This window comes from Pseudomonas sp. NPDC089554 (assembly GCF_050280645.1).
Classification (GTDB): Bacteria; Pseudomonadota; Gammaproteobacteria; order Pseudomonadales; family Pseudomonadaceae; genus Aquipseudomonas.
This window is the reverse complement of sequence record NZ_JBNNVR010000044.1, coordinates 1-40,571: the sequence shown is the minus strand read 5'-3', so window position 1 is coordinate 40,571 and position 40,571 is coordinate 1. Positions and strand designations below refer to the sequence as shown.

The 40,571-nt window shown below is 63.9% G+C and carries 31 protein-coding genes, 3 tRNA genes and 6 pseudogenes; 18 read left to right on the top strand and 22 right to left on the bottom strand.

The genetic code is table 11. The features are described from left to right. Nucleotides 1-87: 87 nt before the first annotated feature. A pseudogene (locus ACQKPE_RS14745) lies at nt 88-2,283 on the bottom strand (CarD family transcriptional regulator); the annotation flags it as partial. Nucleotides 2,284-2,450: 167 nt separating this feature from the next. Here ACQKPE_RS14745 and ACQKPE_RS14740 point away from each other — a divergent pair. The 3 genes and pseudogenes from ACQKPE_RS14740 to ACQKPE_RS14730 all read left to right on the top strand — a co-directional run. Beyond that, complete coding sequence (locus tag ACQKPE_RS14740; protein WP_427666922.1) at nt 2,451-3,914, top strand: glyceraldehyde-3-phosphate dehydrogenase; 1,464 nt, start codon at nt 2,451-2,453, stop codon at nt 3,912-3,914. Nucleotides 3,915-3,994: 80 nt separating this feature from the next. After that, nucleotides 3,995-4,999 (top strand): FAD:protein FMN transferase, encoded by a 1,005-nt coding sequence (locus ACQKPE_RS14735; protein ID WP_427666920.1) that lies wholly within the window; start codon nt 3,995-3,997, stop codon nt 4,997-4,999. A gap of 201 nt (nt 5,000-5,200) precedes the next feature. After that, nucleotides 5,201-5,791: pseudogene (locus tag ACQKPE_RS14730) on the top strand (FAD-dependent oxidoreductase); the annotation flags it as partial. Here the strand turns inward: ACQKPE_RS14730 and ACQKPE_RS14725 are convergent. The 8 genes and pseudogenes from ACQKPE_RS14725 to ACQKPE_RS14690 all read right to left on the bottom strand — a co-directional run. Continuing rightward, nucleotides 5,773-6,294 (bottom strand): annotated as a pseudogene (locus ACQKPE_RS14725) (LON peptidase substrate-binding domain-containing protein); the annotation flags it as partial. The pseudogenes ACQKPE_RS14730 and ACQKPE_RS14725 overlap by 19 nt on opposite strands. Before the next feature lie 152 nt (nt 6,295-6,446). Continuing rightward, on the bottom strand, nt 6,447-7,730 hold the full coding sequence (gene clpX / locus ACQKPE_RS14720) for an ATP-dependent Clp protease ATP-binding subunit ClpX (RefSeq protein ID WP_427666918.1): 1,284 nt from the start codon (nt 7,728-7,730) through the stop codon (nt 6,447-6,449). Between the two features lie 108 nt (nt 7,731-7,838). Next, nucleotides 7,839-8,480, bottom strand: coding sequence for an ATP-dependent Clp endopeptidase proteolytic subunit ClpP (clpP, locus tag ACQKPE_RS14715; protein ID WP_427666916.1), 642 nt, complete (start codon nt 8,478-8,480; stop codon nt 7,839-7,841). A 91-nt stretch (nt 8,481-8,571) separates the two neighbouring features. Then, on the bottom strand, nt 8,572-9,885 hold the full coding sequence (gene tig / locus ACQKPE_RS14710) for a trigger factor (protein ID WP_427666914.1): 1,314 nt from the start codon (nt 9,883-9,885) through the stop codon (nt 8,572-8,574). Nucleotides 9,886-10,132: 247 nt separating this feature from the next. Then, nucleotides 10,133-10,429, bottom strand: coding sequence for a DUF6388 family protein (locus ACQKPE_RS14705; protein ID WP_427666912.1), 297 nt, complete (start codon nt 10,427-10,429; stop codon nt 10,133-10,135). Nucleotides 10,430-10,640: 211 nt separating this feature from the next. Next, nucleotides 10,641-10,725: transfer RNA gene (locus ACQKPE_RS14700), tRNA-Leu, on the bottom strand. Nucleotides 10,726-10,781: 56 nt separating this feature from the next. Next, nucleotides 10,782-10,857: transfer RNA gene (locus ACQKPE_RS14695), tRNA-His, on the bottom strand. 50 nt (nt 10,858-10,907) lie between these two features. Then, nucleotides 10,908-10,984, bottom strand: a tRNA-Arg gene (locus tag ACQKPE_RS14690). A 288-nt stretch (nt 10,985-11,272) separates the two neighbouring features. Here ACQKPE_RS14690 and folD point away from each other — a divergent pair. Next, a complete protein-coding gene (folD, locus tag ACQKPE_RS14685; protein ID WP_427666911.1) occupies nt 11,273-12,127 on the top strand; it encodes a bifunctional methylenetetrahydrofolate dehydrogenase/methenyltetrahydrofolate cyclohydrolase FolD in 855 nt (284 codons plus the stop codon). 95 nt (nt 12,128-12,222) lie between these two features. Here the strand turns inward: folD and ACQKPE_RS14680 are convergent, their stop codons facing one another. From ACQKPE_RS14680 to ACQKPE_RS14655, 6 genes are read right to left on the bottom strand one after another with little or no spacing between them, the layout of a single operon-like run. After that, a complete protein-coding gene (locus tag ACQKPE_RS14680) occupies nt 12,223-13,962 on the bottom strand; it encodes a carbohydrate ABC transporter substrate-binding protein (protein WP_427666909.1) in 1,740 nt (579 codons plus the stop codon). A gap of 36 nt (nt 13,963-13,998) precedes the next feature. Beyond that, nucleotides 13,999-14,271 (bottom strand): DUF2160 domain-containing protein, encoded by a 273-nt coding sequence (locus tag ACQKPE_RS14675; protein ID WP_427666907.1) that lies wholly within the window; start codon nt 14,269-14,271, stop codon nt 13,999-14,001. Between the two features lie 12 nt (nt 14,272-14,283). Beyond that, the gene (locus tag ACQKPE_RS14670; RefSeq protein ID WP_375100769.1) at nt 14,284-15,084 is read right to left on the bottom strand and encodes a carbohydrate ABC transporter permease; all 801 of its coding nucleotides are present in this window, start codon (nt 15,082-15,084) and stop codon (nt 14,284-14,286) included. Nucleotides 15,085-15,087: 3 nt separating this feature from the next. Then, complete coding sequence (locus ACQKPE_RS14665; protein ID WP_427666904.1) at nt 15,088-15,951, bottom strand: carbohydrate ABC transporter permease; 864 nt, start codon at nt 15,949-15,951, stop codon at nt 15,088-15,090. Continuing rightward, complete coding sequence (locus ACQKPE_RS14660; protein ID WP_427666903.1) at nt 15,948-17,045, bottom strand: ABC transporter ATP-binding protein; 1,098 nt, start codon at nt 17,043-17,045, stop codon at nt 15,948-15,950. Before ACQKPE_RS14660 ends, ACQKPE_RS14665 begins: the two co-directional genes overlap by 4 nt. Further along, a complete protein-coding gene (locus tag ACQKPE_RS14655; protein WP_427666902.1) occupies nt 17,045-18,139 on the bottom strand; it encodes an ABC transporter ATP-binding protein in 1,095 nt (364 codons plus the stop codon). The genes ACQKPE_RS14660 and ACQKPE_RS14655 overlap by 1 nt, the downstream gene beginning before the upstream one ends. A 232-nt stretch (nt 18,140-18,371) precedes the next feature. Here ACQKPE_RS14655 and ACQKPE_RS14650 point away from each other — a divergent pair, with 232 nt between their 5' ends. From ACQKPE_RS14650 to ACQKPE_RS14615, 8 genes are all read left to right on the top strand, one after another. Beyond that, on the top strand, nt 18,372-20,135 hold the full coding sequence (locus ACQKPE_RS14650) for a sigma-54-dependent Fis family transcriptional regulator (protein ID WP_427666900.1): 1,764 nt from the start codon (nt 18,372-18,374) through the stop codon (nt 20,133-20,135). Between the two features lie 101 nt (nt 20,136-20,236). Next, nucleotides 20,237-25,081 (top strand): dermonecrotic toxin domain-containing protein, encoded by a 4,845-nt coding sequence (locus ACQKPE_RS14645; protein ID WP_427666898.1) that lies wholly within the window; start codon nt 20,237-20,239, stop codon nt 25,079-25,081. Nucleotides 25,082-25,340: 259 nt separating this feature from the next. Beyond that, on the top strand, nt 25,341-26,654 hold the full coding sequence (locus tag ACQKPE_RS14640; protein WP_427666897.1) for a C4-dicarboxylate transporter DctA: 1,314 nt from the start codon (nt 25,341-25,343) through the stop codon (nt 26,652-26,654). A gap of 52 nt (nt 26,655-26,706) precedes the next feature. Next, nucleotides 26,707-27,411: a FadR/GntR family transcriptional regulator gene (locus tag ACQKPE_RS14635; RefSeq protein ID WP_427666896.1), complete on the top strand. Its 705-nt coding sequence runs from the start codon at nt 26,707-26,709 to the stop codon at nt 27,409-27,411. A gap of 16 nt (nt 27,412-27,427) precedes the next feature. Beyond that, the gene (locus ACQKPE_RS14630; RefSeq protein ID WP_427666895.1) at nt 27,428-28,117 is read left to right on the top strand and encodes a GntR family transcriptional regulator; all 690 of its coding nucleotides are present in this window, start codon (nt 27,428-27,430) and stop codon (nt 28,115-28,117) included. 78 nt (nt 28,118-28,195) lie between these two features. Next, entirely contained in the window at nt 28,196-28,645 is a 450-nt protein-coding gene (locus tag ACQKPE_RS14625; RefSeq protein WP_427666893.1) for a GNAT family N-acetyltransferase, read from the top strand. 62 nt (nt 28,646-28,707) lie between these two features. After that, nucleotides 28,708-29,697, top strand: coding sequence for a hypothetical protein (locus ACQKPE_RS14620; RefSeq protein ID WP_427666891.1), 990 nt, complete (start codon nt 28,708-28,710; stop codon nt 29,695-29,697). An 89-nt stretch (nt 29,698-29,786) separates the two neighbouring features. Next, on the top strand, nt 29,787-30,572 hold the full coding sequence (locus ACQKPE_RS14615; RefSeq protein ID WP_427666889.1) for a sulfite exporter TauE/SafE family protein: 786 nt from the start codon (nt 29,787-29,789) through the stop codon (nt 30,570-30,572). Here the strand turns inward: ACQKPE_RS14615 and ACQKPE_RS14610 are convergent. Further along, complete coding sequence (locus tag ACQKPE_RS14610; protein WP_427666887.1) at nt 30,554-31,102, bottom strand: histidine phosphatase family protein; 549 nt, start codon at nt 31,100-31,102, stop codon at nt 30,554-30,556. The genes ACQKPE_RS14615 and ACQKPE_RS14610 overlap by 19 nt on opposite strands. 98 nt (nt 31,103-31,200) lie before the next feature. Between ACQKPE_RS14610 and ACQKPE_RS14605 the strand changes: the two genes are divergently transcribed. The 3 genes from ACQKPE_RS14605 to ACQKPE_RS14595 all read left to right on the top strand — a co-directional run bounded on the left by ACQKPE_RS14605 (nt 31,201) and on the right by ACQKPE_RS14595 (nt 32,518). Further along, complete coding sequence (locus tag ACQKPE_RS14605) at nt 31,201-31,806, top strand: biliverdin-producing heme oxygenase (RefSeq protein WP_427666885.1); 606 nt, start codon at nt 31,201-31,203, stop codon at nt 31,804-31,806. 90 nt (nt 31,807-31,896) lie between these two features. Further along, entirely contained in the window at nt 31,897-32,217 is a 321-nt protein-coding gene (locus tag ACQKPE_RS14600; RefSeq protein ID WP_427666884.1) for a transcriptional regulator, read from the top strand. Then, nucleotides 32,204-32,518 (top strand): helix-turn-helix domain-containing protein, encoded by a 315-nt coding sequence (locus tag ACQKPE_RS14595; RefSeq protein WP_427666882.1) that lies wholly within the window; start codon nt 32,204-32,206, stop codon nt 32,516-32,518. The genes ACQKPE_RS14600 and ACQKPE_RS14595 overlap by 14 nt, the downstream gene beginning before the upstream one ends. 87 nt (nt 32,519-32,605) lie before the next feature. On the opposite strand, the gene ACQKPE_RS14590 is transcribed toward ACQKPE_RS14595, so the two are convergent. Beyond that, complete coding sequence (locus tag ACQKPE_RS14590) at nt 32,606-34,423, bottom strand: ABC transporter ATP-binding protein/permease (protein WP_427666880.1); 1,818 nt, start codon at nt 34,421-34,423, stop codon at nt 32,606-32,608. 113 nt (nt 34,424-34,536) lie between these two features. Next, nucleotides 34,537-35,442, bottom strand: coding sequence for a LysR substrate-binding domain-containing protein (locus ACQKPE_RS14585; RefSeq protein WP_427666878.1), 906 nt, complete (start codon nt 35,440-35,442; stop codon nt 34,537-34,539). 159 nt (nt 35,443-35,601) lie between these two features. Here ACQKPE_RS14585 and ACQKPE_RS14580 point away from each other — a divergent pair. The 3 genes and pseudogenes from ACQKPE_RS14580 to ACQKPE_RS14570 all read left to right on the top strand — a co-directional run. Further along, nucleotides 35,602-35,706 (top strand): annotated as a pseudogene (locus tag ACQKPE_RS14580) (SDR family NAD(P)-dependent oxidoreductase); the annotation flags it as partial. A gap of 8 nt (nt 35,707-35,714) precedes the next feature. Further along, nucleotides 35,715-35,882 carry an SDR family oxidoreductase gene (locus tag ACQKPE_RS14575; RefSeq protein ID WP_427666876.1) on the top strand — a complete coding sequence of 56 codons (168 nt, stop codon included), beginning with the start codon at nt 35,715-35,717 and terminating at the stop codon, nt 35,880-35,882. A gap of 100 nt (nt 35,883-35,982) precedes the next feature. Beyond that, the gene (locus ACQKPE_RS14570; protein WP_427666875.1) at nt 35,983-36,858 is read left to right on the top strand and encodes a quinone oxidoreductase family protein; all 876 of its coding nucleotides are present in this window, start codon (nt 35,983-35,985) and stop codon (nt 36,856-36,858) included. 171 nt (nt 36,859-37,029) lie between these two features. Here ACQKPE_RS14570 and ACQKPE_RS14565 read toward each other — a convergent pair whose 3' ends face one another. The 4 genes and pseudogenes from ACQKPE_RS14565 to ACQKPE_RS14550 form a co-directional block, all read right to left on the bottom strand. Next, the gene (locus ACQKPE_RS14565) at nt 37,030-37,233 is read right to left on the bottom strand and encodes a formate dehydrogenase subunit delta (protein WP_427666874.1); all 204 of its coding nucleotides are present in this window, start codon (nt 37,231-37,233) and stop codon (nt 37,030-37,032) included. Further along, entirely contained in the window at nt 37,230-40,118 is a 2,889-nt protein-coding gene (gene fdhF / locus ACQKPE_RS14560) for a formate dehydrogenase subunit alpha (RefSeq protein WP_427666873.1), read from the bottom strand. Before fdhF ends, ACQKPE_RS14565 begins: the two co-directional genes overlap by 4 nt. Beyond that, a pseudogene (locus ACQKPE_RS14555) lies at nt 40,115-40,483 on the bottom strand (NADH-ubiquinone oxidoreductase-F iron-sulfur binding region domain-containing protein); the annotation flags it as partial. The gene fdhF and the pseudogene ACQKPE_RS14555, both read right to left, overlap by 4 nt. Beyond that, nucleotides 40,483-40,571: pseudogene (locus ACQKPE_RS14550) on the bottom strand (class I SAM-dependent methyltransferase); the annotation flags it as partial. The pseudogenes ACQKPE_RS14550 and ACQKPE_RS14555, both read right to left, overlap by 1 nt.

Here is a 40,571-nt window from a genome sequence, read left to right as displayed (position 1 = left end):
CCCGCAAGACATCGCGACCGAGCAAATCGCGCTGCACTACACCCAGCGGGCTACCGCCGGGCTGATCATTTCCGAAGGCACGCCCATTTCCCGCGTGATCGCCAGGCCCAGGTCCTTGAAGCGTACATCGTCCTGCACCAGTTTGTGGGTGCCGATGAGGATGTCGATCTTGCCTTCGGCCAGGTCCGCCGCCGCACTGCTGATTTCCTTGGCCGACTTGAAGCGGCTCATCACCTCGACCTTCACCGGCCATTCGGCGAAGCGGTCGCGAAAGCTGTTGTAGTGCTGCTGGGCGAGCAGGGTGGTGGGCACCAGCACGGCCACCTGGCGGCCGCTGTGCACGGCGATGAACGCCGCGCGCATGGCCACTTCGGTCTTGCCGAAGCCCACGTCGCCGCACACCAGGCGGTCCATCGGCTTGCCGGCCAGCATGTCCAGGCGCACCGCCTCGATGGCGGCTTGCTGGTCTGGGGTTTCCTCGAAAGGGAAGCCGGCGCTGAAGGTGGCGTAGTCGGCAGCCGGGTCGGCGAAGGCGTGGCCCTTGCGTGCAGCGCGGCGGGCATAGATGTCGAGCAGTTCGGCGGCGACGTCGCGCACCTGCTCGGCGGCCTTGCGCTTGGCTTTCTGCCAGGCTTCCGAGCCCAGTCGGTGCAGCGGCGCCAGGGCGTCGTCGCTGCCCGTGTAGCGTGCGATCAGGTGCAGGTTGGCCACCGGTACGTACAGCTTGGCGCCTTCGGCGTACTCCAGGGTGAGGAATTCGGCGGCCTGGCCGTCGATTTCCAGGGTGGCCAGGCCCAGGTAGCGGCCTACGCCGTGGTCGATGTGCACTACCGGCGCGCCTTCGCGCAGCTCGGTGAGGTTCTTGATGACCGCGTCGTTGGCGGCCTCGCCGCGTTTTTCGCGGCGGCGGCGCTGCATCACGCGCTGGCCGAACAGCGGGCTCTCGGCCACCAGGGCCAGGGCCGGGTCGTCCAGCAGCAGGCCATCGTCCAGTGGGGCGATGGTGATGGCCAGGCGCTCCTTGCCGGTAACGAAGTCGTTCCAACCCTCGACGGTCTGTGGGCGCAGCTTCAGGCGTTCGAGCAGCTCCAGCAGCACTTCGCGGCGGCCCGCCGACTCGGCTGTGAACAGCACGCGGCCAGGGAACTGGTCGAGGAAGTTGGCCAGTTCGGCCAGCGGCTGGTTGGCCTTGGCCTCGATGGCCAGGTTCGGCAGGGCGCGGGCCGGGAAGCGCTCGCGGCCGGCGCCGGGCTCGACATCGTCGGCACCCACCACCACGCGCGGCCACTGCTTGAGGCGGGCGAAACAGTCTTCGACCGGCATGAACAGCTCGGCGGGAGGCAGCAGCGGGCGGGTGAGGTCGCCGCGGCGCTCTTCATAGCGCCCGCGCACGTCGTTCCAGAAGTGCTCGGCGGCCTGCTCGACGCCCGGCAGCGAGAACACCTGGGTGTTGCTCGGCAGGTAGTCGAACAGGGTGGCGGTTTCTTCGAAGAACAGCGGCAAGTAGTACTCGATGCCGGCGGGAATGATGCCGCTGGTCAGGTCCTGGAAGATCGCGCTGCGGCGAAAATCCACGTCGAAACGTTCACGGAAGCGCGCCTTGAAGCGCGTTACTTCCTCTTTCTGCATGGGGAATTCGCGGGCCGGCAGCAGGCGCACCGAGTCGACCTTGTCGATCGAGCGCTGGGTCTCCGGGTCGAAGGTGCGCAGGGTCTCGATCTCGTCGTCGAACAAATCGATGCGGTAGGGCAGCTTGCTGCCCATCGGGAACAGGTCGATCAGGGCACCGCGCACGGCGAACTCGCCATGTTCGTAGACCGTGTCGACGCAGCGGTAGCCGCTGGCTTCCAGGCGCGTGCGCATCTGCTCGACGTCGACTTTCTGGCCCACGTCCAGCACCAGGCTGCTGCCCAGCAGGAAACGCGTGGGCGCCAGGCGGTGCAGGGCGGTGGTCACCGGCACCACGAGGATGCCGTGGTCCAGCTCCGGCAGCCGGTACAGGCTGGCGATACGCTGGGAGATGATGTCCTGGTGCGGCGAGAACAGGTCGTAGGGCAGGGTTTCCCAGTCTGGGAACGGCAGCACGGGCAGCTCCGGAGCGAAGAACCGCAGCTCCTGCTCGAGACGGTCGGCAGCCTGGCTGTCAGCGGTCAATAGCAGGGTGAAGCGGCCCGCGCTGCTGGCAGCTTCGGCAATGGCCAGGCTGAGGGCGGCACCAGGCAGGTTGCCCCAGGTTTGCTTGCCGGCGGTGGCCGACAGTTTCGGTAGGCGCAGAACTGACACGGGAGATTGGACTCCAAGCGTTGCGGCAAAGAGATCAATTGTACCGGCGAGAGTGCCTGCTGTCAGGCTTGCAAGGGCCTGGCGAGGAGTGTTCACGACGGCGACAGGCGCTCATTGCCGGTTACGCGTCGGGGCGTCATAATGTAGCCCCTTTTTTCTCCCCCTACATGTGGAAGGTTCCCGTGACTCAGAAGCCCGACCAGTGTCTTGGTGAGTGGATCGATCGTGAAGCCCTGGCTGAAGCGATGATCCCGCTTATCGGTCAGCTCTACCGCAACAACAACGTGGTGAGCTCGATCTATGGCCGCAGCCTGATCAACCGTTCGGTTATCTCGATCCTCAAAGCCCACCGCTTTGCGCGTCACCGTCAAACCGACGAGACCGAACTGTCCGTACACGAGACATTCCCCCTGCTCAAGGCCATGAGCGAGCTGAAACTGGGCGCCGCTTCGGTCGACCTGGGCAAGCTGGCCAACAAGTTCAAGCAGGAAGGCAACGGCAAGACTGCCGAGCAGTTCGTCCGTGAAGAGCTGGCCGAAGTGGTTGGTCAGCAGAACGCCTCGGCACGCAAAGGCACCGACGTGGTGCTGTACGGCTTCGGTCGCATTGGCCGCCTGCTGGCGCGCATCCTGATCGAAAAAACCGGTGGCGGCGACGGCCTGCGCCTGCGCGCCATCGTCGTGCGCAAGGGCGCCGAGAACGACCTGGTCAAGCGCGCCAGCCTGCTGCGTCGCGACTCGGTGCACGGTCCGTTCGACGGCACCATCGTCATCGACGAAGAAAACAACACCATCACCGCCAACGGCAACCTGATCCAGGTGATCTACGCCAAGAGCCCAAGCGAAGTCGACTACACCCAGTACGGCATCCAGAACGCTCTGATCGTCGACAACACCGGTGTATGGCGTGACGCCGACGGCCTGGGCCAGCACCTGGCCTGCCCGGGCGCTGCCCGCGTGATCCTCACCGCACCGGGCAAGGGCGCGCTGAAGAACATCGTGCACGGCATCAACCACGGTGACATCACTGCCGAAGACAAGATCATCTCCGCCGCCTCCTGCACCACCAACGCCATCGTGCCGGTGCTCAAGGCCATCAATGATCAGTACGGCATCGTCAACGGCCACGTCGAAACCGTTCACTCGTTCACCAACGACCAGAACCTGATCGACAACTTCCACAAGGGCAGCCGTCGTGGCCGCGCCGCGCCGCTGAACATGGTCATCACCGAGACCGGTGCCGCCACCGCAGCCGCCAAGGCGCTGCCGGTGCTCAAAGGCAAGCTGACCGGTAACGCGATTCGCGTGCCTACGCCGAACGTGTCCATGGCCATCCTGAACCTGAACCTGGAAAAGCCGACCAGCCGCGACGAGATCAACGAGTACCTGCGCCAGACCGCCATGCACTCGGAACTGCACAAGCAGATCGACTACGTCAGCTCCCAGGAAGTGGTCTCCACCGACTTCGTCGGCAGCCGCCACGCCGGTGTGGTTGACGCCGAGGCGACCATCGCCAACGACAACCGCGTTGTACTGTACGTTTGGTACGACAACGAGTTTGGCTACAGCTGCCAGGTTGTTCGCGTGATGGAAGACATGGCCGGTGTGAACCCGCCAGCGTTTCCACGTTGATACGCTTGTAAGGCAATGAAAAAACGGGAACCTTCGGGTTCCCGTTTTTTTTCGATGATTTTTTGCAGGCGCCAGAGAGCTTGAGTTTACGCATAGCCTTGTTGTTCACCCTGATACTGCTCTCAGCCTGCGACCAGCACCCCACCCTGGAGCGCCTGGGCGGCCCGACCATGGGCAGCAGCTACAGCATCCAGTATGTGCGCGAGCCCGATGGCCCGCCGCCGGAGCAGGTGCGCCAGGCCGTCGAGGCGATCTTGCAGGATATTGACCAGCGTTACTCCACCTACCGTGGCGACTCGGTGGTCAGCCGCTTCAACCAACTGCCCGCCAACCATTGCCTGGCCGTCCCTGGCGACATGCTCGAACTGGTCGGTTTCGGCCAGCAGTTGGCCGAGCAGAGCGAAGGCGCCTTCGACCTCAGCATCGAGCCGCTGCTCGACCTGTGGGGCTTCGGCCCCCAGGCGCGCCAGGAACAAGTGCCCGACCCGCAAACCCAGGCCCTGGTGCAGCAGCGCGTGAATTACCGCCAGTTGCGCATGGAAGGCTCCCAGCTGTGCAAGAACGCCCCCTTGGCCCTGGACTTCAACAGCATCGCCGCAGGCCAGGCGGTCGACCTGATCGCCCAACGGCTAGAGGCCATGGGCATCGCCAGCTACCTCGCCGAAGCCACGGGCGAGCTCAAGGCGGTGGGGCGCAAGCCTGATGGCAGCCCGTGGCGAATAGCGTTGGAGTTGCCCCGCGAAGACCTGCAGATCGCCCGCCAGGTCATCGCCATCGATGGCCTTTCAGTATCGACCTCGGGTGACTATCGCAACTATTTCGAGCAGAATGGCCAGCGCTATTCGCACACCTTCGATGCCCGCCAGGGGCGCCCGGTGGCCCATGCGTTGGCCTCGGTCACGGTGCTGGACCGCTCGGCGCGCGTCGCTGATGGCTATTCGACGCTATTGTTGATACTCGGCCCTGAACGCGCCTGGGATTTCGCCATCGCCCACGGCATTGCCGCCGTGCTGGTGACCCGGGTAGAAGGTGGTTTCGTCTCCCGTTCCACGCCCGGTTTCGCGCAGGCGGTGAAAGGCGAGTGAAAGGCAATGCACGGATGATCGCCACCACGGAAACGGTGAAAAGACATGTAGCGCAGGCAAAGTTGGCCTACGACGCGACCAAGGGTTAATGTGCGCGGCGTTCACGCTTGATTAGACTGCACCCGAATTTTTTCATGGCGCCCCGGCGACATGATCGAGCCCCGCGGCACTTGTCCGCGGGCCAGTTCTGAAGGAGTACGCATGGCTGTCTACAACTACGACGTAGTGGTGCTGGGTTCCGGCCCCGCCGGAGAAGGTGCGGCAATGAACGCCGCCAAAGCGGGGCGCAAGGTCGCGATGGTCGACAACCGTCGCCAGGTCGGCGGCAACTGCACCCACTTGGGCACCATCCCGTCCAAGGCACTGCGTCACTCGGTGCGGCAGATCATGCAGTTCAACACCAACCCGATGTTCCGCGCCATCGGCGAGCCGCGCTGGTTCTCCTTCCCCGACGTGCTGAAAAGCGCCGAGAAAGTGATTTCCAAGCAGGTCGCCTCGCGCACCGGCTACTACGCGCGCAACCGTGTCGATGTGTTCGTCGGCACTGGCAGCTTCGCCGACGAGCAGACCGTCGAGGTGGTGTGCGACAACGGTGTGCTGGAGAAGCTCAACGCCAAGCACATCATCATCGCCACCGGCTCGCGCCCATACCGCCCGGCCGATATCGACTTCCACCACCCGCGTGTCTACGACAGCGACACCATCCTCAGCCTCAGCCACACCCCGCGCAAGCTGATCGTCTACGGCGCCGGGGTGATCGGTTGCGAATACGCCTCGATCTTCAGCGGCATGTGTGCGGCCATGGTATCAACCAGGCGGCCAGGCTCATCGATGCTGTTGAGCGAGGACAGCACTTCGGCCGGAACCTTCTTGCCCAACTGCACGTATTGCTCGAACTGCGACAGCAGGCTGCGCACGAATACTTCGGACTCGCGCTCGGCCGCCTCGACTTCGTCGATCAACGCGACTTCGGCACGCACGTGCCCGTCGACTTCGGTGAAGCGTTCGACCGCACCGCGTTGCTCGCCCTCGACCAGCACCTTGACGGTGCCATCGGGCAGCTTGAGCAATTGCAGGACGGTGGCAATGGTGCCAACGCGGTACAGGGCGTCTTCGCCCGGATCATCGTCGGCGGGGTTCTTCTGGGCCAGCAGGAGGATCTGCTTTTCGCCCGTCATCGCGGCCTCGAGGGCTTCGATGGACTTCTCGCGTCCCACGAACAGCGGGATGACCATGTGCGGGTAGACTACGACATCGCGCAATGGCAAAAGAGGCAAGTCGAGGGTGGTCTTCATGATTTCGCCTCTACAGCGGCCTTATGGCCGGAAACCGGTGGAAATGATGCTTGGGCCTAATGTGGGGGCAGGTCCGCAAAATTACAAGCGTTGACGCCAGAAAAGCAGAAGGGGCCCGTAGGCCCCTTTCCTTGACGCATCGCCGAGCCCAATCAGGCGTCGGGCGCAGCCTTCGCTTGCGGCTCGCTGTTCTCGTAGATCAGCAGCGGTTGCGAGGTGCCCTCGATGACGCTCTCGTCGATCACCACCTTGCTGACATCCTTCGCAGAAGGAATCTCGTACATGGTGTCGAGCAACACACCCTCGAGGATCGAACGCAGGCCACGGGCACCAGTTTTGCGCTCCAAGGCCTTGCGAGCAACGGCCTTGAGCGCATCGCTGCGGAACTCGAGGTCGACGCTTTCCATCTCGAACAGCCTGGCGTACTGCTTGGTGAGGGCGTTCTTCGGCTCGGTAAGAATCTGCATCAGCGCAGCCTCGTCGAGCTCGTCGAGAGTTGCCAGCACCGGCAGGCGGCCAACGAATTCCGGAATCAGACCAAACTTGACCAGGTCATCCGGCTCGACCTCACGCAGGGACTCACCAACCTTCTTGCCTTCTTCCTTGCTGCGCACCTCGGCACCAAAACCGATACCACCCTTGGTGGAGCGATTCTGGATGACTTTTTCCAGGCCCGAGAAGGCGCCGCCGCAGATGAACAGGATGTTGCGCGTATCGACCTGCAGGAACTCCTGCTGCGGGTGCTTGCGACCACCCTGCGGCGGCACGGAGGCAACGGTGCCCTCGATCAGCTTCAACAGCGCCTGCTGCACGCCCTCGCCCGAGACGTCGCGGGTGATGGACGGGTTGTCCGACTTGCGCGAGATCTTGTCGATCTCATCGATGTAGACAATGCCCATCTGGGCCTTTTCCACGTCGTAGTCGCACTTTTGCAGCAGCTTCTGAATGATGTTCTCGACGTCCTCACCTACATAACCGGCTTCGGTCAGGGTGGTGGCGTCGGCGATGGTGAAAGGTACATTCAACAGGCGTGCCAGGGTTTCGGCGAGCAGGGTCTTGCCCGAGCCGGTGGGCCCGATCAGCAGGATGTTGCTCTTGCCGAGTTCGACTTCGTCGCCCTTCTTGTCACGCTGGTTCAGGCGCTTGTAGTGGTTGTACACCGCTACCGAGAGCACCTTCTTGGCGCGCTCCTGACCAATGACATACTGGTCCAGGATTCCGCTGATTTCTTTCGGCGAAGGCAATTTGTGCGCGCTGCTTTCGGCCTGGGCTTCCTGCACCTCCTCACGGATGATGTCATTGCACAGGTCGACGCACTCGTCGCAGATAAATACCGAGGGCCCGGCAATCAATTTGCGCACTTCGTGCTGGCTTTTGCCGCAGAAGGAGCAATAGAGCAATTTGCCGTTGTCCTCGCCGTTACGGGTGTCAGTCATTCGATCGATCCAATCCGGTAGGCTTGCAACACAAGATGAAGGCAATTGCGGGCTTTTTCAAGTCCACAGGTAGGCGCTTTCAGCGCCCACCTGCTCTGGCGCCTGGCTTCAGAGCGCCATTTTCCGCTTGTCGTAGACAGAGTCGATGAGACCGTACTCTTTCGCGCGATCAGCACTCATGAAGTTGTCACGCTCGGTGTCGCGCTTGATGGTGTCCAGATCCTGACCGGTGTGCTCGGCAAGCAGCCTGTTCAGGTTAGCCTTGATGCTGAGGATTTCCTGAGCATGGATCTCGATATCGGTCGCCTGGCCCTGGAAGCCGCCCAGCGGCTGGTGGATCATCACCCGCGAGTTCGGCAGGCAGTGACGCTTGCCCTTTTCGCCAGCAGCCAACAGGAAGGCGCCCATGCTGCAGGCCTGGCCAACACAGATGGTGGAGACATCCGGCTTGATGAACTGCATGGTGTCGTAGATCGACATGCCGGCGGTAACGGAACCGCCCGGCGAGTTGATGTAGAGATGGATATCCTTTTCCGGGTTTTCCGCTTCCAGGAACAGCAGTTGCGCCACTACCAGGTTGGCCATGTAGTCCTCTACAGGACCCACCAGGAAGATTACTCGCTCCTTCAACAGGCGCGAATAGATGTCGTAGGCTCGCTCGCCACGGGCGGACTGCTCGACAACCATCGGGACCAGGCCGCCTGCGGCCTGGATGTCAGAACTCTGCTGAATATAAGAATTGCGGGACATGTCCTGCACTCACTCCCAAATAGTCATGGCTTCAATAACGCACAAGCCAGCGCGAAGGCTGGCTTGTGGGGGTTCTTACGAGAGTAGCAAATCACTCAGCTTCGGCAGGAGCCTGTGCTGGTTTGACGGCTTCTTCGTACGAGACCGACTTGTCGGTCACAGTCGCTTTCTGCAGGACAGTATCTACAACTTGCTCTTCCAGCACAACCGAACGAACCTCGTTCAGTTGCTGGTCGTTCTTGTAGTACCAGGCGATGACCTGCTCGGGCTCCTGGTAGGCCGAGGCCATTTCCTCGATCATCTCGCGGACCTTGGCGTCGTCCGGCTTCAGCTCGAACTGCTTGACCACTTCAGCGACGATCAGGCCCAGCACCACACGGCGCTTGGCTTGCTCTTCGAACAGTTCGGCCGGCAGTTGTTCAGGCTTGATGTTGCCACCGAACTGCTGAACAGCCTGCACGCGCAGACGGTTGACTTCGTTCTCCAGCAGCGCCTTCGGCACTTCGATCGGGTTGGCGGCCAGCAGACCGTCCATGACCTGGTTCTTGACCTTGGCCTTGATCGCCTGGCGCAGCTCACGCTCCATGTTCTTGCGAACTTCGGTACGGAAACCTTCCAGGGTCGATTCCTTGATGCCGAACTGGGTGAAGAACGCTTCATTCAGCTCAGGCAGCACAGGTGCGGAAACACTGTTGACGGTGATGGTGAACTCGGCGGCCTTGTTGGCCAGGTCCAGGTTCTGGTAGTCCTCGGGGAAGGTCACGTTGACGACGCGCTCTTCGCCAGCCTTGGCGCCGACCAGGCCAGCTTCGAAGCCTGGGATCATGCGGCCGGAACCCAGTACCAGCTGGGTGCCCTTGGCCGAGCCGCCAGCAAAGGCCTCGCCATCGATCTTGCCGACGAAGTCGATGTTGACCTGGTCGTCGTCCTGCGCAGCGCGCTCGACGGCTTCGAAGCGCACGTTCTGCTTGCGCAGCACTTCCAGCATGTTGTCCAGGTCAGCGTCAGCCACTTCGGCGCTCAGGCGCTCGATGCTGATCGACTCGAAACCGGCAACCGAGAATTCCGGGAAGACTTCGAAGATGGCAACGAACTCGAGGTCCTTGCCCTTTTCGAACGACTTGGGCTCGACAGCCGGGGCGCCAGCCGGGTTCAGCTTCTGCTCGACCACGGCTTCGTAGAAGGAGGCCTGGACCAGGTCACCGAAGGCTTCCTGGCGGGCAGCGTCTTCGTAGCGCTGACGGATCACGCTCATTGGCACCTTGCCCGGACGGAAGCCGGCAACTTTGGCGCGCTTGGCAGTCTGCTGCAGACGCTTGTTGACTTCGGTCTCGACGCGCTCGGCCGGAACGGCGATGGTCATGCGGCGCTCGAGAGCGGAAGTGTTTTCAACAGAAACTTGCATGGATATTCCTCGTTGCACAGACGTTAGCCGGCGATAACCCGACTCCAGAATCAAGGGCGAATATTCTAGTGACTCGCACACCAGAAGTCACCCCACCCTGGACGATGGGAAACCTCACCGGTCGATTTCATTCAAAGGCCCGTGGCAAAGCGCACGAACCTGGCAAGTTAAAGGCTGCGAGCAGCATCGCCGCCACGCACCGGTAAAAAATTGTCAAACAACCACGCCCTGAAAACCACTCTTTCTATTAAGGGTCGATTTCGTTGAACTGGCAGTATTCCTCCCACTCCATCCCTAGCGCCTCGGCAACCTCGCGATGGGTCTCCAGGCGCATGGCCTGCAACTGCTCGGGGGTTTCGGCGATCAACTGCAACGCCAGCTCCCAGGGCTCGATGCCCTGCTCCTGCGCTGCATCCTCGAACGCCCATTCGATCTGCTGGGCCTGCTCGCGCGCGTCCAGCTCGCGGATCTCATCGAGCAGTTGCGGGTTGGCCTCGGCGAAACGCTGCAATGCCAAGGCCTGGCGTGCTTCTTTGGCAATCATTTGAGTATTCCTGGCACGACCCTCTGGGCCGACGATTCAACCGGCTGAAATCTAACAGCTTTTGAGTGTTGCGCAACAGAGGCCGAAGACGAGGGATAGCTCGATTGAAGCCGATCCCTATATAAAGGAAGGCACAGAAACAAAAAATGCCGCACGAGGCGGCATTTTCAGACGCTTCCATGCTGCATTGGCAGTCGATGAAAGCAAGAGATGGTGCGGACGAAGAGACTCGAACTCTTACAGCTTGCGCCGCTGGAACCTAAATCCAGTGTGTCTACCAATTTCACCACGTCCGCGTGGATCGCTTAAAACAAAGGCGCCCGATTATACAATCAAGGCGCCTTCGAGAATATGGGGTGGACGATGGGAATCGAACCCACGACAACTGGAATCACAATCCAGCGCTCTACCAACTGAGCTACGCCCACCATATTGCGGCATTGCGTTACATCTTCACTTGCGTGCCTAAGCTGCCTAATGGCGCACCCGGCAGGACTCGAACCTGCGACCATCCGCTTAGAAGGCGGATGCTCTATCCAGCTGAGCTACGGGCGCATATTCAATCTGCTTTCTGTTAGGATTGCAAATCAACTTTTAGCCGTACCGAACAAGCTAACAAATCCGCTCATTCTGCCTGACCTTGCTAACCAGTGCTAGGCTCTGCCCGACAAGTGCGACGAATTTTATAGACGAGCCCCAAGGTCGTCAACACATTTTTCAAAAAAATTTAAATTATTTAAGGGGTTAGGGGATTTGCCCGACCACCCGCCTTTGCCCTCGGGCCGTGTCGTGCGAGAATGCGCCCTCTTTTATGTTCCCTTCTCGATGGTTAATCACGCGTCTATGACTGCACACCTTATCGATGGCAAGGCGATCGCCGCCAACCTGCGCAAGCAGATCGCCCAACGTGTCGTGGAGCGCCGCCAGCAAGGCCTGCGTACACCAGGCCTGGCGGTGATCCTGGTCGGCACCGACCCCGCCTCCCAAGTCTATGTCTCGCACAAGCGCAAGGACTGCGAGGAAGTCGGCTTCATCTCGCAAGCCTTCGACCTGCCCAGCGATACCACGCAGCAAGCCCTGACCGACCTGATCGACCGCCTGAACGACGACCCGGCCGTCGATGGCATCCTGCTGCAACTGCCACTGCCCGCGCACCTGGACGCCTCGCTGCTGCTCGAGCGCATCCGCCCGGACAAAGACGTCGACGGCTTCCACCCCTACAACATTGGTCGCCTGGCCCAGCGTATCCCGCTGCTGCGCCCCTGCACCCCGAAAGGCATCATGACCCTGCTGCAAAGCACCGGGCAGGACCTGTACGGGATGAACGCGGTGATCGTCGGCGCCTCGAACATCGTCGGCCGCCCCATGGCCATGGAACTGCTGCTGGCCGGTTGCACCGTGACCGTGTGCCACCGCTTCACCCAGGACCTGGCTGGCCACGTTGGTCGTGCCGACCTGGTGGTGGTGGCCGCTGGCAAGCCGGGGCTGGTCAAGGGTGAGTGGGTCAAGGAAGGCGCCATCGTCATCGACGTGGGCATCAACCGCCAGGAAGACGGTAAGCTGGTGGGCGATGTGGTGTACGAAACCGCCCTGCCCCGTGCCGGCTGGATCACCCCGGTACCGGGTGGCGTCGGGCCGATGACCCGGGCGTGCTTGCTGGAGAACACGCTGTATGCGGCTGAAGAGCTGCATAAGTAAGCACTGCACACGCTGGATTTAGCCTCCAGCGGCACAATGGAAAACGGCACCTTTCGAGGTGCCGTTTTTTTTGCGAACGCGCCTGCGCGATCAACTCACTTGCGCGCCTCCTCCCACGACTTGAGCAGGTCGGCGTAGTTCACCGTCTCGCCCTTGGGCTTCTCGTTGGCCAGTTTGGGCTTCGGCGCGCCTGGCTGGTCGAACCAGTACTGCGCGTCCTTTTCCGGGTTGAGCTTCGGCGCACAGGTGGCCTGGGCATTGGAGCGCTGCAAACGTTCGAGCATGCGGTCCTGGTCGCGAGCCAGGGCGTCGAGCGCCTCCTGCGGGCTCTTCTCGCCGCTGGACACCGCGGCAATATGGCTCCACCACAATTGCGCAAGCCGTGGATAGTCAGGCACGTTGGTGCCGGTCGGGGTCCACTGCACGCGCGCCGGGCTGCGGTAGAACTCCACCAAGCCGCCGAGCTTGGGCGCCATCTCGGTCATGGCCTGGGAATTGATATCCGACTCACGAATCGGCGTCAGGCCGACGATGGTCTTCTTCAGCGACACCGTCTTCGACGTCACGAACTGCGCGTACAGCCAAGCGGCCAAGCGCTGCTTCTCGGGGGTGGACTTGAAGAAGGTCCAGGAACCAGTGTCCTGGTAGCCGAGCTTCATCCCCTCCTCCCAGTACGGCCCCTTGGGCGACGGCGCCATGCGCCATTTCGGCGTGCCATCGGCATTGACTACCGGCAGCCCCGGCTTGGTCATGTCGGCGGTGAAGGCCGTGTACCAGAAGATCTGCTGGGCGATATTGCCCTGGGCCGGCACCGGGCCTGCCTCGGAGAAGGTCATGCCCTGGGCTTCCTTCGGTGCGTAGGCGCGCATCCAGTCCACGTATTTCTGGGTGGCGAACACCGCCGCCGGGCCGTTGGTGTCGCCACCGCGGGTGACACTGGAGCCCACCGGGTGGCAGTCCTCCACGCGAATGCCCCACTCATCCACCGGCAGGCCGTTGGGCAGCCCCTTGTCGCCGCCACCGGCCATGGAGAACCAGGCATCGGTGAAGCGCCAGCCCAGCGATGGGTCCTTCTTGCCGTAGTCCATGTGCCCGTACACACGCTTGCCGTCGATTTCCTTGACGTCCTCGGTGAAGAACTTGGCGATGTCCTCATAGGCCGACCAGTTCACCGGCACGCCCAGCTCGTAGCCGTACTTTTCCTTGAACTTGGCTTTCAGGTCCGGCCGCTCGAACCAGTCGGCGCGGAACCAGTAGAGGTTGGCGAACTGCTGGTCAGGCAGTTGGTAGACCTTGCCATCAGGCGCGGTGGTGAAGGAAATGCCGATGAAGTCCTTCAGGTCCAGGGTTGGCGAGGTGTAGTCCTTGCCTTCATTGGCCATCAGGTCAGTGATCGATTGCACCTTGCCATAGCGGAAATGGGTACCGATCAAGTCGGAGTCGTTCACCCAGCCGTCGTAGATGTTCTTGTCAGACTGCATCTGGGTTTGCAGCTTCTCCACCACATCGCCTTCCTGCAGCAGGTCGTGGGTCAGCTGGATGCCGGTGATTTCGCTGAAGGCCTTGGCCAGCACCTTGGACTCGTACTCGTGAGTGGTGATGGTTTCCGACACCACGTTGATCTTCATCCCACGAAACGGTTCGGCAGCCTTGATGAACCACTTGAGTTCGGCCAACTGCTGCTCGGCGCTGAGGGTGGACGGCTTGAACTCGCTGCCGATCCATTTCTTGGCCGCATCTTCGTACTGGTCGGCCCAGGCCGTACCGTGCAGGCCGGCGAGCACCAGCAGTGCGGCCAGGGTCAAATGTCGCGGTTTCTTGTCGTTATCGAACATTGTGAACTCCCTATTGAATTGATCCACCACGCCGGCCTAACCCCAGCGCAGCACCACCACGAGCCAGGCCAGCGACAGCAGCGAGGCCACCCACAAGGGCCAGTCGCTGAGCCCGACTACCGCAAGGTGCAGATAGGCGCTGGCCAGCAGGCCGATGAACAGCCGGTCGCCACGGGTGGTGACGATCGGCAGGAAACCACGGCGCTCCAGGCAAGGGCGCCGCAGCTCGAACACGGTCATGCAACTCAACAACAGCCCCACGGCGGCGAAGAACAGCGCCGTGGGCAGGGTCCAGGCCATCCACTCCATTGCCTTGCCTCCTTACACCCGGCCCAGGGCAAAGCCCTTGGCCACATGGTTGCGTACGAACCAGATCACCAGCATGCCAGGCAGGATGGTCAACACCCCGGCGGCCGCCAGCACGCCCCAATCGATACCCGAGGCCGACACGGTGCGGGTCATCACCGCCGCGATGGGCTTGGCGTCCACCGAGGTCAGGGTGCGCGCCAGCAGCAGTTCGACCCACGAGAACATGAAGCAGAAGAACGCCGTCACGCCGATGCCGGGGCCGATCAGCGGCACGAAGATCTTCACGAAGAAGCGCGGGAAGCTGTACCCGTCGATGTAGGCGGTTTCGTCGATTTCCTTCGGCACCCCGGACATGAAGCCTTCGAGAATCCACACCGCCAGCGGCACGTTGAACAGGCAGTGGGCCAGGGCCACGGCGATGTGGGTGTCGAACAGGCCGATGGACGAATACAGCTGGAAGAAAGGCAGCAGGAACACTGCCGGCGGCGCCATGCGGTTGGTGAGAAGCCAGAAGAACAGGTGCCGGTCGCCGAGGAAGCGGTAGCGCGAGAAGGCGTAGGCCGCAGGCAACGCCACGGCCAGCGAAATCACGGTGTTCAGGCACACGTAGTACAGCGAATTGAGGTAGCCGTTGTACCAGCTGGGGTCGGTGAAGATCACCCGGTAGTTGTCCAGGGTAAAGGCATGCGGCCACAAGGTCAGGCCGCCGAGGATCTCGGTGTTGCTCTTGAACGACATGTTCAGCAGCCAGTAGATCGGCACCAACAGGAAGAAGAAGTACAGTAGCAGCGGTACGGTCTTGCGCAGGGTCATGGCCTAGTCCTTATCGGAGTGGGTCATGGCGGTATAGAACAGCCAGGACACCAGCAGGATGATCAGGAAATACACCAGCGAGAACGCCGCCGCCGGCCCCAGGTCGAACTGCCCCACCGCCATGCGCGTGAGGGTCTGGCTCAGGAAGGTGGTGGCGTTGCCCGGCCCGCCACCGGTAAGCACGAACGGCTCGGTGTAGATCATGAAGCTGTCCATGAAGCGCAGCATCACGGCAATCAGCAGCACGTTCTTCAACTTGGGCAACTGGATGTGCCGGAACACCGCCCAGTTCGAGGCGCGGTCGATTCGCGCCGCCTGGTAGTAGACGTCGGGGATCGCACGCAAGCCGGAGTAACACAGCAGCGCCACCAGCGAGGTCCAGTGCCAGACGTCCATCACCAGCACGGTGATCCAGGCATCGAACGGGTCGCCGGCATAGTTGTAGTTGACCCCGACCTTGGCCAAGGTAGCGCCGAGCAGTCCGATGTCGGCGCGGCCGAAGATCTGCCAGATGGTGCCCACCACGTTCCACGGGATCAGCAGCGGAATGGCCATGACGATCAGGCACACCGAGGCCATGCGCCCGCGGGTGGGCATGGTCAGGGCGATGGCGATACCCAGCGGGATCTCGATCAGCAGCACGCAGCCTGAATAGATGAACTGGCGCAGCAAGGCATCGTGCAGGGCCGGGTCGCGCAGCACCTGGCGGTACCAGTCGGCGCCGACGAAGTAGCGGTTGGACGCGTCGAAGATGTCCTGCACCGAATAGTTGACCACGGTCATCATCGGTATCACGGCGCTGAACGCCACCAGCAGGAACACCGGCAGCACCAGCCACCAGGCCTTGTTGTTCTGCACCTTGTTCATGGCTGCGCCTCCAGCAGGACATCGTCGACATAAAGCATCAGCCACTGCGCCGGCAAACCGACCCACGCCCGCCCTTCAGGCAGCGGGCGGTCCTCGCCCAGGCGCGCCTTGAGGGTAATGCCGGCAAGTTCCAGGGTGACGATGCGGTAGGTGCCAAGGTCCTCCACGTCCACCACCTGGGCCTCGAAGGTGTCGTCTAGGGGGCGATCCCAGAGCTGCACGAACTCCGGGCGGATGCCCACTTGCAGGCGCCCACCCGAGGTCTGCGCCAGGCGCTCGCGCAAGCCTTCCGGCAGCGCCAGGTGCAGGCCACCGAAGCTCACGCCATCGGCCTCGGCGCGCACGTCGATCAGGTTCATGCCGGGGCTGCCGATGAAGTAGCCGACGAAGGTGTGTCGGGGCCGCTCGAACAGCTCGCGCGGAGTACCGAACTGGACGATGCGTCCGCCGTGCATCACCGCGATCTTGTCGGCGAAGGTCGAGGCCTCCAGCTGGTCGTGGGTGACGTAGATCATGGTGATGTTGAATTGCTCGTGGATCTGCTTGAGCTTGCGCCGCAGCTTCCACTTCAGGTGTGGGTCGATCACCGTCAGCGGCTCGTCGAAGAGGATCGCCGACACGTCGTCGCGCACCAGGCCCCGGCCCATGGAGACCTTCTGCTTTTCATCGGCACTGAGGTTGCGCGCCTTCTTTTTCAGCACGCCGCCCAGGTCGAGCACCTCGGCCACCTCCTCGACCCGCGCCCTCACCCGAGCCTCGTCCAGGCCCTGGTTACGCAAGGGGAAGGCCAGGTTGTCGAACACGCTCATGGTGTCGTACACCACCGGGAACTGGAACACCTGGGCGATGTTGCGCTCCTGGGGCGACAGGCCGTTGACCGGCTTGCCATCGAACAGCACCTGGCCGTGGGAAGGGCTGAGCAGGCCGGAAATGATATTGAGCAAGGTCGACTTGCCGCAGCCCGAAGGCCCCAGCAAGGCATAAGCACCGCCCTGCTCCCAGACATGTTCCAGCTCATGCAGGGCGTAGTCGGCCGCCTCAAGGGGCTGGCGGCTGTAGCTGTGAGCCAGTTGCTGCAGGCGGATCTCGGCCATCAGGCACTCCTCGCCTGGCGCAGGCCCGGGGCCTGCACCAGTTGCCCGGCGCTGTCGAAGACGAACAGCTTGTGAGTGGGGATGAACACCGGCACCTGGGTGTCCACCTGGTATTCGTGCACGCCCGGCAAGTGCAGGATCATCCGCCAGTGCTCGTTGCGCACATGCAGGAAGGTTTCCGAGCCGCTGATCTCGGCCAGTTCCACCTGCACCGAAAGCTCCAGGTCGTCGTCATGGGACGGCACCAGGGTGATGTGGCTGGGGCGCACGCCGAAGCGGTAATCGCCGTCGGCCAGGCTGCTTAAATCGGCCGTGCGGGCGAAATGCACGGTGCCGGCCAGGCTCACTTCGTTGCCGGTAATGCGCCCCGGCACCAGGTTGATCGGCGGTTCGCTGAACAGCTCGGCGGCCAGCACGTTGCGCGGCTTGTGGTAGACCTCGGCGGTGGGGCCGCTCTGCACGATGCGGCCTTCGTGCAACAGGGTGGTGGTGCCGCCCAGGGCCAGGGCCTCGTTGGGCTCGGTGGTGGCGTACACGGCAATGCAGTTGCGCGCGGCGAACAGCTCGCGCAGCTCCTGGCGCAGACCTTCGCGCAGCTTGTAGTCGAGGTTGACCAGCGGCTCGTCGAACAGGATCAACGACGCGTCCTTGACCAGCGCACGGGCCATCGCCGTGCGCTGCTGCTGGCCACCCGAAAGCTCCAGGGGCAGGCGACCCAGGTAGGGCTCGATGCGCAGCATGCTGGCGGTTTCCTGCACGCGGCGGCGAATCTCGTCCTCGGCCATGCGCGCCTGGCGCAGTGGCGAGGCGATGTTCTCGAACACGGTCAGGGTCGGGTAGTTGATGAACTGCTGGTAGACCATCGAAACGTTACGCTGGCGCACCGGCACGCCAGTGACGTCCTCGCCATTCATCAGCACCCGCCCGCTGTCGGGGCGGTCGAGGCCGGCCATCAGGCGCATCAGGCTGGTCTTGCCGGCCAGGGTACGGCCGAGCAGTACGTTGAACGAGCCAGGCTCGAAACGCAGGCTGGCTTCGGCGATCCAGGCCTGGTTGTCGACATGGCGGCTAACTTGCTCCAGCACCAGGGTCATGGTGGGGCCTTTTTGTGATTGTTTGCGCCGAATGGAGCCAGAACCATGCCAGTTCGCTGCAACCGCTCTGGCGCGCCGTTTGGTCGAAAAGCCGAGGTATCGGCCTGTTCACCTGCGAACGAAAATGAACAGTTTCGCTGAACAACTGAACACTCGAGACATTGACAATGAACAGTCCTGGACGACACTTGAGGACGGTCCCTGACAACAACAATTCACACAGGACAGGCCCATGGCCGCCACTATGACCCACGCACACCTGATCCAGGCTTCCTGGGCCCGCTGCCGCGAGCACGGCCTGCAACCGCACAACGCACCGGACTTCGACTGCCTCACCGGCGCCGAGCTCGGCGCCCTTCTCGAGCGTCGCCAGGCCTTGCTGCAACTGACCCGCGACGACGTGCTGCCGCGCTACGACCACCTGCTCACCAACTCCAGCTACCTGGTAATGCTGGCCGACGCCAGCGGCTGCCTGCTCGATGCCTGGGGCACGCGGCGCTTCGTCGAACCGCACCAGCAGCATGGCTTCGTCGCCGGCGCGCACTGGCATGAACGCGGAGTCGGCACCAACGCCTTGGGCACCGCACTGGTGTGCGGCGAGGCGATCCACGTCGGCCAGGACGAGCATTTCCTGCGCCAGAACCGCTACATGGCCAGCGCCGCCGCGCCGCTGTTCGATGCCGAGCGCCGCCTGGTGGGCGTGCTCGACGTGTCCAGCGACGGCTATCTGCCCGCCGCGCAAACCCTGGGCCTGGTGCGCATGATGAGCCAAGGCCTGGAGAACCGCCTGATCCTTGCCCAGCAAGGCGACCAGCACGCTCAGTTGCTGTTCAACACCGCCCAGGACAACCTCGACAGCCCCTGGGCCGGGCTGCTGCTGTTCGATGACCGCGGGCGGGTGGTGGCGGCCAACCATCGCGCCGACAGCCTGCTCGGCCAGGACACCCTGCGCCATACCCTCGAGCAGTTGTTCCAGACGCCCCTGCGGCACATCCTCGAACAACCCGAAGGCCACCCCTTCGCCCTGCACGCCACCGGCCGCCACCGGTTTCACTGCCAGTGGCGCGCCCCGCGCCAGGTCGCCGGCCGACCTACGCCCAGCGAGGCCACCGACCCACGAGTGACAAAGGCCTTGCACCAGGCCGGGTTGCTGCTGGAAAAAGACATCCCGGTGCTGATCCAGGGCGAGACCGGGGTGGGCAAGGAGGTGTTCGTCAACGCCCTGCACAACGCCAGCAGCCGCGCCGGGCGGCCCCTGGTGGCCGTGAACTGCGCGGCGATCCCGGCAGAGCTGGTGGAGTCGGAGCTGTTCGGCTACGAAAAAGGCGCCTTCACCGGCGCGCACCACAAGGGCAACCCAGGGCTGATCCGCAAGGCCGACGGCGGCATCCTGTTCCTCGACGAGATCGGCGAGATGCCCCTGGCCACCCAGGCACGCCTGCTGCGTGTGCTGCAATCGCGCAGCATCCAGCCGCTGGGCAGCGGCGACCCGGTGCCGGTGGACATTCGCGTGGTCTCGGCGAGCAACCTGGACCTGGCCGCCGAAGTGCGCGCCGGGCGCTTTCGCCAGGACCTCTACTACCGCATCGCAGGTCTCGCCCTGGCGTTGCCGGCCCTGCGCGAACGCAGCGACCGCCGCGCCCTGATCGAGCAAGTGCATGGCCGCTACCGCGACCCCAGGCAGCCGACGCGCTTGCCCGAGGCGATCCTGGTATTGCTCGAACGCCACCCTTGGCCGGGCAACCTGCGCGAGCTGGTGAGTGTGATGCAAGTGGCGCTGGCCCTGGCCGGCGAAGGGCCGATCGGGTTGGAGCACCTGCCGCCGGGGTTTCTGGCCGAAGCCTGCGAACCGCTGCCTGAAGCGCCGGCCGAGGACGCCGATCTGCAAGCGCTGGTCAGCCGCAGCAACGGCAACCTGTCGGCGGTGGCGCGGGAACTGGGCATCAGCCGCACGACACTGTACAAGCGCCTGGGCGAGCAGAAGGCACTGTCCTAGCCGCATGCTGTCGGGGTGGCCCACCCCGACGTACCCCGCTACCACACACCCCGAGGTCATCCCCCTAACCTCGCGGCTCCGTCCCCCCAGGAGCCGCGACCATGTACCTCTCGCCCAACCTCGCCCTGATCGACCAGCGCCTGCCAAGCTGGCTGCGCAATGCATCGCCCGAGCGGCATGAACAACTCAAGCAGCGCGTGCTGCAAGGCCACCGGGCCTTTCGCGCACTGCGTCAGGCGCTGGAGCCGGTTCAGGGCATCCAGACGTTCTGCCGTCCCTTGCTGGATCAAGCCCTGGCCAACAATTTTCCCGAGCAAACTCTGCCGGATGTGCACACTGCCAGGGTGCGACTCGAGGACGACGGGCATACCCTGTCCTGGCTCGAAGCGGCCCTGCAGAACCTCGACGAAGCCTCGAACATCACCCTCTACGCGTCGCCCTACACCACCGAGCACCTGGCGCTGGACACCACCCGTTTCATCAAGACGATCCGCACCCTCGACCTGGGCCAGCGCTACCAGGACCACCTGCATGAGCACCTCGACACCGACGTCTTCCGAGCCCTGCTGCGCAATCAGGACCACGCCACCTTCGCCGCAACACTGACCCAAGCCCACCTGCAAGGTCTGCTCGACAGCCGCGGCGAACAACTGGGCGAGGCCGCGCTGGCGGACCTTGAGCATATCCCCTCCCCCGACGGCACCCAGCGCACGCTCGAATGCCACTACCTGAGCGTGTTCGGCATCCCCTTGAACGGCCCGCTGATACTGCGACTGACGCCTACTCGACGCACCGAACCCTGCCTGCTGTACATCCCCGGCGACCCCCAGGCCCCCTTGCGCCAGTACCCATCGCAACGTGCCCTGGGCCTGGCGCTGACCCGGCGCCTGTGGCAACACGAATACCGCGCGTTCTTCAGCCGCTTCGTCGCCCAGGCGCAGCAGCCCCTGTTCGTCGAGCGCCTGAGGAACACCTTGTTCCCTCACTACCCCTACGACACGCTGCAAACCGAGCCGCCGGTGCTGGAGAAAGGTGAGCACTTCGGTTGGCTGCGCCTGGCATTCCCGCCAGTACACGGGATCTGGCAGCAGACCCTGGACAAGAACGCCCGGCTACCCTGGACCTTGACGCCCTGGCCAGGCGGCGACTGTTTCAGCGCCAGGACCCGCAGCCATGTGGCACTGGCCCTGAGCGATGCTGCTGCGGTCGCCGTGCCCGTAGCGCAGCACGACGCCGCCGCCCGCCGTGCGCGTATCGAAAGTTGGCTGAAGCTGGGGCTTGGCGTGGCCAATGTCGCCGGGTTGCTGGTACCGGCCCTGGGGGAGCTGATGATGGTCGTGGGTGGCGCGCAACTGGTCGACGAATTTCTCGATGGCGTGCACGCCGCCAACGAAGGCGATGCCGACGCGGCGCTCAGCCACCTGTTCGACATCGTCCTGAACCTGGCCCAGGTGGCCGCGCTGGGCAGTGCCGAGTCGTTCAGCGAACCGGCAGGTGTGCTGCACGGCTGGCACGTGGCGGGCACAGGGGCGAAGGCTCGGCTGTGGAGCGGCGAGCTGGCGCCTTTCGCGCGCAGCGTCGAATGGTCTGAACAGACCGCACCCGCCATGGATGGCCTCATCGACTGGCAAGGCCACCGCTGGATCGAGCTGCAAGGCCAGAAACTGTCGATCGCCCGCGGCCCACAGGCCCGCTGGCGGCTGTCCGCCAGCCGCGCACATCGCCACCCGCCCACACTGCTGGGCAATACGCGCAGCCCATGGCTGCTCGAACACGAACGCCCGCTGAGCTGGCAAGGCCCGCCCCTGTTGCGCAGGCTGGCAATGGCGGCCACCACCCTGGATGACCAGGCCCTGCAACACGCACTGCGTTGCAGCGGGCACAACGAGGCCGAGGTACGTCAGTGGCTGCTCGACCATCAAACACCGCCAGCACGCATGCTCGATAGCCTCGAACTGTTCGGTGCCACACGCTTTCCCGCCGCGGCCCCTGCCTTGCCTGGCGATGAAGTGCTGGTCCGCGACTTCCCCTCCCTGAGCAGCAGGTCTCGCACTCAACTGCTCGGCGAAGCCAAACCCGTTGACCTGGCCGCCCTGCAACGCAGCGCTCGCCTGCCCCTGGCGTTGGCGGAAAGCGCTCGCTACCACCTGCGCGAAGCCAGGATCATGCGCGCCCTGGCAGCCTTCCATGGCCTGGGCGATGCAGCGCACGACCGCGACCTGCTGGCACTGGCCAACCTCGAGCGCCTGCCTGGCTGGACCGGCAACACCCGGGTGGAGCTGCGCGACATGCGCCCCGACGGCCCTCTGCTCAGCGCCGTCGGCGCTGAAGAGCTGCCCACCAAGCGGGTAGTGCGCAGTGAAAGCGGTTACCAACCGTTCGACGCCCTCGAACAATCCTTGGGTAACCCCTCAGACCTGTACCAGGCACTGCTGAACGCTCTGCCCGACGATGAGCGCATCGCCCTGGGCATGCAAATCCACGAACCCGGCACCTTGCGCGATACCCTGTTCGAGCTGGCCGCCAGCGACCGCGCGCGCACAGCACGAGCACTGGGCATGACCCCCATTCGCCCGATGTATCGATTGCCTACGCGCACCTTGTACGACACGCGGCTCGGCTACCGCCTGAGTGGCCGCAGCAGCGGCATGCTGAGCGACGACGAGCTGTTCGACCAGCTTTACCCCAGCCTCGACGCGACCGACCGGCAAACCTTGCGCCAGCGTCTGCGCGAGCAGGCCGGCGAGCAACCAGGGGCATTCGGCCGTCTACTCGAACAACAGCGCAGCGACTACCAACGCCTGGACAGCACGCTGGAGCGATGGATCGACGAGACCGGCGAGCTGTCGGGCGCCCCACTGGAGCTGCGCCGGGCCGCACGAAGCATCGCCGCCCAGCGCCTGCGCCGCGCCTGGCGACTGGAAACCGAAGGCGACCCGCTCGCCTCGATCGACTACGTGACCCTGGAGCTTCGCGCCAACCACCTTGGCGCCCTACCCGCCCTGCCCATTCATCTGGAGGGCGTGCGCCATCTGAGCCTCACCGGCATCCCTGCGATGGTCGACCTCGACAACCTCGGCGCGTTCCTGGAGGCCTTCCCCAGGCTGTCCGCCGTCGACCTGTGCGGCAACAACCTCATGCACCTGCCAGGACAGCTCGGCAATCTCGACCAATTGATTGCCCTGGACCTGTCGGAAAACCAACTGCAACTCGACAGCGGCCCCACCCTGGATGTGCTAAGCCGCCTCACTGGGCTGCTGCGCCTGAACCTCACCGATGCCGTCCAGGGCCTTCCTGTCGATGCCCTGGCGCGCCTGGCACAACTGCCGTCACTGCGCAGCTTCCAGGCGGACCTGAACAGCCTGAACCTGACCGACGCACATTTCGACGCGCTGGCGCAGTGGCCAGCGCTGCGCTCCATCAGCCTGGGCAACAACGACATCACCCTGACCGAGCAGAGCCGCAACGCCCTCGCCAGCCTTACCCAGCTCAGCGGCCTGTATCTGCACGACAACCCTTTGGGGCTCGCGCCCGACCTGACCGGTTGGCACAGCCTGGAAATACTGGACCTTCAGGACTGCGGGCTGGAAAATTGGCCACAGGGTCTGGAAGCGCTGATGCGTCGCGAGCCCCTGGCGCTACGCGACCTCGACCTCAGCGACAACCACCTCAGCGACGCACCGGCGTTGGCAGGCAGCAGTTTCTCCACGATGGTCAACAATGGCGGCACCGCCAACTTCAACTTCAACAACAACCCCTTCACACCTGACGCGATGGCGCGCTTGGCCGAGGCCTTCCAGGTGCCCGACGCACAGCCTGTCGCGACGGCTCCTTGGTATGCCGACTGGCCCGAGGCGCTGCGAGACCACGTCATCATGACCAGCCCCGATGTCGAATGGCAGCCGTTGTACGCCTTGTTCGACCGCCTTCCAGATACGTTCGAGTACATCGCCCATCCGCAGGCGTTTAACGCCCGTATGCAGCACGTGCTGCGCGTACTGAGCACCCCGGCGCAGGCGCAGGCCGGCGAAGGCTGGGGGCTGAGCGAAGTGCACCAGCAAATCAACGATCAGCTCAACGATGCCGCCCAGGCCTGCATCGACCAGGCCAGCCTGCTGTTCCAGCAAGTCGAAACCGACGTCATGCTGTGGCAGACCATGGCCAATGCCAGCAGCGCGGCCGAGAACGACGCCGTGGCCGTGGCCTGCCTCAACGCCCTGCTGCGCCAGCGCCTGCTGGACGAACGCATCGGCGCGCTCTACAACGCACGGATCGCCCGACGCCAGGCCCTCAGCGCCGCCACCGACGACGCCGCGCTGGAAGCTGCCCCCGCCCTGCATGCCGATGACGACATCCGCGACACATCGCTCACCGAGCCCAACTTCCTCCTCGACGAGCTGGAAATGGCACTCGCCGCGCGCATGCAACTACGCGACGCGCTCGGCCTGCCCCCTCAACCTGGCGACATTGCCTTCGGCCACCTCGCACGCCTGAGCGACGCGACCCTGGAACGCCTGGCCCAAGCCGTATCGAGCGAGGCTAGCGCCCAGCGCGTGGTGGATTGGGCACTGCAACAGCGGTTCTGGCAAACCTGGCTGCGCCGCCTAAGGCCACAGGAATTCACGCAGCAGGCCCGGGATTGGGAGGGCGCCAGCGAGTATCACAATGCACTCAGCGAAGCCGGGCCGCAGGGCGAGGCCTATCGTGGGCCAGCGGTTCCCGCAGGCTACATCGACGCCTTGCAAGGTGAACTGGGTGACGTGCCGGGACTGGTATGGAGCCTCGATGGCGTGGTGCAGCGGGTCGACCTGGTGTCCAACCGCTACCCCAACGAAAGTGCACTGTACCAACGCGCCAGCGAGCTGCTGTTGAGCAGTCGCCAGGTGCAGGAAACGGCATTGGCCAGGCGTCTGACCATGGAAATCGTGCAGGCACACACAAGCTGAATAAACGCGGCGCGACCGTCTCTACCGCCCTTCTGACCGAGGCGTGCTTCAGCCGCCTCGGCAGCTACTGGGTGAAAAAGCGCCTCGATCGTACGACAACTGGTCAGACCGGTAAGGCCAAAAATTCTTGCAATGTAGGAAGTTTCAGAGTTTTATGGGGCGGCAGTGAACAAACCGGTAAGACCACAATAATTAAGTCCTGCGCTCTTTGCCCCCGTGCCGGGCGCCGAAGCAAGGACACCGACCAGAGACTCCTCCCATGCTCAAATGGTGTTCGCGTTCAATCTTCCTGCAAGTCGTTCTAGGCCTTGTCCTCGGCGTGGCTTGCGGCCTCAGCTTTCCCGACCTTTCCCTTGAACTCAAACCCCTGGGCGACGGCTTCATCAAGCTGATCAAGATGCTCATCGGGGTGATCGTGTTCTGCGTGGTAGTCAGCGGTATCTCCGGTGCCGGCGACCTGAAGAAGGTCGGGCGCATCGGCTTGAAATCGGTGATCTATTTCGAGGTGCTCACCACCATCGCCCTGGTCATCGGCCTGGTGCTGGCCTTCTCCACCGGCATCGGCAGCGGCGCCAACATCCACCTTGACCAGCTATCCAGTGCCGACGCCAGCAGCCTGGCCGAGCGTGGCCAGCACATCAACGGCACGGCGGCATTCCTGATGGGGCTGATCCCGACCTCGGTGGTCGGCGCCTTTGCCGACAACAACATCCTGCAAGTGCTGCTGTTCGCCGTGCTGTTCGGCAGCGCGCTGAACCTGGTGGGCGAGTCGGCCTCGGGCATTTCGCGGCTGATCAACGAGCTGAGCCACGTGGTGTTCCGCATCATGGGCATGATCGTGCGCCTGGCGCCGCTGGGCGTGTTCGGCGCCATCGCCTTCACCACCAGCAAGTACGGCCTGGAGTCGCTGCAACACCTGGGCGGTCTGGTGGCGCTGTTCTACCTCACCTGCGCAGGCTTCGTGCTGTTGATCCTGGGTACCGTGATGCGCCTGTCGGGCCTGAAGCTGGTGCCGTTCATCAAGTACCTGCGCGAAGAGCTGACCATCGTCCTTGGCACCGCCTCCTCCGACGCCGTGCTGCCGCAGGTGATGCGCAAGCTGGAGCACCTGGGCATCGGCAGCTCCACCGTAGGCCTGGTGATTCCCACTGGCTACTCGTTCAACCTCGACGGGTTCTCCATCTACCTGACCCTGGCCATCGTGTTCATCGCCAACGCCACCGGCACGCCACTGGCCATGAGCGATTTGCTGACCATCCTGCTGGTGTCGCTGGTGACCTCCAAAGGTGCCCACGGTATCCCGGGCTCGGCGCTGGTGATCCTGGCCGCCACCCTCACTGCCGTGCCAGCGATTCCGGTGGTGGGCCTGGTACTGGTATTGGCGGTGGACTGGTTCATGGGCATTGGCCGGGCGCTGACCAACCTGATCGGCAACTGCGTCGCCACCGTGGCCATCGCGCGCTGGGAGCGTGATATCGACATGGAGCGTGCGCACAACGTACTGTCCGGCAAGCCTGGCTTCGCGCCCGTGCCTCGTACCAAGCAGGGCCATGCCCATCAACAGGAATTCTGAACCTGGCACAGCCGGCGCCCAGCGCCGGCCTACCAGCGTCAAGGAGCGAACCGTGATCAGCTCGTCGACCGTCGTCAATTCAGTGGTTGAGAAACTGCGCCAGGCCCTGGCCCGCGGCCAATGGCGCAGTGGTGAAATGCTACCCGGCCAGCGCGAACTGGCCGAACAGCTGGGTATCAGCCGCCCTAGCCTGCGCGAAGCGGTGACCGTGCTGGAAACCCTGGGCCTGGTGCGTTCTATGCCGGGCAAGGGCGTGCTGGTGCTCGACCCCGAGCTGGCCGACCCCGCTCAAGCCGCCGACGCGGGCCAAGCCGCCAGCCTGGCCGATGTGCTGGAGCTGCGCTACACCCTCGAGCCGTTCATAGCAGGCCTGGTGGCACAGTCGGCCGGCAACCAGGAAATCGGCCAACTGCGCCTGACCCTGATGGACATGCGCGAGGCCCTCGACGCCGACGACAGCGAGGCTGGCGCAGCGGCCTACATCGCCTTCCATGAAGCGCTGTTCGCCCTGACCACCAACCCGATCTTCCAGAGCGTGGTGCAGCAAACCAGCAATGCCCTCAAGCAAAGCACCGCGATGCTCCACGACTCCCCCGAGCACCTGGCCGCACGACTGGCCGAGAACGAAGCCGTGGTGCGCGCCATCCGCAGCCGCAACAGCGCCCAGGCCAGCGCGCAGATGCGCCAGCACATTCTTGCCGAAGGCCAGCGCATGGGCATCGAACTGAACATTCCCGATGAAGGCCCAGGGCAATGACCCGAGGAGAACGACCATGACCGCCTGCGCCGTCCCCCGCTTGCCCGAGCTGGTTCGTAGCACAGAACCCCGGCTGTCCGCCGAGCAAATCTACCCACGGCTGTTCGACGCCATCCTCGAGCAGCGCCTGCCGCCCGGCAGTGCTTTGCCCGAGCAAGCGCTGGGCAACGCTTTTGGTGTCAGCCGCACGGTCATCCGCCGGGTGCTGGGGCGGCTGTCCGATCAGCAGGTGGTGGTGCAGCGCCCCAGCCATACCGCGCACCTGGCCGCCCCCGATCCACAGCAGGCGCGCCAGGTGCTCAGCGCCCGGCGCCTGGCCGAGACCACCCTGATCAGCCTCGCCACCCAACGTGCCCGGCCGACGCAGATCCGCCAACTGCGCCAGTTGGTGGAGCGCGAGCGCCAGCACCACGAAAGCGGTGAACGCTGCACAGCCATTCGCCTGGGCGGCGAGTTCCACCTCAAGCTTGCACAGATGGCCAACAATGCACCGCTGGTGCGTTTTCTCAACGGCCTGGTGCCGATGACCTCGCTGATCATCGCCCGCTACGAATCGCCCTGCTGCGACCACTGCGCCTGGCAGGAACACACGGCGATCATCGATGCGGTGGAAAGCGGCGACGCGGCCCAGGCCCTGAGCCTGATGCACCAGCATCTGGACCGCCTGGAAGCCAAGCTGGACCTCGATCAGCCCGAACGCGCGTAACGCTTGCGATGTTCCATGGCGCCCAACGACGCTGCGCATTACCATGCGCAGCGCTTGCAGCATGCCATTGGAGGCCACATGAACCACGACATCGCGCCAGTGGGTGCGGAACACTTCGACCGACTCACCGAGGTCTGGGAAGCTGCGGTGCGGGCGACCCACGACTTTCTCCCGGCAGGCTACATCGAGCGTCTGCGCCCGCAGGTGCGCGACCAGTACCTGGGCTTCGTTCAACTGCGCGCCTGGCGTGATGCGCACGGGGTCATCCAGGGCTTTGCCGGGGTGCATGAAGGCAAGCTGGAAATGCTCTTCATCGACCCGGCCAGCCGCGGCCAGGGCATTGGCAAGGCGCTGCTGGCACAGGTCATCGACGAACTGGGAGTGCATGAAGTCGATGTCAACGAACAGAACCCGCAGGCTGTGGGCTTTTATCTGAGCCAGGGTTTCGTCCAAGTCGGGCGTTCGCCGCTCGACGGGCAAGGCGATCCCTACCCCTTGCTGCACCTGGCGCTGCAACGCAGCGCCTGACCCTCTCGGCACTTCTATACTCAGGTAACTCCTAAAGCCTTTACCTTCGGGGGGCTACCTGCGTGAAGCCGCTCGTGCTGCTGTGCCTGTTCCTGGCGCTGTCCGGCTGTGCCGGTAAGCGCCCTGCCGCGCCACCACCGGCCGCCTTGCCACCGGCCGTCTGGCAGCAGATCGACCAAGCCCTGCTCGAAGCTTCTGTTGCCGCCACTAGCTCGGCCAACGACTACGCCCGGCGCTCGATGCGCGTGTGGCGCGAGCAGGTGCAGCAACGTACCGAAAGCGACTTCATCCCGTGGTTCACCGGCTACTGGACCCAGCAGTGGCTGACCCTGAAAGTGGCCTGGTACAAGATGAACCGCGACGAAAATGGCGACCCGCCAGAGAAACGCCTGGCGCTGTATCTGCAGGAGCAATACCACGCCCGGGTGATCGAGCCTGTAGCCGAGCAGATCGACCCCGAAGGCATCCGCGATCGCGCCAGCGAGCTGTACCTGCAACTGCTCGGTCAGCAACTGCCGGCGATCATCCAGCGCTACAACGCGCCACCGGAGCAACTCAGCCAACGCCTGCAGCGCATTCCCGCCATCGCCCTGGGGCCACCGGCTGCCCGCGACGCCACGCTGTACCAACTGCTGCGCCCACCCGCCCTGGCCCAGCAACCCGCCTGGCAAGCGCTGCGCCAGCACCTGCACGACCAGGCCTCCAAGGCGCCGGGGCAAACTGCGGTGGGGCTGTCGTCAGTAGCCACCCGCGCCAGCGAGAAGCTCGGCGCCACCCTGGCCCCGCGCGGCGCAGCAAGTGCCGTGGCAGCGGCAGTGGGCAAGGCGGCCGGGGCGATGATCTCGGTGGCAGTCGCGGGCCTGGGCATGATCACCCACGACCGCGAGCACCCGCAGATGGTCGAACAGTTGCGGGTGATCCTCAACGTGGCATTGAACGAGGAATGGCAGGAACTGATGGAAAACCGCCAGAGCGGTGCGATGGCCGGGGTGTACTACCTGTCAGGGCAGGTGGAGGACAGCCTGCGGCCGGGCGTCGAAGCAGGGTTATAACCTAATAACGAACAAGTCTATTTGGCTATAAAAAAATCTATATGCTGGCTTGCATCCGACAACGGGCTGGCAGGTAGATTGAGTAGCGTATGGATGTAGGTTCCTTCGGTTTCACCATTGCAGGGTTGGTCGTAGGTTTCATTGTCGGCGTGACCGGCGTCGGCGGCGGCTCGCTGATGACCCCTATCCTGCTGTGGTTCGGCATCAACCCCGCCACCGCCGTCGGTACCGACCTGCTCTATGCGGCCATCACCAAGGCCAGCGGCGTCTGGGTGCACGGGCGCAACAAGAACATCGACTGGAAGATCACCGGTCTGCTGAGCCTGGGCAGCGTACCTGCCGCCGCGCTGACCCTGTGGTTCCTCAGCACCCTGCACGCCGACACCTCGGCGCTGAATGCGATCATCAAGCAAGGCCTGGCGGTGGTGTTGATCCTCACGGCCCTGGCGATTCTCTTCAAGTCGCGCCTGCAAGCCTTCGCCAGCAAACATGCGGGCGACCGCTACCACCTCAGCGAGCGCAGCCTGGCGGTGCTCACTGTCATCACCGGCGTGGTGCTGGGCGTGATGGTCACCCTCACCTCGATTGGCGCCGGCGCCCTGGGCACCGTGGCGCTGTTCCTGCTGTACCCGTTCCTGGTCACCCGCCGCCTGGTCGGCACCGAGATCGCCCACGCCGTGCCACTGACCCTGGTGGCGGGCCTGGGCCATGCCGGCATGGGCAACATGGACTGGTCGCTGCTGGGCTACCTGCTGCTGGGCTCGCTGCCGGGCATCTACATGGGCAGCCACCTCACCGGGCGTATCTCCGACCGCGTACTGCGCCCTTGCCTGGCCGGCATGCTGCTGTTGATCGGCTACAAGCTGGCGTTCTGATCCAGCCGTAGCCGCCACTGCCCTGCGTGACTGAGCGAAAGGCGCGACAGCGGCGGCACATCGATGCGGTGGAAGGCTTCCAGCGGGCAACCCAGCACCGCGATCATCGCTGCGCGCAGCACCATCGGGTGGGTGACCGCCAGCCATTCACCCGGCGTATCGAACGCCTGCAACCAGGCTGCCACACGCTGGCACAGCCCAGCGACAGACTCGCCGCCATGGGGTGCGCAGGCCGGGTCCTGCAGCCACTGCGCCAAGGCCTCGCCCTGGTCTTCCTGCAAATGCTTGAGCGTTACGCCCTGCCAACGGCCCAGGTCGCAATCGGCCAAGGCCGGCTCGATGCGTATGGAGGGTGCGAAGAATGCAGCCGTCTGCGTGGCTCGACGCTCCGGCGCGCTGAGCACCTGTTTAACGGTCTGCGGCAAAGGCCCGTCGAATGCCAGGATGGCATCGTCGAGGCGGTGAAAACGCCCCACTTTCTGCGGCTCGGTCAGGGCATGGCTGACCAGGGTCAGGCGAACGGCTTTCACCTCGGGCCTCTCTTTGTTGGATATCGCTGCCACAGGCAGGAACGCTGCGGTACGATCCGCAGTCTAACCCAAGGCAAATAGCCATTAGAGCCCATTCGATGCCCAGCGCTGCGCAACATCCTCCCAGCCCCCTGTTGCTCGCCCTGCGCGAAGGCACCCAGGCCAGCCACAAAGCGCTGGAACAACGTCTACCGTTCTTTCACGCCCGCTTCGACTTGAGTGGCTACCGCGAACTGATGCAGGCCTACTACGGCTTCCATGCGCCGCTCGAAGTTTTGCTGGCCAGCCACCAGGAAAGTGCCCGCAACAAGACCCCCGCCCTCACCCGCGACTTGCACGCGCTGGCCCTGAGCGCCGCGCAGATCGATACGCTGCCGCTGTGCGCAGCCCTGCCCGCCGTTGCCGACGAAGCCAGTGCCTTGGGGGTGATGTACGTGCTCGAAGGCTCGACCCTGGGCGGCCAGGTACTCAAGCGCGCCATGGCCGAACGCCTGGGCCTGGATGCGAACAACGGCGGTGCATTCCTGGATGTGTACGCCGCCGCCACCGGCAGCAACTGGCGGCGCTTCCTCGAACGCCTGGGCACAGCGCCCGCTACGTCGCAGGCTTCAGCGGTCGAGGCTGCGGTCGCAACCTTCGAGCGTTTCGAGCAGTGGCTCGACAGTCGCGGGGTGCTACTGGAGACGTGCCGGGTCGGTCACTAACCCCCTACCGCAATCGCTGGAAACACGCTTGCCCTTCTTGCAATGGCAACCGCCCGGCAGAATGACTACGTCAAAGACGTAGGATTCTGTATGCTGACGATCATCGAATCACCTCTTTTTGCAAGGCAGTGGCCCGATTACTGGACAGAAGAAGAGCACGGCGCCTTCATGCATCACCTGGCCAACGATCCGGAGACAGGCGCCGTGATTCCAGGCTCCGGCGGCTGCCGAAAGGTGCGTTGGAGCCTGGATGGCAAAGGTAAACGCGGCGCTGTGCGAGTGATCTACACCACCCAGCTTGCCTGTGGGGCTGTCGTCGCCCTGCTCATTTACGCCAAGAGTTCGACCGATAACATTCCCGCGCACGTACTGCGCAAGATTGCCAAGGAGCTCGACCATGCCCCTGAGTGAAAAAGAATTGATGCGACGGGACGCCACCCGAAACATTGGCGAGGAACTGCTGGAGTCCATTCGAGAGGTCAAAGCCGGTCGCTACGGTGCCACTCATCAAGTAGAGGTCACCGAAGCCGCTGAGGCCCGAAGCCGGACCGGGCTTTCCCAACTCAAGTTCGCCGAGCTTCTGGGCGTTTCGGTGCGTACGCTTCAGGAATGGGAACAAGGGCGCCGCGTTCCCTCTGGCGCAGCACGCTCGTTGCTGCATATTGCGGCGACGCGGCCGGATGTCTTTCGTGAGGTGCTGCAAGGCAACTAACGTGCTTCATTGGAAGGGGTGAAGCAGGCAACCCACGGTTGTTCAGCGCTACACGGGGCGGCGCTGAACAACCTGTAGGTACAGCCGTCAGGCTGGCACTTCACCCGCAGGCGACTGTTCGTTCAGCGCCCAGCCCCCCTGCCCATCCACTTCCAGGCGGTGGCTGTGGAACCCGGCCAAGGTGCTGCGGTGGCCCACGCTGACCAGCAACGCCTCAGGCATCTCGCTGCGCAGCAGCGCGTACAGCGCGTGCTCCAGCCCCTCGTCCATCGCCGAGGTGGACTCATCCAGGAACACCACCTGTGGCTGGTTGAACAGCACCCGGGCGAACGCCAGGCGCTGCTGTTCGCCCACCGAGAGAATGTGCGACCAGTCGCGGCTCACCTCCAGTTGCTCGGCCAGGTGGCCGAGGTTGACCTTGCGCAGTACCTGCTGCATGCGCGGGGCATCCTCGGCTTGCGCGTCGGCTGGGTAGGCGATGGCCGTGCGCAGGTCGCCCAGGGGCAGGTAGGGACGTTGCGCAAGGAACAGCGCTTGCTGGCCAAGAGGCCGGCGTACCTCGCCTTCGGCGTACGGCCACAGCCCGGCCAGGGCGCGCAGCAAAGTAGTCTTGCCGCTGCCCGACGGGCCTTTGATCAGCAGTGCCTGGCCGGCTTGCAGGCTCAGGTCGAGGTCGGCGATCAGCCGGTGGCCGTCTGGACGCAGCACCTGCAAGCCACTGATATCCAGCGCCCGTGCCTGGGCCAGGGTGTTGACCTGGGGAAGGCTGGCGGCCTGCTGGTTGGCGTCGAGAAAACCGGTCAGACGGTCGAGGGTGGCGCGGTAGCTGGCGAAGGTGTCATAGGACTCACGGAAGAACGACAGCGAGTCCTGCACCTGGCCGAAGGCCTGGGAAGTCTGCATCACATCGCCCAGCTTGATCGCCCCGCTGAAGAAACGCGGTGCCTGGAGAATGAACGGGAACACCACCGCGACCTGGCTCACGCCCAGGTTGAAGCCGTTGAACTTCAGGCCCCGGAACACCAGGGCCCAGACGTTGACGATCAGCGCAGCGAAGCGCCCCAGCAAGGTCTGGCGCTCGACCTGCGCACCTTGGTAGAAGGCGATGTTCTCGGCGTTCTCACGCAGGCGCATCAGCGCATAACGGAAGTTCGCGGTGAGCTTTTCGTTGAGGAAGTTCAAGCGAATCAACGGCCGCCCGAGACGGAAGGCGATCCAGGTGGCGAGCAGCACGTAGATGTACACGGCGAACACCATGGCCCGGGGAATTTCCACACCGGCCACTTCCAGCGGCGCCGACAGCCCCCAGAGGATACCGGTGAACGCCACCAACGAAACCAGCGCACTGACCGCGCCCAGCGACAACGACACGGAGTTGGTGACGAAGGCATTCACATCCAGCTCGATACGTTGGTCGGGGTTGTCCACGGGCTGTTCGAGGAATTGCCCGCGGTAGTAGGCATCGCCGCGCATCCAGTCGTGGGTCAGGCGTTCGGTCAGCCACACCCGCAGGCGAATGCTGAAGGCCTGGGTCAGGTAGGCGTTGAAAAGCGCACGCGCCACGTGAATGGTGGCCAGCACCGCGAACACCCCCAGCAGGTACCAGAACGCGGTTTGGTCCAGGGCCTGCAAGGCGCTGTAGAAGCCGTTGTACCAGAACGAGAACAGCACCTGCAGGCGTACGGCGAACAGCGTCAGAAACAGCAGGAAAGCGAACAGCAGCAAGGGCCGCCAACTGCGCCTGAAGTTGAAGTACGGGCCTGCCAGTTGCCAGAACTGGCTGCCCCAACGGGTAAAGCGCACCGCCAGGGCGGCAGCGGCGGTAAAACAGATGACGGTGATGACGAAAGCGATCGCCAGCCAGCTCAGGCTCTCTTGCAGGGCCTGGTGCCAGTTCATTTCCATGGTGGGGTATCCATTACGAGCGTTTGCGCGAGCTTAACATTGAGGCTCTGTAGGGCAACGAATGATGACGGAGGTTTCATATTGGTCAACCTGCTGGCGATAGCGCAACGGCACTAGCGCAAGCCTTTCGCTTCGAACAATTCCACAAGCCATTGCACGAAGACCCTTACCCGTGCACTGAGATGGCGATTGGGCGAGTAGACGATGTAGATCGGGTTCGGTGCCTGTGTCCAATCCGCCAGCAACCGAACCAAGGTGCCGGACTCAAGATGCGCCTGCGCCATGAACCTCGGCGCCTGAAGCACGCCCAGCCCTGCGAGTGCAGCTGCGAGCATCGCATTGGCGTCATTCACCGACACGAAGTAGCGCGCATCGACCGTGATGCGTTCCTCCCCCCTTTCGAACACCACCGGCAAGCGTCGGTTGGTCCCGGCCAGGAAGTAGCGAACCATCTGGTGATTGCCTTCCAGATCACCGGGGTGCTGCGGCGTGCCGTTAGCGGCAAGGTACCCAGGCGTTGCGCAGGTCACGAATTCAAGGCTGCCCAGGCGCCGTGCAATCAATGAGGGGTCACTCAAGGTACCGCCTCGGATGACGCAATCCACACGCTCGCCCAGCAAATCGACAGGCCGGTCGCTGACGCCGATATCCAGTTGCAGTTCGGGGTAGCGTTTCTGGAAATCCGGCAGCGCGGGCAACACCAGCAGGGTCGCCATGGTCGACCCCATGTCCACGCGCAACCGCCCATGAGGTCGTACGTGCGCACTGGTCAGGTCCGATTCTGCCTCGAGCCATTGGTCCACCACCCGCACCATGCGCTCGTAATAGGCGCTGCCATCGTTGGTCAGGGAAATGCGCCGGGTCGTGCGGTTGAGCAACTTCACCCGCAGGTGGCTTTCGAGCGACTGGATATGTTTGGTGACGGTATTGCGAGGCAGGTTCAAGGCCTGGGCAGCCTTGACGAAGCTGCCGGCCTCTACCACCTGGATGAATGCTTTGACAGCGGCGAAATAGTCCACGGTATACACACCCGTTCAATGTCATGCGACAATCGATTAGCCTGATTTAAGGAACAGTGGTGTAGTTTTTAGCTAATTTATCCCGAGATCGCCATCTCATAAATTGATCTCACTGCAACGACGCCACCCATCCCGGCTGGCCGCAGACGGAGATCAGCAATGAACAAGCAACTTCAAGGCAAGGTGGCATTGGTCACTGGCGGTTCACGCGGCATTGGCGCTGCCATCGCAAAGCGCCTGGCCGCCGACGGGGCGCACGTGGCATTACCGAAATGAATCCGCAAACGGCTGACCACGCCCCCTTTCTCGCAGGCCTCGCAGCGCTCGGGCGCTATGGCCAACCCGAGGATATCGCGGCGGCAGTGTCGTTCCTCGCCGGACCCGAGGCGTCTTACATCACAGGCGCCACCCTCAACGTCGATGGCGGCCAAAGCGCCTGACCCCATCTTCGTCACCCGCAGCGAGCCGCCGCGCCGCCCTTACGCAGGGCGGTATCGGTCGGTTTCACAGCTCACGCCCTTTCCAGCCGCCGAGGCAGCCATGGCCCAACGTATCCGGATCTACCAGCAAGGAACTCCCACCGTCCTTCAACCAGAAACCTTCACTCTGCCGTCGCCCACTTCAGGGCAAGTCATCGTTCGCCACGAAGCCATCGGTGTGAACTTCGTCGACACAATGTTCAGAGATGGCACGTTCCAGGTGCCGTTGCCGTTCGACATGGGGGTAGAAGCGGCAGGCGTCGTCGAAGCCGTCGGTAGGGACGTGCAGCAGCTGAAGGTTGGAGACCGCGTCGGCTACTTCTTCGCTTTCGGTGCCTATGCAGACCGCCGCGTGATCGACGCCAGCACATTGATCAGGCTGCCCGACGATATCTCCAGCGAGCAGGCTGCCGGGCTGCTGGCCAAAGGTCTCACGGCATGGGCCTTGATCAGGCAGGTCCACGCAGTGCGGCCTGGAGAGCGCGTGGTGGTACACGGCGCTTCCGGTGGCGTTGGCAGCCTGCTTGCCCGGTGGGCAAAGTCGCTTGGCGCCACTGTGATCGCAACGGTGGGTTCATCCGACAAGGCACGCGCCATCGATGGCTGGGGGCTCGATCATGTCCTACGCTCGGATGAGCCAGCGCTTGCAGCGCGTATCAGGGCCGCCAATGGTGGCGTGGGTGTCGATGTGGTGTACGACCTCGTCGGGCGCCACACCCTGGAAGCGTCGATCAATGCACTGCGTGAGGGTGGAGCGTTGGTTCATGCTGGCAACGCCTCCGGCACGGCGGTGGCCGATCCCACGCTGCTGGCTGCGCGTAATATCCGCTACGTCCAACCCTCGACACCGCAGTACGTCAACGCACAGAACCAGGACATGGCGGCATGCGAACTCTTCGAGCGATTTCGTGAAGGAGCGCTAGGCCCCTCGAACTGAGCCGCTATCGGCTCGAGGAAGCGGTATTGGCGCACCAAGCCATTGCTGCACGCAAGCACACAGGCTCGATCGTGCTGATTCCTTGAGTGGGGCCGCAACGGAGGTTTCCTGTAGCACGAAGCCAACATCGCACTGCATGGCACGGGCTACGCCGGTGCCATGCAGATCGGCCTACCCTAGCGCCTCGCGCACTTTCGAATCGAGCCCCTCCCCCGCATTGGCCTCGATCCATTCGCCAAGCTGGCGCCGCATCGCCGGTGACCAGAAGTTCTGCAAGTGCGTACGCACCCCCTGCACCGCCAGCGCGTGGTCGGGCTCGCTGTCGAAATAGTGGGCGATCTGGTTGGCCATCTTGACCAGGTTCTCGCTGCTCATCGGCGTACCTCCACGGGTTCCTGCCCTTCGGCCTTGCGACGCTCCTGCAACAGACGCCGCTGTTCGTCACTGAAGTCCTGGTAGCGCTTCTGCCATTGCGAAGGCTGGAACACCTTCACCACCTCCACGGCGGTGACCTTGTATTCCGGGCAATTGGTGGCCCAGTCGGAGTTGTCGGTGGTGATCACGTTGGCGCCCGACTCGGGGAAGTGGAAGGTGGTGTACACCACCCCCGGTGCCACACGGCTGCTGACCAGGGCGCGCAGCACGGTCTGCCCGGCGCGGCTGCCAATGCCGACCCAGTCGCCTTCGCCGATGCCACGGCTTTCGGCATCGCTGGGGTGGATCTCCAGGCGGTCCTCGTCGTGCCAGGCGACGTTGCCGGTGCGGCGGGTTTGCGCGCCGACGTTGTACTGGCTGAGGATGCGTCCGGTGGTCAGCAGCAACGGGTAGCGCGCGTTGACCTTCTCGTCGGTGGGCACGTAGCCGGTGAGCATGAAACGCCCCTTGCCGCGGGTGAACTGCTCGATGTGCATGGTCGGGGTGCCGTCCGGCGAAGCATCGTTGCACGGCCATTGCAGGCTGCCGTGGCGGTCGATTTCCGCGTAGCTGACGCGGTGGAAGCTCGGCGTGAGCCGGGCGATCTCGTCCATGATCTCGCAGGGATGGCCATAGTCCATGGGGTAGCCCAGGGCATTGGCCAGGGCCACGGTGGCCTCCCAGTCGGCCTTGCCGGCCAGCGGCTCCATCACCTTGCGCACCCGCGAAATACGTCGCTCGGCGTTGGTGAAGGTGCCGTCCTTCTCGAGGAACGAGCTGCCCGGCAGGAACACGTGGGCGAACTTGGCGGTTTCGTTTAGGAAGATGTCCTGCACCACCACGCACTCCATCGCGCGCAGGGCGGCGGTGACGTGCTGGGTGTTGGGGTCGCTCTGGGCGATGTCCTCGCCCTGGCAGTACAGCGCCTTGAAGCTGCCGTCCAGCGCCGCCTCGAACATGTTCGGAATGCGCAGGCCAGGCTCGGGCTGCAAGGTCACGCCCCAGGCCTGCTCGAACTGGCTGCGCACGCCTTCGTTGGAAATATGCCGATAGCCGGGCAGCTCGTGGGGGAACGAGCCCATGTCGCAGGAGCCCTGCACGTTGTTCTGCCCGCGCAGCGGGTTTACCCCTACCCCTTCACGGCCGATGTTGCCGGTGGCCATGGCCAGGTTGGCGATGCCCATCACTGCGGTGCTGCCCTGGCTGTGCTCGGTCACGCCCAGGCCGTAGTAGATCGCCGCGTTGCCGCCGGTGGCGTACACCCGCGCGGCCTCGCGGATCTGCTCGGCGGGCACGCCGCAGATCGGGCCGAGTGCTTGCGGGGAGTTCTCGGCAAGGCTGACGAAGTCCCGCCAACGGGCAAACTCTGCAGTTTCGCAGCGAGCGTCGATGAAGGCCTGGTCGAGCAGCCCTTCAGTGACGATGGTGTGGGCCAGGGCGTTGAGCATGGCTACGTTGGTGCCGGGGCGCAGTTGCAGGTGCAATTCGGCGCGGGCATGGGGTGAGTCGACCAGGTCGATGCGCCGTGGGTCGATGACGATCAGCCGCGCGCCTTGGCGCAGGCGGCGCTTGAGCTGCGAGCCGAACACTGGGTGCGCGTCGGTGGGGTTGGCACCGATCACCAGCACCACGTCGGCCTTCATCACCGAATCGAAGCTCTGGGTGCCGGCCGACTCGCCCAGGGTCTGCTTCAAGCCATAGCCGGTGGGCGAGTGGCAAACGCGCGCGCAGGTGTCGACGTTGTTGTTGCCGAACGCGGTGCGCACCAGTTTCTGCACCAGGTAGGCCTCTTCGTTGGTGCAGCGGCTGGAGGTGATGCCACCGATCGAATCGCGCCCGTACTTGAGCTGGATGCGCCGGAACTCGCTGGCGGCGTAGGTCACCGCTTCGTCCCAGCTGACCTCCTGCCACGGGTCTTCCAGGCGCTTGCGAATCATCGGCTTGGTGATACGGTCGGGGTGGGTGGCGTAGCCCCAGGCAAAGCGGCCCTTCACGCAGGCGTGGCCGTGGTTGGCGCCGCCGTTCTTGTCCGGGACCATGCGCACCAGTTGGTCGCCCTTCATTTCGGCACGGAACGAGCAGCCCACGCCGCAGTAGGCGCAGGTGGTGACCACCGCACGCTCTGGCTGGCCCAACTGCACCAGGCTCTTTTCCGTCAGCGTGGCGGTCGGGCAAGCTTGCACGCAGGCGCCGCACGACACGCATTCGGAGGCCAGGAAGTTCTCGCCACCGGCGGCGGCCACTCGCGAGTCGAAGCCACGCCCGCTGATGGTCAGGGCGAAGGTGCCCTGGATGTCCTCGCAGGCCCGCACGCAGCGGCTACAGACGATGCACTTGCTGGGCTCGTAGTCGAAGTACGGGTTGGAGACATCCTTGGCTTCAGTCAGGTGGTTGGCGCCATCGTAGCCATAGCGCACCTCGCGCAGGCCGACTTGGCCGGCGACAGTCTGCAACTCGCAGTTGCCGTTGGCCGAGCAGGTCAGGCAGTCCAGCGGGTGGTCGGAGATGTACAGCTCCATCACGTTGCGGCGTAGGTCGGCCAGGCGCGGGGTCTGGGTACGCACCACCATGCCTTCGCTAACTGGCGTGGTGCACGAGGCCGGGTAGCCGCGCATGCCATCGATTTCTACCATGCACATGCGGCACGAGCCGAAGGCTTCCAGGCTGTCGGTGGCGCACAGTTTCGGGATGGATGTGCCCAGCAGCGCAGCGGCGCGCATCACCGAGGTGCCGGACGGTACGCTGATTTCACGGCCATCGATGCTCAGGCTGACCTGCACCTCGCTATGACGTACCGGGGTGCCCAGGTCGATGTCGCTGTTGTTGGGGTCGAAGTAATTGATCATTGCGCGGCCTCCGGGGTGGCCAGGCCGAAGTCGGCGGGGAAATGCTTGAGAGCGCTGGCGACCGGGAAGGCGGTCATGCCGCCCATGGCGCACAGCGAGCCGTATTGCATCGTGTCGCACAGGTCACTCAGCAGGTGCGCCTGGTCCTGGCGGTAGGCCGGGTCGCTGCTGGCGATCAGCCGGTCGACCACCTCCATGCCACGGGTCGAGCCGATCCGGCATGGCGTGCACTTGCCGCACGATTCCTCGGCACAGAACTGCAAGGCGAAGCGCGCCATGCTGGCCAGGTTCAGGGTGTCGTCGGCCAGCACCACACCGCCATGGCCGAGCATCGCGCCGACGGCAGCGAAGGCTTCGTAGTCCACACTACCTGGCCAGTGGGGCCGACCAGGCGCGAGAACTTGGCTGCAAGGTCGCCCGTGCCGCCGGCGATGTCCAGCACCCGGTTGCCGC

Bases quoted from the DNA above. Each gene is read 5' to 3' on its own strand.
- ACQKPE_RS14655 (WP_427666902.1), bottom strand. From the start codon at position 18,139: ATGACCCTGGTGCTGGAGCAAGTTAGCCGCCATGTCGACAACCAGGCC.
- clpX (WP_427666918.1), bottom strand. From the start codon at position 7,730: ATGACTGACACCCGTAACGGCGAGGACAACGGCAAATTGCTCTATTGC.
- ACQKPE_RS14605 (WP_427666885.1), top strand. From the start codon at position 31,201: ATGCCCAGCGCTGCGCAACATCCTCCCAGCCCCCTGTTGCTCGCCCTG.
- ACQKPE_RS14575 (WP_427666876.1), top strand. From the start codon at position 35,715: ATGAATCCGCAAACGGCTGACCACGCCCCCTTTCTCGCAGGCCTCGCA.
- ACQKPE_RS14570 (WP_427666875.1), top strand. From the start codon at position 35,983: ATGGCCCAACGTATCCGGATCTACCAGCAAGGAACTCCCACCGTCCTT.
- ACQKPE_RS14675 (WP_427666907.1), bottom strand. From the start codon at position 14,271: ATGGAGTGGATGGCCTGGACCCTGCCCACGGCGCTGTTCTTCGCCGCC.
- clpP (WP_427666916.1), bottom strand. From the start codon at position 8,480: ATGTCCCGCAATTCTTATATTCAGCAGAGTTCTGACATCCAGGCCGCA.
- ACQKPE_RS14680 (WP_427666909.1), bottom strand. From the start codon at position 13,962: ATGTTCGATAACGACAAGAAACCGCGACATTTGACCCTGGCCGCACTG.
- ACQKPE_RS14630 (WP_427666895.1), top strand. From the start codon at position 27,428: ATGACCGCCTGCGCCGTCCCCCGCTTGCCCGAGCTGGTTCGTAGCACA.
- folD (WP_427666911.1), top strand. From the start codon at position 11,273: ATGACTGCACACCTTATCGATGGCAAGGCGATCGCCGCCAACCTGCGC.
- ACQKPE_RS14590 (WP_427666880.1), bottom strand. From the start codon at position 34,423: ATGGAAATGAACTGGCACCAGGCCCTGCAAGAGAGCCTGAGCTGGCTG.
- ACQKPE_RS14660 (WP_427666903.1), bottom strand. From the start codon at position 17,045: ATGGCCGAGATCCGCCTGCAGCAACTGGCTCACAGCTACAGCCGCCAG.
- tig (WP_427666914.1), bottom strand. From the start codon at position 9,885: ATGCAAGTTTCTGTTGAAAACACTTCCGCTCTCGAGCGCCGCATGACC.
- ACQKPE_RS14645 (WP_427666898.1), top strand. From the start codon at position 20,237: ATGTACCTCTCGCCCAACCTCGCCCTGATCGACCAGCGCCTGCCAAGC.
- ACQKPE_RS14740 (WP_427666922.1), top strand. From the start codon at position 2,451: ATGTGGAAGGTTCCCGTGACTCAGAAGCCCGACCAGTGTCTTGGTGAG.
- ACQKPE_RS14670 (WP_375100769.1), bottom strand. From the start codon at position 15,084: ATGACCCTGCGCAAGACCGTACCGCTGCTACTGTACTTCTTCTTCCTG.
- ACQKPE_RS14615 (WP_427666889.1), top strand. From the start codon at position 29,787: ATGGATGTAGGTTCCTTCGGTTTCACCATTGCAGGGTTGGTCGTAGGT.
- ACQKPE_RS14665 (WP_427666904.1), bottom strand. From the start codon at position 15,951: ATGAACAAGGTGCAGAACAACAAGGCCTGGTGGCTGGTGCTGCCGGTG.
- ACQKPE_RS14600 (WP_427666884.1), top strand. From the start codon at position 31,897: ATGCTGACGATCATCGAATCACCTCTTTTTGCAAGGCAGTGGCCCGAT.
- ACQKPE_RS14565 (WP_427666874.1), bottom strand. From the start codon at position 37,233: ATGAGCAGCGAGAACCTGGTCAAGATGGCCAACCAGATCGCCCACTAT.
- ACQKPE_RS14650 (WP_427666900.1), top strand. From the start codon at position 18,372: ATGGCCGCCACTATGACCCACGCACACCTGATCCAGGCTTCCTGGGCC.
- ACQKPE_RS14595 (WP_427666882.1), top strand. From the start codon at position 32,204: ATGCCCCTGAGTGAAAAAGAATTGATGCGACGGGACGCCACCCGAAAC.
- ACQKPE_RS14625 (WP_427666893.1), top strand. From the start codon at position 28,196: ATGAACCACGACATCGCGCCAGTGGGTGCGGAACACTTCGACCGACTC.
- fdhF (WP_427666873.1), bottom strand. From the start codon at position 40,118: ATGATCAATTACTTCGACCCCAACAACAGCGACATCGACCTGGGCACC.
- ACQKPE_RS14640 (WP_427666897.1), top strand. From the start codon at position 25,341: ATGCTCAAATGGTGTTCGCGTTCAATCTTCCTGCAAGTCGTTCTAGGC.
- ACQKPE_RS14705 (WP_427666912.1), bottom strand. From the start codon at position 10,429: ATGATTGCCAAAGAAGCACGCCAGGCCTTGGCATTGCAGCGTTTCGCC.